Here is a 57671-nt window from a genome sequence, read left to right as displayed (position 1 = left end):
ACGCCCGCCTCGCCGAGCTCGTCGCGCCGGGCGGCACGCTGCTGATCGTCGGCCATCACCCGTCGGATCTCGAGAACGGTGTCCCGCGTCCGCCCCGCCCGGAACTGTTCTTCGTCCCGGAAGACGTTGTGGCGCTGCTCGACCCGACGGAATGGTCGATCGACACGGCCGCGTCCCCGGCGCGCACCGCCACGCACGGTGACCACGAGATGACCATCCACGACTCGGTCGTGCGTGCCCGGCGCCTCGGCGACGACTGAGGCGGCCCCGCGTCCCTCCGGCCCCCGGCGCGCCCGCGTCGGGGGCCGGACTACCTCAGAACCCGAAACAGGTACTCGAACGGGTAGTTCTCCCGTGTCCCCCGCCACCCCCCGCGAGCGATCCTGAAGTGGTCGAGAAACCGAGTGCGGGAGTGTGGACGATGATGCGTCGCGGGCGCAAGGCCCTCGTGGCCCTGGACAGTGGCGACTGGTGTTTCGCGCGGGTCGTCGGACGACGGCGCGTCGAGCCGGGCGTGCGCGTGCAGCTGCAGGTCGGCGGCACGGGCAGCAAGCTGCCCACCTTCGCGATCACCGACACGGGCGCCGGCGACGGGTTCGCGCTCTAGAATACCGCCCGCGCAATCGGCCCGTATCGGCTACCGTCGCGTCAAGATCACATTTCCGTGGCGGTAGGGGGAAGCCATGAACGGAGATCTCGCGCTGGTCGTCGGCATCTTGCTACTCGCGCTGGGGGCGGCCGGAACGCTCGTCTCGATTCTCTTCCTGGGGGTCTTCTTCGGCCAGTGGGCCATGGCGGTCTCGGTGCTGTTCGTCGTGGTGGGAGTCGTGGGGGCACTGCTGATCGGCAGCAACAGCTGACGGCCCCGAGCGCCGCCGCGGCCGCCGTTCTTCTCCGACCCCGCTGAGGTCTCCCCCGAAATCTGGGAGCATGGCGCTCAGTGGTCGTCCGCACGAGCGGCACACCCACGTCGGCGAGGGGACAACTCTCATGCACATCGATCTGTCGGGCCGTACCGCGCTGGTCACCGGCTCCACCCAGGGCATCGGCCACGCCATCGCCGTCGGCCTGGCCGGCGCGGGCGCGCGCGTCGTCGTCAACGGCCGAAACGAAGAACGTGTCGACGCGGCGCTCGACAGCGTGCGTGCCGCCTCCGGCAGCGACGAGGTGACCGGCGCCGTCGGTGACCTCGCGACCGCCGACGGCGCCGCCGCCGTCGTGGACGCGCAGCCCGCGGTCGACATCCTGGTCAACAATCTCGGCATCTTCGGTGCGGCCGCGCCGTTGGAGATCGACGACGACGAGTGGCGCCGCTACTTCGAGGTCAACGTGCTCTCCGCCGTCCGGCTCATCCGCGCATATCTGCCCGGGATGAAGGAACGCGGCTGGGGGCGCGTGCTCGACGTGGCCAGCGATTCGGCCGTGGTCATCCCGGCCGAGATGATCCACTACGGCATGACGAAGACGTCACTGCTCGCGGTGAGCCGTGGGTTCGCCAAGGATGCCGCCGGCACCGGCGTCACCGTGAACTCCGTGATCGCCGGACCCACGCACACCGGCGGCGTCGAGGATTTCGTCCGCCAGCTCGTCGGTGACGAGCTGCCGTGGGACGAGGCCCAGCACAAGTTCATGATCGAGCACCGGCCGCAGTCGCTGCTGCAGCGACTCATCGAGCCCGAGGAGATCGCCAACCTCGTCGTCTACCTGGCCTCGCCTTTCGCGTCGGCGACCACCGGCGGCGCCGTGCGCGTCGACGGCGGCTACGTCGACTCGATCCTGCCCTGACCCGACCGCCGCGGCGGGCTCCGGTCCCGCGCGGGCAGGCGGCTCGACGTGTCGGACCCCGCGCGTATTCTGGGAGCCGCGGCTTGGGGGAAGCAAGCCGCCGGACGCCCCGGGTAACCCCCGGGGCGTTCTCGTATTGCGCGCGCGGGCGATGAAAAAAGCCCCGCCGGCGACGTCGCCGACGGGGCCTGCTTTCGTGGAGCCCCCTGTCGGGATTGAACCGACGACCTTTCGCTTACAAGGCGAGTGCTCTACCACTGAGCTAAGGAGGCAGGCGAGCGCGCCCATCATATCCACACCCGACAGTGGTGCGCGTAACCGTGCCGCGACCGCCCGTTTTGGCTAGCGTTGTCGCATGCGCATCTCGGAGATCGCCACCGTTCTCGCGTGGCACGACGCTCTCAACGATTCGGATATCGAGACGCTGCTCGCGCTCTCGAGTGACGACATCGAACTCGGCGGTTCCGAGGGCGCCGCCCAGGGGTTGACCGCTCTCCAGGAATGGGCCGGCTCGGCGGCCCCTACACTGGTCCCCGGCCGAATGTTCATGCACGACGGTGTCGTCGTGGTCGAGGAGCAGGCCACCTGGGCGTCGAAGCCCGGCGAGTCCCGCACGGTCGGCACTTCCTTTCGCGTGGTGCACGATCAGGTGACCGCCGTCTTCCGGCACGACACACTCGAAGCGGCACTGGAGGCCACCGATCTCTCCGACAAGGATCTCGTCACCGACATCTGACGTGCGCAAGTTCGCGGCCTCGATCGGCAGTCTGGTCAAGGATCGCCGGGCGACGGTCGACACGGTCACAGCGGCCCCCACACCGCTACAGCCGATCGACCTCACCGACGACGCCCGCGTCGCCGAGGTTCTCGACCTCGCTGTGCGCATCGGCGACCTGCTGCTCGCGTCCGGGACGTCCGCGATGGACACCGCCACGCAGGTCCGGTTCGTCGCCGCCACCTACGGTCTGGCCCAGTGTGACGTCGATGTCACCTACAACTCGATCGTCGTGTCGGCGCACCGCGGACCGCTCATCCCCCCGGCGAGCACGATGCGCATCGTGCACTACCGGTCGATGGACTTCACCCGGCTCGCGGCGGCCGACCGCCTCACCCGCCGGATCCGGCTCGACGCGATCACTCCGGCCGAGGCCCACGCCGCGCTCGATGCGATCGTGCGGGCGCCGCACCCCTACAACCGCTGGGTCGCGACGCTGGGGTGGGCCGGGCTGGCCGGGACCGTCGCGGTGCTGCTCGGCGGCGGACCGCTGGTCACGATCGTCGCGTTCCTGACGACGGTCGTGATCGACCGGGTCAACCGCGTCCTCAACCGGTTCGGGCTGCCGTACTTCTTCCAGCAGATGACCGGCGGGTTGATCGCTGCCACACCGGCCACCGCCCTGTACACGATCCAGGACCATCTCGGGGTCGTGATCAAACCGTCGCAGATCATCGCGGCCGGGGTGGTGGTGCTGCTGTCCGGGCTCTCGCTCGTCGGCTCGGTGCAGGACGCGATCACCGGGGCGCCCATCACGGCGTCGGCCCGCTTCTTCGAAGTCGTGATGATGACCGGCGGCATCATCGCCGGTGTGGCGCTCTCGCTGCGGGTCGCGACCGCGCTGGGCGCCGATCTGCCCGTGATCAGCAACGCCGCGCAACCGGACCTCACGCAGCTTCCGGTGAAGGTGGTCGCGGGCGCGCTGGCCTCGGTGTTCTACGCGCTGGCCTGCTACGCCGAGCGGCGCGCGCTGACGGCGGCCAGCCTCGGCGGCGCGGCCGGTCTGCTGTTCTTCGTGCTGGCGCAGAGCGCCGGCATCGGGCCGGTGATCTCGTCCGCCATCGCCGCCACGGTGATCGGCTTCGCGGGTGGTCTGATGGCTCGTCGCTCGCTCACCCCGCCCCTGGTCGTGGCGGTCGCGGGTATCACGCCGCTGCTGCCGGGCCTGTCGCTGTATCGCGGTCTGTACGCGATGTTGAACGACGAGGTGATCCTCGGGCTCACTGCGTTGCTCGGGGCGTTCGGTATCGGCTGCGCGCTGGCCGCGGGGGTGACCCTGGGCGAGTGGGGCGCGCGGACACTGCGCCGCCCGCCTCGGATGCGCCGCACCCCGGGCATGCGTCGAAACACGACGCTGCGCCGCCCGCGATTCGGACGACGCAGCGTGGTGATGAGCAATTCCATGTCCGACGCCCCGCCCAAGGTGGGGTGATCGGACCGGAATTTCCTATTTGCCGGCGTTCTTCTGATCCTGCTCCATGGCCTCACGCAGGCTCTTGGGCCGCATATCGGTCCAGTTCTTCTCTACGTATTCGACACAGGCCTGACGCGAATCCTCACCGAACACGATCCTCCAGCCCTGCGGGACCTCGGAGAACGTGGGCCACAGCGAATGCTGGTCCTCGTCGTTGACCAGCACATAGAAACGGCCGTCTTCGTCGTCGAACGGATTGGTGCTCATCTAACCTCGCTTGTCGCGTACGGGTTGTCTTCGTTCAGCCTAGCAAGGCCGCCCCGGATATCTCGATGAGCGAGAATCGAATTGAGAATCTCTCCCGCGCGGATCGCGACATTCGACAGCAATGACGCCGTCAGCCCGTGGGTCTTCTCCGTACCGCCCTGCAGGTAGACCCCTGCCCGGACGTCCGGATCGAGCGCAAGGCGGTAGTCCCGGCCCACGCCGCGCTCGATAGACACACCGGGCACCGACGCGCCGAAGACGGCGCCGATCGGGGTGGGCTCGAACCCGGTGGCGAGCACCAGCGCGTCGCACATCAGCGTGTCGGTGAGGCCGTCGAGGGCGCTGTGCACGTGCACCTCTATGCCGTCGGGGGTCTCGCTCGTCGCCCGGATCTCCGACGCGCGGCGCATGAACAGCCGCCGCTGTCCCCGCACCCGCTCCTGATATTCGGTGGCGTACAGCTCGTTGATCAGCTCGATGTCGACCACCGAGTAGTTGGTGCCGCGGTGCAGCGCGAGCAGGCGGGCGCGTTCGACGGCCGGGGCGGCGTGCAGTTCGTCGACCGTGCCGGGATCGAAGATCCGGTTCGCGTAGGGACTGTCGTCGGCCGGACTGAACCCGAACCGTGAGAAGACGCTGTGGACCTCCGCCTCCGGGTAGCGGCCGTGCAGGTAGTGCACCACCTCGGCGGCGCTCTGTCCCGCGCCCAGCACGACGAACCGCTGGTGAACCGGCTGCGGCATCTCCGCGATCCGGAACAGGAACTGGTGGTTGTGGAAGCAGCGTGCGGACGGCGTCGCCCACTCCGGCAGCCGTTCCCGCAATCCCGCACCCACCACGACATTTCGGGCACGGACGGTGGTGCCGTCCGCGAGGACGACCTCGAACAGCTCCACGGCCTCGCCGCCCTCGACACCCTCCACGCTCGCGACGGTGGTGCCGTAGCGGACGTCGGCGTCCACGCGGGCCGCGGCCCAGCGCAGGTAGTCCTGGAACTCGACTCGGGTGGGGAAGAACGTCTGGTGGTTGACGAAGTCGACCAAGCGGCCGCGCTCGTGCAGATACGAGAAGAAGCTGTAGCCGCTGCGGGGGTTGCGGAACGTGACGAGATCCTTGGGGAAGGCGATCTGCATGGTCGCCCCGTCGAGCAGCATCCCGCGATGCCAGCCGAACTCCTCCTGCTTCTCGAAGAAGCGGGCGGTGACCTTCTCGGTCGGCGAGCACTCCGCGTTGTGTTCCTCGATCGCGATCGCGAGTGCGAGGTTCGAAGGACCGAACCCGATCCCGACCAGGTCGAGAATTTGCTCGTCGTCGGCTCGTCGACTGTCAGTCATCGCTCATGTCCGTCCGTCCTCGTAGCGCTGTCGATCACCACATGTTTCGTTGCCGAAGATAGCAAAGGCTACCCTCATTACGGCAGGCTACCAACCGCACAGCCGAGACGGGGCCGGCTCGCGCTTCGTCCGCGGTCGCGTCAGGCTCCTTCCTCGACGCCGACCGCCGACGCCAGCAACGCCGTCAGCTCACGCGCCCATCGCTCGACCGCGTCCCGATCGAGTGCCCCGGTCGAGAACTCGAAGTAGGCGTGGACGGGCCCCGACCCGGCCGGCTCGTAGAAACTGAGGGTCAGCTCCGCGGACGGCAGCCCCACCGGTACCGGTAGGAAACCGTCGAGGACGCCATCCAGGGCGTCGAACCGGGCCTGCTCGTGGTGGACCAGCATCACCTGCGGCGACCGTCCGGCGAATCCGTCGAGTTCGGCTGCGACATCGGCGAATCCGACGTCCTGGTGATCGAGCGCCTCCAGGTTCGAGACCCGGATTCGGCCGAGCAGTTCCTCGAAGTCCGGCGAACCGCTCGTGTCGGTCCGCATGACGACGATGTTGAAGAAGCAGCCGATCATCGGGGCGAGCGCGTCGTCGGTGCGCCCGGCGACCAACGAACCGATCGGAACGTCGACCCCCGCCCCGTGCCGCGTCAGCAACGTCGCCAACGCCGCCTGCAGAATCATGAACATGCTCGTCCCGGTGCGGCCGGCGAGCGCGTCGATGCCGTCGTGCAGGGCGGCGTCGATCGCGATCGGCACCAGCTCGCGGCGCGGATCGCGGACGCCGGCGGCCGCCGGGAGGTGCAGCCGGAACGGCATGTCCGACAGCCGCTCGCGCCAGTACGCGAGCTGACGGGCGTGCCGGCTCTCCGGGTCCGACGGATCCCCGAGCAGCCGTCGCTGCCACCGCACGTAGTCGGGGTACTCCGCGACCAGCGGTTCCCACTCCGGTGCGGCGCCACCGGTCCGCGCCGCGTACGCCGTGAGCAGATCGCCGAGCAGCGGCACCACCGACCACTCGTCCACCGCGAGGTAATGCATCGTCAGCAGCAGCACCTGACGTCCGGCGTCGTCGCACACCAGGTGCACCCGCAGCGGCGCCTCCCCCGTCAGGTCGATGCGCAATTGCGCCAGTTCGAACGCCCGCCGGTGCAGGTCGTCGTCGCCCACCTCGATGACGTCGACACCCGGTCGCGGCCCGTCGGAGGCGAACACCTCGGCCCCGTCCGGCGCGAACACCGTCCGCAGCGGGACGTGCCGATCGACGACGTCGTCGAGCGCCCGGGCCAACACCGCGGCGTCGATCGGGTCCCGCAGTTGCAGTGCGAGCGCGTGATCGGCCCGCGCCGACGAACCCGCCGCACGGTGCCGCAGCCAGTGCACCCGCTGCGCCGGCGCCAGCGGCACCGGACCGGTCTCACCGGTCGCGACCAGACCCGCACGTGCCGGTGTGGCACCGCGGCGGACCACGTCGGCCAGCTCGGCCACCGTGGGGGCGTCGAAGACGTCCCGGATGGTGATCTCGCAGCCGAACGCGCTGCGCACCCGGCCCACGAGCTTCATCGACGCCATGGAGTGGCCGCCGAGATCGAAGAAGCCGTCGTGGATGCCGACCGCCGGCAGATGCAGGATCTCCGAGAAGATCTCGCACAGTTGCTGTTCCACGTCGTCGCGCGCGGCGCCGTCGCCGGCCAGCGTCGCCCAGTCCGGGGCGGGCAGCGCCTTGCGATCGAGCTTGCCGTTCGGCGTGAGCGGCAGCGCGCCCGGCAGCACCACCACCATGGTCGGCACCATGTAGTCGGGCAGCGACTGGGCCGCGTGCGCCCGGATCTCCGAACCGTCCACGGCGACGACGTCGGTCGATCCGTCGACATACTCGGGTGAGACGTACCCGACGAGTCGGGTGATCCCCTCGTCCCGATCGGCGACCACCGCGGCCTGGCTCACCGCCGGATGGCTCGCGAGCGCGGCGATGATCTCGCCGAGCTCGATCCGGAAGCCGCGGATCTTCACCTGGTCGTCGACGCGGCCGAGGAAGTCGATGTTCCCGTCGGTGCGCCACCGGGCCCGGTCCCCGGTGCGGTACATGCGTCCGGGCCCGAACGGGTTCGCGACGAACCGGCCGGCCGTGAGCGCCGGCCGGCCGAGGTAGCCCCGGGCGAGTCCCCGTCCGGCGATGTACAGCTCTCCGGCGACTCCGGGCGGCACCGGCTGCAACCGGTCGTCGAGCACGTAGGCCTGCTCGTTGGGGTCGGGGATACCGATCGGCACGGCCTGCGACCAACCCGGCTGTGCCTGCCACAGCGTGTTGTTCACGGTGGCCTCGGTGAGCCCGTACGCCGCAAGCAGATTCAGCCGCTGCGCCCACCGCCCGATCAGGTCCGGCGGCACGGTCTCGGTACCCACCAGCACCGTGCACCCCTCCGGCACCAGGCAGCCCGGCGGCAGTGCGGCCATCAGCGACGGCGGCAGGATCGCGTGCGTGACCTGCCGCTCGTGCATGAAGTCGGTGAGCTCCGGGCCGGCGCCCCGGGCCTCCTCCGGGACGATCACCAATGTCGACCCGGTACACAGTGCCATCGACAGCTCGAACACCGCGACGTCGAAGCCCACGGAGGCGAACTGCATGACGACCGAGCCGGTGCGCAGCCGCATTCGGTCCTCGGCCGTTGCGACCAGGCTCATGATGCCGTCGTGCGACAGCACCGCACCCTTGGGCCGCCCGGTGGAACCGGACGTGTAGATCACGTACGCGGCGTGGTCGAGTCCGGCCGGCGGCGTGGGCAGCTCGTCGGCGGCGCGGCCGTACAGCTCGGCGATCACCCGCGGGTCGTCGAGGAGGAGCCGGTCGACGTCGCCGCCCACGATGCGGTCTGCCTCGGACGCGGTCGTCACGAGCAGCTCGGCGCGCGAGTCCTCGAGCATGTACGAGATGCGCTCGGCCGGATGGGTGAGGTCCAGCGGCAGGTAGGCCGCCCCCACCCGCAGCACGCCGAGCACCGCCGCCACCATGTCGATCGAACGCGGAACGGCCAGTCCCACCACGCTTTCGGCGCGGACACCGCGGGCCGCCAGCACCGCCGCGATGCTCCTGGACCGCTTGTCGAGCTCGGCGAACGTCGCCGCGCCGTCGCGGTCGGCGACCGCGACCGCGTTCGGGGTCTGCTGCACCCAGCGGTCGAATGCCGCCGGCAGCGTCAGTTCCTCGACGACGCGGGCGGTGTCGTTGAACGCGCGCACCACCGCGTCGCGCTCGCCGTCCAGGAACACCTCCGCACCGGACACCCGTGTCGTGGGCGCCGCCGCGAAGGCTGCGAGCACGGCGAGCTGCCGGTGTGCCATCCGCCGCACCGTCTCGCGCTCGAACAGGTCCGCACTGTACTCGAGACGGAGGCGCACGCGGTCCTCGTCGAGGAATTCGGTCCAGTTGAACACCAGATCGAACTTGGCGGTGCGTTCCTCGATCGACACGGGCGCGAGCGCCAGGTCGGACGAGACCGCCGGCTCGGCGGTGCGGCTGTGGTAGCCCACCATCACCTGGAACAGCGGGTTCCGCGCCGCCGTCCGCGGGGGCTCGAGCCGTTCGACGACCGCCTCGAACGGCACGTCGGCGTGGGAGAACGCGGCCAGGTCGACGTCCTTGACCCGGGCCAGCAACTCCGCGAACGTGGGGTCACCGGACACATCGGTGCGGAGCACGACGGTGTTGACGAAGAAGCCGACGAGGTCGTCGAGTCCCTGTTCCGCACGGCCCGCGACCGGGGCGCCCAGCGGCAGGTCGTCGCCGGCGCCGAGCCGGTGCAGCAGGGCCGCCGAGGCGGCGTGCAGCACCATGAACATGCTGACGCCGTGCGCCCGGGCGAGGGTGCGCAACGCGACCGTGGTGCCGGCGTCCAGGTCCAACTCCACCGCGCCGCCGGCGAAGCTGGGCCGAGCCGGCCGGCTGCGGTCGGTCGGGAGCGTCAGTTCCTCGGGGGCCCCGGTGAGAGTCGTGTGCCAGTAATCGAGCTGACGACTGATCAGCGAGTGGCCGTCGGACGGGTCACCGAGCAGCTCACGCTGCCACAGCGTGAAGTCGGCGTACTGCACCGGCAGCGGCTCCCACGCCGGTACCGCACCGCGGACGCGGGCAGTGTAGGCCACCATGAGGTCCCGCAGGAACGGCCGGTCCGACCACTCGTCGGTCGCGATGTGATGCAACACCAGGGCGAGCACGTGGTCGTAATCCTCGATCCGGATCACGGTGGCCCGCAACGGGACATCGCTCGTGAGGTCGAACGGTCGCGCGACGGCCGCAGCCACCAGCGCGGACGCCTGCTCCTCGTCGGCGTCCACCACGGTCACCTCGGGACGCACGCCGTCCAGGATCACCTGCACCGGTTCGCCGTCGTGCTCACCGAACACCGTCCGCAGGACCTCGTGCCGCGCCACCACGTCGGCGAGCGCGTCGGTGAACGCATCCGGATCGAGGACGCCGCGCAGGCGCAACACGATCGGGAAGTTGTAGGCGGCGGACTCGCCGTCCAACTGCTGGATCATCCACAGCCGCTGCTGCGCCGGTGAGAGCGGCAGCCGCTCGGGCCGCTCCCCCGCCACCAGCACCGGTCGGGTCGACTCGCCCCGGCCCGAGACACGCCAGGCCAGACGGGCCACCGTGGGCGCCTCGAACAGATCCCGCATGGTCAGGTCGGCGGACAGCTCCGCACGCGCGCGGCTGATCAGGCGTGTCGCGAGCAGCGAGTGGCCCCCGAGCGCGAAGAAGTCGTCGTCGATGCCCAGTTCGACGTCCAGCTCGAGTACCTCGGCGAACAGTCCGCACAGCGTCTCCTCGACGCCGTCCCGCGGCGGTCGGGAGTCTCCCGCGCGCCCCAGCACCGTGTCGGCGGAGGGCAGCGCGCGCACGTCGAGCTTGCCGTTCACGGTCATCGGCAGCGCGTCGACCTCGATGATCGCCGCCGGCACCATGTAGTCGGGCAACACCGCCCGCGCGTACTCGGCGAGGTCCTGGCCATCGACTGCGCTCACGGGCGGCTCGCCGCCGTTGCTCCGGGGCGGCTCGCCGCCGACGACATACGCGACCAGCCGCTTGACCCCACCCGGTCCGGCGTCGGCGATCACCGCCACCTGCCGCACCGACTCGTGCTCGGCGAGAACGGCTTCCACCTCACCGAGCTCGACGCGGTGACCACGGATCTTCACCTGGTCGTCGGTGCGCCCGAGGAAGTCGATGTTCCCGTCCGGGCCGCGGCGCACGAGGTCGCCGGTGCGGTACATGCGCGCTCCCCCGCCGACGATCGGGTCCGCGACGAAGCGTGCGGCGGTGAGACCGAACCGGTCCAGGTAGCCGCGCGCGAGCCCGACACCGGAGATGTACAGCTCCCCGGCCACGCCGTCGACGACCGGACGCAGCCAGCCGTCGAGGATGTGGGCGACGGTGTTCCAGATCGGTCGTCCCACGGTCGGCGTGGCGCTGTCCGCGGTGCCGCCGCCGAGCGTGTTGATCGTGTACTCGGTGGGGCCGTACAGGTTGTACCCGCACGTTCCCTCGGTGTCGCGCAACGTGTTCCACACCTGGTCGGAGACGGCCTCGCCGCCGAGCAGAACCAGCGGCGGCCGATGCCGAGCCGGCCCGTCGTCGAGCAGACCCTCCTCGATGAGATGCCGAGCGTACGTCGGTGTCACGTTGACGACGTCGATCCGGTGCGTGTCACCGTATGTGACGAGTGCCCGGGCGTCGCGGCGCAGTTCCTCGTCGCAGATGTGCACCTCGTGGCCCTCCACGAGCCACAGCAGTTCCTCCCACGACATGTCGAACGCGAACGACACGGTGTGCGCGATGCGCAGCGTGCGCCCGCCCGCGGCCCGCACCACGGGCTCGAAGATCGCCTCACGGTGGTTGAACTGCATGTTCGTGAGCCCGCGGTAGGGCGTCACGACGCCCTTGGGCCGGCCCGTGGAGCCGGACGTGTAGATCACGTACGCGGGGTGGTCCAACCGGCCGGGGGTGCCGGGCGCGAAGCCGCCGAGTTCGGTGGCGGTGAGCGCGGCGCCGTCCACGCCGGCGAACAGGTCCGACGGGCCGTCGAGCAGGATCGTGTCGACCGGCGCGGCCGAGAGCGTCTCGGCGACACGGGCGGTGGTCACCATCGTGATCGGTCGCGCGTCGGCGAGCATCCCCACGAGACGCTCGGCCGGATGGTCCAGCTCGAGCGGCAGGTACGCGGCGCCGGTCCGCAGCACCGCGAACAGTGCGACGACGGTCTCCACGGACCGCGGCAGCGCGAGCGCGACGATCCTCTCGGGGCCCGCACCGTGCGCGAGCAGGACCCGCGCCAGCCGGTTGATACGTGCGTCGAGGTCGGCGTAGGTGACGGTCTCGTCGCCGAATACCAGCGCCGTCGCGTCCGGGATCCGCCCGGCCGTCCGGGCGAACAGGTCGGCGATCGTCAGGTCCGGGACCGGGTGCACGGTCTCGACCAGCCGCGCGTCGTGGACCGTCCGATCCCGCGGACCGAGCGTGCCGATGCGGCCCACGGGCCCGTCGACGTCGTCGGCGAACGCCTCGAGCACCCGCACGAACGACCCGAGCAGTCGCTCGGCGTCCGCGGCCGCGATCTTGTCGGGGTGGAACTCGAACTTGATCCGCGTCTCGGCACCGGGGGTCACCACCACCGTGAGCGGGTAGTGAGTGTGGTCGATGCTGTCGCCCGCGCTGATGTCGTGCGCCGCGTGCAACGCCGCCACCTGGTTCTCGTCGACGAAGTTCTGCAGCACGTACAGCACGTCGAACAGTTCCCGGTGCGGGCCGGTGCGCTGGATCGAGGCGAGTCCGAGGTAGTCGTAGGGCATCAGCTCGAGCCGCTCCGACTGCGTCCGGCGCATCAGATCGGCCACGGACTCGTTCGGCCGCAGCGACATTCGCACCGGGACGGTGTTGAGGAACATGCCGACCACGGTGTCGATGCCGGGGACCTCCGGCGGCCGGCCCGCCACCGTGGTGCCGAATACGACGTCGGTGCGCCCGGTGGCGGCTACCAGGATCGACCCCAGCGCCGCGGTCAGCACCGAGTTGAACGTCACGCCCGCTCGCGCGGCCCGGCCTCGCAGGCGATCGCCGAGTTCGCGGGAGAGCACGGTGTCGCGGCGGTCGGGCAGGCCCGCGGGCTCACCGGTCCGGGACGCGAGCAGCGTCGGTTCCGCGAGGTCGGCCAACGTCCGCGTCCACGCCGCGCGGGCCGCGTCGTCGTCACGGTCGGCGAGCCACCCCAGGTAGTCGTCGAATCCACCTTCGGGAGCGGGGAATCCGCTGTCGTCACCGGCAGTCTCGTACAGCGCCAGCAGTTGGCTGACGACCAGCCCGTTGGACCACCCGTCCCACAGCAGGAACTGACGGTTGACGACCAGCCGGTCGCGTTCGTCGCCCAGCCGCAGCACCAGCACGCGCCACAGCGGCGGCGCCGCGAGATCGAACGGCGTGAGCCGGTCCTCGAGCATCACCTGCGCGGCCCGTTCCTCGCGGGCGTCGGCGTCCAGATCGCGCAGATCCACCTCGGCGACCGGGACGTCGAGCCCGGCGCTCACGAACTGGACGGGCGCGACCAGCCCGGCGCTGACGAAACCGGCCCGGAGCGTCGGGTTCCGGCGCTGCAGCGTGCGGAGTGCGGCAGCCAGGCGGTCGAGGTCCAGGTGCCGGTCGAAATCCAGCGAGAACTGGGCGGTGTAGATGTCCGAACCGTCGGAGATGCCGGCCTGGAAGTACAGGCCCTCCTGCAGCGGCGACAGCGGCCAGATCGTCTCGACCCCGTCGGGCGCGGCCGCCACCACGGTGTCGACCTCACGCTGGGTGAGCCCGGCCAGCGGCACGTCGGACGGGGTGAGCGCGCCCGCCCCGGAGTAGGTCGCCGCCGCTGCGACGAGTTCGCGCAACGCCACGATCCAGCCGTCACCGATCGCCTCGGCGGCGGCGGCGGACAGGTCCGGCTCGGACCAGCCGAACACCGCACCGAGCACCGGACCGTCGGGAGTGTCCTCGCACAGCGCGTTCACCAGCAGCCGGTACGGGCCGCCCATGTCGGTGTCGGGATCGGTTGCCAGCGCCTCGGTTTCGGAAGCCACACTCCACGGCGCGACGAGCCCGGACGGCGTCCGGCCGAGGTAGTTGAACAGCACCTGGGCGGGAGCACCGGCTGCCAGCGTCGCGGCCGTGCGGGCGTTGGCGTAGCGCAACATGCCGTACCCGATGCCCCCGTCGGGGGCGGTCCGCAGCGCCTCCTTGACCGCCTTGAGCGCCTCGACACCGGCGCCCACCGCGGGCAGGCGCACCGGGGTGATGTCGGTGAACCAGCCGACGGTGCGGGACAGGTCGACGCCGGGCGCGAGTTCCGCGCGACCGTGCCGCTCGAGATCGATCAACAGGTCGGAACTGCGGCCCCGGCCCGCGAACCAGCGTCCGACGGCCACCCGCAGCGCGGTCACCAGGACGTCGGTGACGTCCGCGTGCGCGAGCGCGGGCACCGTCGTGAGCACGGCCTCGGTGTCGGGCACCGACAACCGCACGGTGCGGCGGGACCCGGTGCCGATGGTGACGTCGCCGTGCGCGGACGGAACCAGTTCGGCTCCGGGCGCGGTGGTCTCGGTCCAGTGCCCGAGTTCGCGCAGGCGGGTCGCCTGCTGCGCCTGCACCGCGATCAGCTCGGCGTACTGCCGCAGCGACGTGGTGACCGGGTCGAGCGCCGCCGGCTGCCCGGACTGCGCGGCGACCCACGCCATCGGCAGGTCCTCGAGCAGTACCCGCCACGAGACGCCATCGACCGCGAGGTGGTGAGCGACCAGCAGGAGCCGGCCGAGGGCGTCGGGGCCGGCATCGAACCAGACGGCCTCCACCATGACGCCGGACTCGGGCTGCAGGCGGTCGGCCGCCGCCGACGACTCGGCGGCGATCACCGCGCGCAGTCGGGCGTCGTCGTGGCCGGTCACGTCCACGCGCCGCAACGACGGGGCGACGGTGCCGCGGTCGGCGATGTGGAGCGACCACACGCCCGGTGCGTGCCGGGTCAGCCGCTGCCGCAGCCCGTCGTGGTGGTCCAGCACCGACTGCAGTGCCGCCGTGAGGGTCTCGGCCGTCGCCTCGGCCGGGCTGTGCAGCAGCACCGCCTGGTTGAACCGGTCGGTGCGGCCACTCCACTCGGAGAGCCGGTGCACCACCGGCATCGGGACCGTGTCACCGGTGGTCGCGACGGCGACGCCGGCCGCGACCACCTCCGCGGAGCCGGTGCCGTCGCCGAGCAGGCGGGCGAGCGCCCTGGGCGTACGTTGTTCGAAGATCTGCCGCGGCGTGATCGACATTCCTTCCCGGCGCGCCAGATTCACCAGGCGGATCGCGAGGATGCTGTCGCCTCCGAGGGCGAAGAAGTCGTCGTCCTCCCCGACGTGGTCGCGGCCGAGGACCTCGGCGACCAGGCCGGCAATCACACCGGCCCGGCCGCTCGGCGCGGCGTCCCCGGTTCCGCGCGTGGGCGTCCCGGATACCGGCGCGGGCAGCGCCCGCCGGTCGAGCTTGCCGCTGGGGCCGAGCGGCAACGCCGCGACCACGGTCAGCACCGTCGGGACCATGAACTCGGGCAGCGACCGGGCGACGTGCGCGCGGACCGCGTCGGTGTCGAGGTCGGCGTCCGCGACCAGATAGCCGACGAGCTGCCGGTGCCCCGGGACGTCCTCCCGGACGACGGCGACCGCGCGCGTGACGTCGGGGTGCGAGGCCAACCGGGACTCGATCTCCCCCAGCTCGATCCGGAAACCGCGCAACTTCACCTGATCGTCGGAGCGGCCCAGGTACGCGACGTTGCCGTCGTCGTCGCGGCGGACCAGATCACCGGTGCGGTACATGCGAGTGCCGGACGCCCCGAACGGATCGGCGACGAACCGGTCGGCGGTGACGGCCGGGCGCCCGAGGTAGCCGCGCGCGAGCTGCGGGCCCGCGAGGTACAGCTCACCCGTGCCGCCGTCGGCGACGGGCTGCAGATACGGATCGAGTACGTAGAGGCCGGTGTGCGACACGGGCAGCCCGATCGGGACGGCGGTCGCGGTCGCCGGCAGCGCCTGCACGTCCGCCGCGAAACTCACCTCGACGGACGCCTCCGTGGGGCCGTACAGGTTGTCGAGCGTGGCGCCCGGCAGGATCTCGGCGAACCGGCGTACCACCGGCAGCGGCAGTGCCTCCCCGCTGGCCGCCACCACCCGCAGACCGGTGCACGCCCGCGCCGCGGGTTCGGCCAGGAACAGTTCGAGCATCGACGGCACGAAGTGCGCGCGGGTGATCCGCTCGTCGACGATCACCTCGGCCAGGTAGCCGGGATCGCGGTGCCCGTCGGGGCGGGCGAGCACGAGCGTCGCACCCACCATCAGCGGGCCGAAGAACTCGGGGACGGAGACGTCGAAGCTCGACGGGGTCTTCTGCAGCACCCGGTCCGACTCGAGGATGGGCCGGAAGGTCTGCATCCACAGCAGCCGGTTGACCACACCGGCGTGCGGGACGACGACCCCCTTGGGTCGGCCCGTGGAGCCGGACGTGTAGATCACGTACATCGGATGGTGCGGCGAGAGAACCACTTCGGGCCGCTCCGCAGGGTACGGTGCGAGGTCGAGACGGTCGATGTCGATCATCTCGGCGGCGCCGCGCGGCAGCTGTGGGGCGATCGCGGTGGACGTGAGCACGCACACCGGGTCCGCGTCCGCGAGCATGTACGCCAGTCGCTCCGCGGGGTAGCCGGTGTCGAGCGGCACGTACGCGCCGCCGGCCTTGCCGACCGCGAGCAGCGCGACCATCAGCTCCAGCGACCGCGGCAGTGCGATCGCCACCTTGGACTCGGGACGCACACCGCGCTCGATCAGCGCGTGTGCCAAACGGTTCGCACGCGCGTGCAGCTGGGCGTAGGTCAGTGAGGCGCCCTCGATCGTGACGGCCACGACGTCGGGAGAGCCCTCGGCCTGCGCCTCGAGCAGCCCGGTCACGGTGGCGTCCGGGATCTCCACCGCCGGTGCGGGCACCAGCGGCCCCGCGAGCGGGGTCGCCGCGACCGGCCGGTCGATCGCGTCCGGTAGGCCCGACAGCAGCGCGCAGAGACCCTGCGCCATCTGCGCGGCGGTCGCATCGGCGACGCGGGCGGCGTCGTACTTGACCTCGAACCGCAGCCGGTCTCCCGGTACGGCGATGAGCGTCAGCGGGTACGGCGGGTGCTCGTCGAATCGAATGCCGGTGAGCCGGACGGCGCCCGTCGGGTCGGCGATCGCGGTGTCGCCCAGCGGGTAGTTCTCCACCACCACGAGGGTCTCGAACAACTCCTGCAGTCCCGTGAGGCGCCGCAGCTCCCCGAGCCCGACGTACTGGTGCTCGAGCAGCCCCGACTGTTCGGATTGCCAGCGCGACAACACGTCCGCCGCGGTTTCGTCGGGTCGCACGCGCAGCCGCGCCGGGACGGTGTTGATGAACAGTCCCACCATCGACTCGATGCCCGGAAGGTCACCGCCGCGACCGGAGACGGTGGAACCGAACAGCACGTCGCGGCGGCCGGTGAGCCGGGCCAGCAGCATGCCCCAGGCGCCGTGCACGAACGTGCTGGTGGTCAGTCCGCGCTCGCGACCGAGGCGGTTCAGCGCCGCGGTCGCCGCTGCGGGCAGCGCCACCTCCACGCTGCGGACCCCCCGGGCGCCGACGGCCGGGGCGCCGGGCAGGGTCGGGGGTTCCTCCACGCCCGCGAGCGCCGCCCGCCAGCCGGCGAGCGACGCATCTCGGTCCCGGGACGCCAGCCACCGCAGGTAGTTCCGGTACGGCGCCGGCGCCGGGAGCTCCGGAGCCGGTCCGGCCGGGCTGTAGAGCGCCATCAACTCGCGCAGCATCACCGGCACCGACCACCCGTCGGCCACCACATGGTGGATCGACTGCAGCAGCAGGAACCGCGCCGACTCGACCCGCGCCAGCGTGTACCGCACCAGCGGGGCACGCTCGAAGTCGAAGCCGCGCAGCCGATCCGCCGCGAGAATGCGGTCGACGGCGCCCGCCGCGTCGGGATCGCCGGACAGGTCCAGGACCGTCATCGGCACGTCCGCGCGAGCGGCGATCACCTGCACCACGCGCCCGTCGGACAACGGATGCAACGACGCCCGGAGCACGTCGTGCCGGTCGACGACGCCCTGCAGGGCACGGTGCAGCGCGACGGCGTCCACCTCGCCGGTGAGCTCGACGACCTGCTGGACGACGTACGGGTCCGGCTCGGTAGCGGCGGCACCGTCGCGTTCGTAGACGCTGTGGAAGTAGATGCCGTCCTGCAGCGGGGTGGTCGGCAGCACGTCGGCGAACGTGGGCGTCGACGCCGCGAGCTGGTCGACGTCGATCTGCGCCATCGGGACGAGCGGGAAGTCCGAGGGGGTGTGGCCGCCGGCGGACACCGCGGTCGCGACCTCTCGCAGCACGGAGGTCCAGTGCCGGGTGAACCGGTCGATCTCGGCGTCCGGCAGCACACCCGTCGCCCACGTCAGCGTCGTCTGGAGCAGCGGTCCGTCGGGCCCGTCGATGGCGAGCACGTCGACCGTGAGGGCATGCCCGATCGGCATCGCCGGATCGCTTCCGCCACCGGTCCCGACGGGCAGCCAGTCGGCACCCGCGCCCGCCGCCACCCGGCCGAGGTAGTTGAAGAGGACCGGCGCGGGCGTGGCATCGGCGAGAGCCTGACCGGCCTCGGTGAGGTACCGCAGTGCGCCGTAACCGAATCCGCTGTCCGGGATCCGGCGGAGTTGTTCCTTGACGGACTTGAGCGTCTCGGGGGCGCCGGTGTCGGCGACGTCGAGACGCACCGGGTAGACGGTGGTGAACCAGCCGACGGTGCGCGAGACATCGAGCGCGGTGCCGGCGCGGCGCACGAGGTGCTCCTCCCGGCCGTGCCCCTCGAGGTCGAGCACGACGTCACCGGCGTCGTCGCCACGCCAGCGGCGCAGCGTCAGTGCCAGGGCGGCGACGAGCACGTCCCCGGCGCCCGCGTGATAGGCAGCCGGGACGTCGGCGAGCAACGCGCCGGCGACGTCCGAACCCGTCTCGATCGTGGCGGTACCCGCCGTCGCCCACGTGTCGGTCGCCGGATCGAGTGCCCGCGAACCGATGGCGAGTCCACCGGGTGCGGTCACCGACCGCCAGAAGCCGAGGTCCACGTCGAAGGCGCCGGCGGACTCCGCCGTCAGCTGCGCCCACCGCCGCACCGACGTGCCGACCGGCGGCAACACCGGGAATTTGCCCGCGAGGATCGCGGTCGCCGCGCGCGCGAGGTCCTCGACGAGGATTCGCCACGACACCGCGTCCACCACCAGGTGGTGTGCCACCAGCAGCAACCGTCCGGGAGCGCCGTCACGACGGAACAGCACGGCCTGCACCATGATTCCCGCCTCGGGGTCGAGCAGGTCGACCACGACGCTGCGCTCGGCGGCCACGACGTCGTCGGGGTCGCCGTCGGGGAGATCGCGGACGTGGAGGGTCACCGGCACGGCGGCCTCGGGCACGAAGAGCGAGCCGCGGTCGCGGTCCCAGCGGGCCCGCAACGCGTCGTGCCGGTCGACGACCGCCTGCAGGGCTGCGGTGGCGGCCGTCTCGTCCAGGTCGGCGGGAGTCTGCACGAGCACCCACTGGTGGAACGTCCGCACGTCGGTCCCGGTGCCGCAGACGCGGGCGACGACGGGCGTCGTCGGTACCTCGCCCGTCGCGACGTCGTCGGTGTCCGGAACGTCGGGGGCCTCCGCCGCCCGACCGTCCAGGGCGGCGGCCAGGGCGGCCGGGGTGCGGAGCTGGAAGACGTCGCGCGCACTGATCGAGAAGCCGTGTTGCCGAGCCTGGTTGACGAGACCGATCGCGACGATGCTGTCGCCGCCGAGGGCGAAGAAGTCGTCGGTGACACCCACCCGATCGAGGCCGAGGACGTCGGCGATCAGCGAGCACAGGGTGGTCTCGAGCGCCGTCCGTGGGGCCACGTGTTCGCTCGCCCCCGCCAGATCCGGCTCGGGAAGGGCCCGGCGGTCGAGCTTGCCGTTCGGTGTGAGCGGGAAGGCGTCCAGCACCACGAACGCCGAGGGCACCATGTACTCGGGAAGCTTGTCGGTGGTCCAGGCCCGCAACGAGTCGACGTCGAGCCCGCGGTCACCGGCCGGGACGACGTACGCGGCAAGGTAGTTGGCCCCCGCAGGGGTCTTGCGGACCAGGACCGCGCAGTGCCGTACGTCGGGGCTGGCGGCGAGCGCGGCCTCCACGTCCTCGAGTTCGAGGCGCATGCCGCGGATCTTGACCTGGTTGTCGGCGCGGCCGAGGAAGTCGAGGCTGCCGTCGGCGCTCCACCGCGCCAGGTCCCCGGTGCGGTACAGGCGGGAGCCGTCGTCCGCGAACGGGTTGGCGACGAAGCGGGACGCGGTGAGGCCCGGCGCGCCCACGTAGCCGCGGCCCAGCAGGTAACCGCCCGCGTACAGCTCGCCACCGATCCCCTCGGGTACCGGTCGCAGCTGTGCGTCGAGCACGTAGAGCTGGGTGTTGGGGTTGGGGCGGCCGATCGACGTGGCGATGCGCGCGGCGTCGTCGCGGTAGATCACGTGCGAGACACCGATCGTCGCCTCGGCCGGGCCGTAGCCGTGGTACAGCGTCGTCGACAACTGGCGGCGGAATCGGTCGAACAGATCCGGCGTGAGCACCTCGCCGCCGCACCACACGTGCCGCAGCCCGTCCAACGAGTCGGTCCCACGGGCCAGGTCGAGCAGGACGTCGAGCATCGACGACACCAAATAGACGAACGTGACCCGTTCGCGCGCAATGAGACCGAGCAGGTACTGTGCGTCGCGCTCACCGCCCGGCTCGGTGACGACGAGCCGGCCGCCGGACACCAGCGGCAGCAGGATCTCGTTGACGGAGATGTCGAACGACAACGGCGCCTTGAACAGCGACGCATCGTCGGCACCGAAGCCCAGCACCCGATCGCGCTGCCACAACAGACGGGCGCAGATCGCCTCGTGGCGGATCATCGCACCCTTCGGCCGGCCGGTCGATCCGGACGTGAAGATCACGTACGCGAGTCGGCGACCGTCCAGGTCACCGGGGGGCAGGTCGGTCGGGTACTGCCCGTGCGCCCAGTCGGCGAGATCGACGTGTACCGCGTCGGTTCCGGCGTCGACCCCGCCCGGTCCGGTGAGCACCAGCCGGGCTCCGGCGTCGGCGAGGACGGACTGGCGGCGCTCCCGCGGCCACGACGGATCCAGCGGCACGAATGCGCCGCCGGCGCACAACACCGCGAGGAGTCCGACCACCATGTCCGCCGACCGTGGCAATCCGACGGCCACAACCTCTTCCGGGGCCAGCCCGCGGCCCCGCAGGTGGTGCGCGAGCTGCGCGACCCGGCCGGCCAGCTCCCGGTAGGTCAGGCGGACGTCGCCGGCGACGAGCGCCTCCGCGTCCGGATTCCGGCGGACCGCTTCGGTGAACAGCTCCGGGATCGTGTGCGACGGTTGCGGCTCGGCGGTGTCGTTCCAGTCGACCAGCACCCGCCGTCGCTCGTCGTCGGTCATCGGTTCCAGCGCGCCCACGACCGCCAGCGGGTCGCGCAGGAACTGGGACACGAAGTGCGCCAGTCGCTCCTCGTGTCGCAGCAGTTCCTCGCGCTGCCCCGCCGGGGCGCGCAGGTCGATGCGGATCGGTTCGCCGTCCTCGCCGCCCTGGATCGAGAAGTCCAGATCGTGCACGGGACCGGTGACGGAGCCGCGGATGTGCGCGGGGTTGCCGTCGAACTCGAGCACGTGCTCGAACATCATCGAGTTGATGCCCGGTCCGAACACGCGGCGGTCGGGGTCGATCGTGCGGACCTCGCGCGCGAGGTCCTCCCCGCGGAAGCGCCCGTGGCGCAGCGTGGTGACCAGTCGCGCATCGATCGCCCGCGCGAGGTCACCGACGGTGGCCTCCGGGTCCACGTCGAACGTCACCGGCAGGATGGTCGACGCCATTCCCGGAGTCCGGCGCATCGCGCGTCCCACCCGGGCCGCCATCGGGACCGACACCGTGAGGGCGCGCAGCCCGGTGACGCGGTGCAGGTAGGCGACGATCAGCGCCATCGGCAGTCGGGTGCGACGGATACCGGCGGCGGCCGCGAACGCGTACAGCGCGTCGGCGATGGCCCCGTCGATCGTCACCGTCGTGGACTCCGGGGCCGCGGACGCGTCGGTGCCGGCCGCACAGAGCTGCGGGGGCTCGGGCGCGTCGAGGATCGCGGTGAGCCAGTACGCACGGTCGGCCTCGAAGCGGGCCGATCCGCGGTAGTCGACATCGGCGTCGACCAGGTCCCGCAGCGCCCATTCGCCGGCCGCGGATTCCAGGTCCTGGTCGTCGTAGCGGGCGACCATGTCGGCCACGACGAGCGAGATGCCGAACCCGTCGATGATGCTGTGGTGGTAGCGCTGGTACCAGACGGTGTGGTCGTCGGCGAGCCGGATCAGCGCGTGTGCGAACAGGGGGTCGTCGCCGGTGACGTCGACGACCGTGGCCATGTCGCGGTCCATCCACTCCTGCGCGGCGGCCTCGGGGTCGGCGGCGTCGCGCACGTCGACCACCTCGAACGGCCACGTGCGGCGGTCCTCGTCCGGCACCGGCACCTGCCGCAACGTCCGGTCCTCGCCCATCCGGAACCGGACGTGCAACGCCTCGGCGTGGGCGACGGTTCGACGGATCGCCTCGGCCGCACGGTCGACGTCGATGGGCCCGGTGGTCTCGACGACCAGGGACAGGTTGTAGACGGTGCTCTGCGGATCCAGCTGCTGCGCGACGAGGATCTCGGACTGCGCGGCGGTGACGGGCAGCCCGGCCACGGACTCGTCGAGGGTGGGGGCAGCCGGGAAGTGGTCCGCAGACATACAAATCCGATCGTCCGTCGTGGGCGCGGCCGCTCGGGGACGGACGCGTGGAAAACCGGATTTAGGATAGGCTAACCCGCCGCTCCGCCGTCACCCGGCCGCCTCCATCCGACCGCCCGAGGGAAACGGGCAGCTGTCAGGCCGCGAGGAAGTCCAGGACCACCTTGTTCACGGCCTCGGGCCGCTCGAGGTAGCCGTAGTGACCGGTGTCGGGGATCTCCTGGTACAGCGCGCCCGGAATCGCGTCCGCCACTTCCTTCGACAGGTAGGCCGGAATCATCCGGTCGTCGGCGAAGCCCACGGACAGGCACGGCCGGGTGATGCTCCGGTAGGCGTGCGTCCGGTCGAACTCGCGGTCCATCGCCAGCTGTGCCCGGACCCCGGCGGTCGTCGCGCCGCCGGAGAACTCGAAGACGTCGAGCCAGTCACGGGCGGCGTGCTGGTCCGCGAGCGTCGCCGGGGACAGGTTCATCACCGCGGTGACCGCGGCGCGGTACTTGGCCGGCAGTTCGACACCCGACTCGTCGAGCGCGCGCTCGCCCTCGTTGAGGGTGCGCTGGAACTGGTCCATCCGGGCGTGGCCGGCAAGGAACACCGCCTTGCGCACGAGGTCGGGACGGGCGAGCGCCAACTCCTGCGCGACGCGGGCGCCCAGCGAGGTCCCCACGACGTGGGCGGGCCCGCCGAGCAGCTCGATCAGGCCGGCGGTGTCGGCGACCATCGCCTCGATGGTGATGCCGTCGACACTCTCCCCCGACGGCGCGATCCCGCGGTTGTCGAATGTGCACACGCGGTAACCCGCCGCCACGAGCGCCGGCACCTGGTGCAGATCCCACACCCGGCCGGGGCTCCCGGTCCCCATGATCAGCACGACGAGGTCGCCCTCGCCCTTGACCTGGTAGTTCAGAGGAATTCCGTTGATGGTGGCGATGGGCATGGCGGCCTTCCTCGTGCTGCGTCTTCGTCGTTCGAACAGGGTTGGGTAGCCTAAATTCGCGGGTCGTCGCTTCGGGCGGCCGCACAGCCACCCCGTCCCGGAGGGATCGCGTTGAGAGTCGCCACGCTGGGCTACCAAACCTGGGGCCACCGTACCCTGCAGGCCGTCCTCGATTCTGACCACGAGGTCGTGCTCGCCATCACCCACCCCAAGAGCGAGCACGCCTACGAAAAGATGTGGGCGGATTCGGTCGCCGACCTCGCCGCCGAGCACGGGGTGCCGGTGCACATCGCCAACAAGCCGGACGAGGACTTCAAGGCCGCACTGAAGGCCGCCGAGCCCGACATCATCGTCGCCAACAACTGGCGCACGTGGCTGCCCCGGGACGTGTTCGACGCCCCGCGCTACGGCACCCTCAACATCCACGACTCGCTGCTGCCCAAGTACACCGGCTTCTCGCCGCTGATCTGGGCGCTCATCAACGGTGAGGAGGAGGTGGGACTCACCGCGCACCTCATGGACGAGGAACTCGACGCCGGTGACATCGTGTTGCAGCGCGCCACGCCGGTCGGCCCCGAGGACACGGTCACCGACCTGTTCCACCGAACGGTCGACATGATCGGTCCCATCACCCTGGACGCGCTCGCGCTGATCGAGTCGGGCCGCACCGACTGGACCCCGCAGGACCGTTCGCAGGCCACCTTCTTCCACAAGCGTTCCGAGGAGGACAGCCGCATCGACTGGACGTGGCCGGCCGATGCCATCGAACGCCTCGTGCGCGCGCAGTCCGACCCGTATCCCAACGCCTTCACCACGTTCAAGGGTCAGCGGATCCGCGTGCTGCGTTCGTCGGTGTCCACGGGCAACTACGGCGGCACCCCCGGCCGCGTCTTCATTCACGAGGGTGACGGCATGGTCATCGTCGCCGGCCCCGACGCCCGCACCGGGCAGAACAAGGGTCTGGTGATCGAGCGCGTTCGACTCGACGACGGCACCGAGGTGTCGGGCAAGGAGTTCTTCCCGCACGGCGGCGGCTACCTCGGGCGCTGACGGCCCGGCCCGACCTGGTTACCGTGCGCGTGGGTGGCCCGCAGTGATGCAACCCTGTTGCAACGGTGAGCGTGAAAACCTGTAGTCAGGTGTTCCCACGCGTCGGGGGTGGGATGACCTTTCGCTGAGCGGTGCCCGAGCCCAGTCGGGGAAGGCTCGGGCACCGCACAGCAGACGATATCCACCAGCCCCCGTTTTCGTGGCGAGTGTGGTTCAACTCTCAATCACACGTGATCGTGGCGCAGAGCATATCGTGACGCCATGACCCGGGAACGCGTGGGCGTCGCAACCGTCGTGGCTCTGGGCGCCGCCGCGCTCGCCGGCTGCGTCACCAATGTCGATACGCCCGACACCTTCAAGGCCACGATCGTGTTCACCGGAGAGGCGGACCAGGCGTCCCCCGACACCGGCACGTGCACCGTCGGCCGAGCCCGCGTGGCGGCGAACGACATCGCAGTCGTCTCCGGCGGCACAGGTGCCACCACGACCACGGCACCGCTGCGACTCGACGCCGTCACCCACCGGCCCGACGGCACTGTCGTGTGCACCTACTCCGCGCACTTCACGGACGTCCCGGCGAACCAACCGCGCTACGAGGTCAACCTCAACCAGTTTGCGGGACAGACGTTCACAGCGGACGACCTCAGGAGCGGCGCGACCTACCGCCTGCAGCTGGAGACCCCGGACTCGTGAGCGGCGCCGTTGGACCGCCACCTGCCACCGGCCGCTCCCGGTAGGCCCCGAACGCGAGCCACAGCAGGAACGCGAACCCGACGGTCACGTACAGCGTGCCCAGCAGGTGCTGCCACAGCGCCCAGTCGAGCTCGCGATCCTCGGCAGTCGGCAGCAGATGCTGCGGGCCGACGAGGAACAGCACCCCGATGGCCGTGGCACCGGCGACATTCCAGGGTCGAGGGGTACGCAACATCCGGATCGTCAGGACCAGCAGCGCCGGCGCCGCCCACACCCAGTGGTGCGACCACGACACCGGTGAGGCCAGCAGAACCGCCGTCGCATTCGCCAGCAGCGCGACGACGAGATCGCCGTGCGCGAGGGCGCGCCGGATCGCGATCACCGCGACCACCAGCATGACCGCGACCGCGCCCAGCCACAGCACCGATCCGATGTGCTCGGACGGACCGAATCGCGAGATGACGGCCTTCAGCGACTCGTTGTTCGCGAAGTAGGCCGGGCCGATGCGGCCGGTGTCCGGGAGCGTCTCCGACCAGTACTTGACCGACGCCTCGGGCATCGCCACGAAAGCCAGCGCGGTGAAGCCGAGGGTGGCGGCCACGATGCGACCGCTGGTTCGCCAATCGCGTCGGAGCAGGAACAGGAGCAGGAAGGCGCCGGGCGTCAGCTTGATGGCGGCCGCGAGCCCGATCAGCACGCCGCGCGGCCATTTCGGCTTCTCGGTCAGCACGTCCACCGCGACCAGCGCCATCAACACCATGTTGATCTGCCCGAAGCTGACGGTTTCCCGGACCGGCTCGAGTTGCAGGGCGACGGCGACCGCCACGGCGGTCACGGTCCATGCGGCCCGCGCCCCCAGCTCCGGGCGCAGCCGGGCGAGCACCAATCGGAGGGTCGATGCCAAGGCGGCCACCGAGACGAGTGTGAAGACGAGCTTGCCGAGTCCGAGTGGGATCAGCGCCAGCGGGACGAAGAGGATCGCTGCGAGCGGCGGGTAGGTGAAGGGCAATCCGAAGTCGCCGACCACCGGTGGCAGCGTGCCGTAGATGTCGTCGCCGTCGAGCAGCACCCGCGCGCCCATCCGGTAGACGAGCAGGTCGATGAAGTCGTGCCCCGCAAGGAAGCCGGCACTCAGCGCGATCGAGACCGCCATCGCCGCCACCGCGACGGCGGCACCCCCACGGCCGCGGAAGAAGAGTTCCCACGACGCCCAGCCGGTCCGACTCTGTCCTGTTTGTCCCACTGGTCAAACCTAACAGCCGGTATGTACTGCGGCGACCACCGCGATGGTCGACAATCGTCGACGTGACCGGCCCAGACGAATCGCCCGCGCAGTTCGGGACTCGACCGCCCGATCCCAAAGTCCGCCCCACCGACCGGTCGAATGAGCGGACCGAACCTGTGCGACTACTCGCCGGGCACCTGGTCCTGTGGACCTCTGTCCTGATCGCAGTTCGGTTGCCGACCCACTCGGCGCTGGCACTCGGAAAGGTCGCGCTGTCCACGCAGATCGCGGTGATGTCGGTGGGACTGGCCGTCGCAGTTCTCGTGGCAGCTCGCAGCGGCGCGAGGGCCTTGGTCGGCGCCGCGTTGGTGTTGGCGGTCCCGGCGGTCAGAACGCTGGTCATGTACGCATTGGAGGCCACCGCCGGAACGCTCGGCTACTACCGAGTCAGAGCAATCATCCTGGCGTTGATCGCCACCGGCGTCACCCTCGCGACTGCCGGGTGGCTGGTCGCGCGGCGCCGACACCTGGAATGCCTGTGGGCGCTCCCGGTCGCCGCGCTCCTCTCCCTGGTGACGTACCTGCTCGTCGATTCCGATTCACTGGCTGCCTCGCTCGGCTGGAGCAGGGTCCTGAACTCCCTCGGCTGGACCGTCTACGTGGTTCCGGCGGTCGTCTCGGCCTGGGCTGCAGTCGCGCTCGATCGCCGGTTCGGCCGCCGGGCCGGTTAGACGAATCATGCTCGTAGCGAACCGCTCCGGTCGCCTGCGCCTTCCCATGCCGCCCACAACTGGGCATACCGGCCCCCGGCGGCGACCAGATCCGCGGGAGCTCCCTGCTCGACGATCCGGCCGTGCTCGAGCACCACGACCCGATCCGCCGACGCGGCCTGCGTGAGCCGGTGCGCGACGACGAGGGTCGTCCGCCCACGCGTCGCGGCCTCGGCGGCCCGCTCGAGTTCGCGGGCACCGGCACTTCCGGCCTCCGCGGTCGCCTCGTCGAGAATCGCGACCGGCGGGTCGGCCAGGACGAGCCGGGCGAGGGCGAGTTCCTGCGCCTGCGCCGCCGTCAGCGGGTGTCCGCCCTCGCCGACGACGGTGGCCAACCCGTCCTCGAGCGCTGTCACCCACGACAGTGCGCCCACGGCGGTGAGCGCCGCGGTGACGTCGTCGGCCGTCGCATCCGGCCGGGCCAGCCGCAGATCCTCGATCAGCGGTGCGGCGAACACGTGGACCTCCTGGCTGACGATGGCGACGTGGCGGCGCACCCGCTCCCGCCCGAGGTCGTCGAGCGGGACACCGCCGAGGCGGACGGTCCCCGACGTCGGCGGCAGCGAGCCGGCCGCGAGCGCCGCGAGCGTCGACTTGCCGGCCCCGGTGGAGCCGACCAACGCCACCCGTTCACCCGGCTCGATCCGCAGGCTCACTCCGTGCAGTACCTCGTGCCCGCCGTCGTAACTGTGCCGCACGTCGACGAGTTCGAGGGAGGCGTCGGCGGGTTCGGGACCCGCCCCGGCGCCGCCGGTCTCGGGGATCCCGACGACACCGAGGAGCCGCGCGAGACTGGCTCCCGCCGACTGCACCTCGTCGAAGGTGTAGAGCAGCGCACCGATCGGGTTGAACAAACGGTGGAACAGCAGGGCGGCCGCGGTCGTCTCACCGACCGTGACGGCGTCCGCCTTCACGAGCGCGAACCCCACGGCGAGTATCACTGCCAGACCGACGAATTCGGCCCGGTTGCCGCGACCGGCGAACCGGGTGAACAGACCGAAGACCCCGACCGAGAGATCGCGCGCGTCCGCCGATGCACGATCGATGTCGGCGAGGTGCCGCTCCTCGAGCCCGTAGGCGCGGACGGTGCGCGCCCCCTGCATGCTGCCGATCAGCGCCTGCGAGCGCCGCCCCATCGCGACGCGCTCGTCGGCGTACAGCGGACCGGACCGCGGCAGGTACCACTTCAGCGCGAGCGCGTACATCGGCAGTGCGACCATCCCGGCCAGCCCGAGACGCCAGTCGATCCCCACCATCGCGGCCATCGACAGCACCACGAGCAGGAGCGCCGAGATCAGACTGGGAACGACGTCGGAGACCGCCTTGCCGATCACCGAGACGTCGTCACCGACGCGGGACAGCAGATCGCCCTTGCCCACGCGTTCGAGCGTGGTGTCGGGCAGGCGGAGTGCCCGCGCGACGACCCGCTCGCGCAGGTCCGCGAGGGTGCCCTCGCCCAGCCGCGCGACCAGGTAGGAGCCGACGCCGGTGAGCGTTCCCGCGACGATCGCGGCGACGGTGATGACCGCGACGACACCGACGATCGTGGAGACCGGGGCACCGTCGCGTACTCGGTCGACCAGCACCCCGAACACGTACACGGGAACCACCGTGGCCGCGGCCGCGACCAGACCGACGACCAGCGTCAGGACGGTGAGCCCCCGGTACCGGGCCAGTTCGCCGCCGAGCCAACGCCAGCTCTCGGACGCCGGCGCGACCGGAAGCAGCTCCTGCTCCTGGGCGCTCATCGCAGGACCGCCTTCCGGTAGTGCTCGTCACGCGTGGCCAGTTCCGCGTGTGTGCCCTCGGCCACCACCCGGCCGCCGTCGAGAACCAGCACGCGGTCGGTGACCGACAACAGTGCGGGACTTCCGGTGACGAGGACGGTCGACTGCGCACGGGTGTCGCGGTGCCGCGCCGCCGCGATGCCCTCGGCGATCGCGTGTTCGGTGACGGCGTCCACCGCGGTGGTCGGATCGTGCAGGACCAGCACCGGCGGCGCCGCGGCCAACGCCCGCGCCAGCGCGACGCGCTGACGTTGCCCGCCCGACAGGCTGGCGCCCCGGTCGGTGACCTCGTGCGCGAGGCCCGCCGGATGGACGGCGACGACGTCCGCCGCCGCCGAAGCCTCCAGCACGCGTTGCACGGCGCCCTGATCGGCGCCGGGCGCACCGGCGGTGACGTTGGAGTGGACGGTGCCGGCGAACAGGTCGGTGTGGTGCGGCTCGGCCAGCAGCGTGCGCCGCGCGTGGACGAGGCCGAGCTCGGCCAGCGCGACACCACCGACCCGAACCTCGCCCTCGTACCGGTCGGGTGGCACCTGCCCGGACAGCACCTCGGCGAGCGCCTCGGCGTCCTCCGGCCGGTAGGCGACGACGCCGACCAGTTCGCCGGGCGCCACCGCGAGCGTGACGCCGGCGAGGGACCGATAGGTCACCGCGCGCACCTCGACGTCGCCGCGGCCGGACGGCGCCACCGTCCCCTCCGGCAACAGCGGCTCCGCGTCCAGCACCAGTGCGAGCCGGTCGGCCGAGGCTCGCGCGGTCGCGTAGAAGCCGGGCATCCGCGCCAGCATGCCGAGCGGTTCCACGATGAACTGCGACAGGCCGACGACTGTGATGAGCTCGCCCACCGAGATGCGGCCGTCGAGCGCGAACCATCCCGCGACCCCGGCGACGGACACCGCGAGCAGAGCGCTCACGGTCATCGACACCCCGACGAACACGCCGGTCGCCTTCGCTGCCCGCAGTGTTGCGGCCAGCGCGTCACGGCTGACCCGGCGGTAGCGGTCCGCCGCGGTCGCCTCCGCGCCGATGCCTCGTAGCGGCCGCAACCCGCTCACCAGGTCCGTGGCCGTGCCGGTGGCGCGCGCGGTGGTCTCCTGCTGCGCCGTCGCCCGGCGGGTGATGAGCGGCGCCGCGAGCTGGAGCAGGCCGAGCATGACCGGTGTCCCGAGCAGGACCGCGAGTCCGAGCGGAACGTCCACCCACAACAGGGCGACCGCGGAGGCGATCATCGCCGTCAGCGCGGCCGCGACCCGCGGCACCACGTCGAGGATCCACGCCTCCTTGTCCGCGTCCGAGGTGGAGATCGTGAGCAGTTCGCCGGCGCGCAGGTCCGTGCGGACGCCGCGGGGGTCGAGGATGCGTCCGGCGACCTCCACGCGCAGCCGGTGCGCCTCCTGCTGGAGTGCGGCCACGATGAACCGGGCACCCATCCGCCACGCCGAGGTCAGCACCACGAACAGCAGCGCGAGCGCCGCGAGCCACACGACCAGTGCGGTGACGTCGCCGGTCTCGATGGCCCGGTCGACGATCACCCCGATCGCGATCGGCACCGCCGTCTCGGCGACCTGGTGCACGCTCACCAGAACGGTGCCCGCGATCAGACGGGCGCGGTTGCGGGCAAGCGTCCTCCGCAGCACCGCGACACCACCGGTCATCGATCCCTCCAGCCCTCGGTCCCAGTAGAGTGAGCACACCCTAACTGGGCGGTGACTGGCGCGGGCCGGGGCGGTTCTCATAGAGTCGCACTCAGGAACTACCTGCGGAGAAATCGCAGCAAGCCCGGAAGGAACAAGATGGCCGCGAAGACGACCACCGAGAACGACATCGCGGACGAGGACCTCGAGCCCGTAGCCGACGAGACCGCCCGGCAGGCCCAGCGCGTCGTCGCTGCTTACGCCGCCGACGCCGACGAATGCCGGATGCTGCTCTCGATGCTCGGCATCGGCCCGAATCCCAAGCTCGACTGATCCTCGCCCCACCCGGCACGACAGAGAGCACAACGACGAGAAGGAGTACGACTCCGTGACTGCGCCCTCGGAACCATCGACGAATTCCGAGGGGGCCGCACTCGCGGGGTCCGGCGACCGCGGCGAACCGGAGGGCACCGGCTCCCAGTTCGTCGTCGTCGCCAACCGTCTCCCGGTGGATCTGGAGAAGTTGCCCGACGGCTCCACCCGCTGGAAGCGCAGCCCCGGCGGGCTCGTCACCGCGCTCGAACCGATCCTGCGCAACAACAAGGGCGCGTGGGTGGGATGGCCCGGGGTGCCCGACGTGGAGCTCGACCCCATCGTCGAGGACGGCCTCGACCTCTACCCCGTGCCACTGAGCTCGCAGGAGGTCGCCGACTACTACGAGGGCTTCTCCAACGCCACCCTGTGGCCGCTGTACCACGACGTCATCGTCAAGCCCGAGTACCGCCGCGAGTGGTGGAACGCCTACGTCGAGGTCAACCGCCGGTTCGCCGAGGCCACCTCGAAGGCCGCGGCCGAGGGCGCCGTCGTCTGGATCCAGGACTACCAGCTGCAGCTGGTGCCGAAGATGCTGCGGATGCTGCGCCCCGACCTCACCATCGGGTTCTTCCTGCACATCCCGTTCCCGCCGGTCGAACTGTTCATGCAGATGCCGTGGCGGCGCGAGATCGTCGAGGGTCTCCTCGGCGCCGATCTCATCGGCTTCCACCTACCCGGCGGCGCGCAGAACTTCATGTTCCTGGCCCGCCGCCTGGCCGGCCAGCAGACCTCCCGTGGCACGGTCGGGGTGCGGTCCAAGCTCGGCATCGTGCAGGTCGGCTTCCGCACCGTGCGGGTGGGCGCCTTTCCCATCTCCATCGACTCCGGTCAGCTCGACGAGTTGTCGCGCCGCAGGTCGATCCGCGAGCGCGCCAAGCAGATTCGCGAGGAGCTGGGCAACCCCGAACACATCATGCTCGGCGTCGACCGCCTGGATTACACCAAGGGCATCGACGTCCGACTCGACGCCCTGTACGAGCTTCTCCAGGAGGGCCGGGTCGATCCGGCCGACACCGTCATGGTGCAGTTGGCGACCCCGAGCCGGGAACGCGTCGAGAGCTACGTGCAGATGCGCGGCGCGATCGAGCAGACGGTCAGCCGCATCAACGGCGAGTACGCCGAGGTGGGGCGCCCGGTGGTGCACTACATCCACCGCCCCATCGGTCGCGACGAGCTGATCGCATTCTTCGTCGCCGCGGATGTCATGTTGGTGACTCCGCTGCGCGACGGCATGAACCTGGTCGCCAAGGAGTACGTGGCGTGCCGCAGCGATCTGGGCGGCGCACTGTTGCTCAGCGAATTCACCGGTGCGGCAGCCGAACTCCGTCAGGCGTTCCTGTGCAACCCGCACGACCTCGACGACGTCAAGGACAAGATGGAGGCGGCGCTGAACCAGGACCGGGAGGACGGCCGACGCCACATGCGTGCCCTGCGCCGTCAGGTCCTCTCACACGACGTCGACCGCTGGGCCCATTCCTTCCTGGACGCGCTCCAGCAGCAGGGCGTCGCCGGCTCGGCCCTGCTGTCCGCGGAGGACGACCTCACCGAGGACGAGTAGGCCTCCCCCCGGTTCGGCCCGCCCGCTACACCGGGGTGAGCCGCCCGGTGAGCCAGCGGTCGCCCTCCTTGTGCATCTCCATCCGCACCCGGCTGCCGGTGGTCGCGGCGTCGGGCATCTCGGCGCTGGTGGTGACCTGATTGACGTACAGCAGCACCACCACGTCGTCCTTCGTGGCCGAGACGACGGAGCCCGCCTGCACGGTGGCCTCGACGGTGATCTTCTTCTCCTTGGCCCCGGGAGCGATCGTCTCCCGCACCAGCTTGTCGTAATCGCCCTTGAAGTCCCCGGTCAGCCCGTCCCCGGCCGCGGCGAGCTGCTGGTCCACCTCGTTGAAGTTGTACGACAGCATTGCCGTCGCCTGGGCGGTCGCGGCCTGCACCGCGTCGGCCCGGGCCTGTTCGGCGGCGCGGTCCTGCAGGTGTCCCCATCCCAGCCATCCGACGCCCACGACCAACGCGGCGATCAGCACCCCCGCGACGCCGGCGAGGACCGTCGTTCGCGAGGAGCGCGACGGCTGCGACACCGCAGAACTCTCCGCCGAACCGCTGTCCGGCGCAAGGGCGTTCGGCGCTTCCGGCGCGGCACTCACGTCGCGGACTCCACTCTCGACACCATTCCCCGTCACGGTACGAACTCCACCTTCGATGCGGTCAGTGTTCCGTCTTGGTCGGTGACCGTGACCCGCATCCGGAAGTCGCGCGTACCGTTCTGGCTGCCGTCGGGCGTGCTCACGTCGGCACGAGCGGCAACCAGAACCGTTGCACTGTCACCGTTGTCGTTCTCGATTCCCGATTCGACGATCTTGCCGACCGTCGTCACGTTGGCTTCCTTCACGATGCCGACGAACGGGTCCTCCCGGCCGTCGAACTCCGCTCGGAACTCACCACTCGCGCCGGCCAGGATCCGCTCCACGTCCTCCTTGGCCGTGTCCGGCTTGATGGTCGTCAGGTTGAGGATGGTCTGCCGAGCGGTGTCCTCGAAGGCGATCCGGCGGGCGTCACGATCCCCGGCCGCCGCCCGCTCGAACAGCAACCACCCCCCGAGCGCCACCAGCACCACGATCACCAGACCGGCCGCGATCGCCCCGATCATCGGCCCGCGACGACGCTTCTTCGTGGGGACGACGGGATGCCACTCTTCCCCCGCCGCCTCCCTGTCCGCCGCATCCGTGCCTGCTGTATCCGTGCCTGCTGTATCCGTGCCTGCTGCAGAGGACTGTGTCGTCCTGGTGGTCGAGGCGCCGTCGGACGCACGGACGGACCGCGGCCGGTCCGCCTCCAACGTGATCGCGCCGCCGGCACCGGTACTGGCGTCCGCCACCGGTACCGACTGCACCGCTTGCGCACCGTTGCTGCTCGCGGGGCCCGCACTGCGGCTGGCGCGCCGGCGCGTCGGCCGCGTGCGCTCGGCGGGTGTCAGCCCTGCTGACGTGTCATCATCGTCTGCCACGTCGTGTCCTCCCTCGGTGTTCCTGCCGCCAAGCCCGGCTGCGAATACAGCGCGCCGTCCGGTCCGACGTACTTACCCGTGGTGGGGTCGTAAGGACGTGCTGTCGCAGGCACGTTCGTAGTCCCCTCCGCGCTGGCCGGCGTCGTCGTGTACGAGGGTACAGACGGATCCTGCGGCGGCCCACTGGGCGGGTTGTTGCCCTCGGGAACGTATCCCGCTGCGCTGCGGCACTCCTCGGGCGACGCCGCGCGTTTGCCCGGGATCTCCATGCACGGGTAGTTGCGCGCACCGCGTACCGTCGTCGGATCGTCCTGGGCCACCTTGCAGAACAGGTCCGACGGTGTCGGCGGAACCGACTTCTCATCGGGCGCTCGCCACTGGTCGGCCGGGAGGAAGCCGGTGGTACACGGCGGTGGATCGTTCAACTGCAGTGCGAAGTTCACGATCGCGCCGTCGTCGAGCGGCCCCTTCATCGCGATCGTCAACAGCGACGACACCAGCGGCGGGTAGATCACCAGCACCTGCTCGATGCTCTTGTGATAGATCGCGGAAACCTCACCGACACTGACGAGGTTGGCGAGCAGGAGCGGCAGCGTCGGCTTCAACTCCTGGAACAGAGCGTTGGCCTCGGTTGCCGCGTCGGGTGTCTGCTCGAGCACGCTTCGGATCTGAGGATCGCTGTTGCGCAACTGGTTCGAGAACGTCACCAGATCCTTCGTCCAGGAGCGGATCGCGTCGCTCGTGACCACCTGGGTGTCGAGTAGACCCTCGGCCTGCTCGATGAGCGTCTTGGTCGCATCCGAGTTGGCGTTGGCCTCCTGAACGAACAGGCGGGCCGAATCGATGAGCCGCTGCAGGTCCGGACCGGCACCGTTGAACGCCTTGAACGATTCGTCGACGACGGTGCGCAACTGGGTGTTCGAGATGCTCTGCACCAAGGAGTTCGCCTGATCGAGCATCGCGCCCACGTCCTGCGGGACACTGGTGCGGTCCAGCGGGATCACGTCACCGTTCGCGAGGTACGGCTCGGAATCGGTGCGCGGAATCAGATCGACATACTGCTCGCCGATCGCCGAGACACTCTTGACCGCCGCGTCCAGGTCTGCCGGGATGTCGTAGCTGCTGCTGATCGACACCTTCGCATCCACACCGTCCTCGGTGAGCACGACGTCCTCGACCTTGCCGATGTTGGTTCCGCGGAACGCGACGTTCGCATTCGTGTACAGACCACCTGTCGACGGAAGCTGCACGGTCACCCGGTATTGACCCAGCCCGAACAGCGCGGGCAGCCGGACGTACTGGGTGGCCATCACCACCAGCCCGATCACGGTCAGGACCGAGAAGATCACCAACTGGATTCGGACGAACCTGGAAAGCATCATGGCGTCGGCACTCCTAGTTGCGGAAGGCCAGGAATCTGGAGCGAGGGCACGTCACCCGGCGTCGGCGGCTTGGGCTCCCGCTGGATGAGGTCGGGCTTCGTCGGCTCGGGGATCCGAAGCGGATCGTTGGCCTGGCCCGCGGTGCCCGCCAGAGTCCCCAGCGCGCCCTCGACGCCGGCCAGCGTCGGGCCCAGTCCCGTCTGGTCCATGAAGTTGGTCGTCAGGCGCTCGTTGGTCATGTCGATCATCATGTTCAGGTTCGCGTAGTCACCCTGGAACACCTGGTCCATGTGCTTCATCGTGAACGGGAAGGTGAGCATCAGCGACAGCACCTCGGTGAGGTTGTTGCCGGTCCCTGCCAATTGTTCGAGCAACGGTGACAGCGACGCCAGGTTCGCCTTGAGATCGTCACCGCTCTCGTCGATCACGCGCGTGGCGGTGTCACTGAAATTGCCCAGGGCGACAAGTGCATTCGTCAGGTTCTGTCGCTGCGCCACCAGCACCTCGAGCGCCGGCGGGATGCCGTCGAGCGCCCGGTTCAGGGTCTCGGTCTGCTGGTTGACGGTGCCGGCGAGCCGATCGATTCCCTCCATCGCGGAAACGATCTGGGTGCGCTGGTCGTCGAGGCTGCCCACGAGCTGGTCCAGTTGGGGCAGCAGATCCCGGATCGAATCCTCGCGCCCGTCGAGTGCCGCGTTGAGCTCACGGGTGACGTCGTTGATCTGCGCCAGGCCGCCGCCGTTCAGGACCACCGACAGCGACGACAGTGTCTGTTCGGTCGTGGGATACGCGCCCGCCCGATCGAGCGGGATCACGTCCCCGTCCTTCAGCGTTCCCTGCGGGGCCACCCCGGTCGGCGGCGCGAGCTCGAGATGCTGCGAACCGAGCAGGCTGGTCTGGCCGATCTTCGCCGTCGCGTTGGCGGGCAACTGCACGTCCTCGTTGAGCGACACCGTCACGAGCGCATGCCAGTCCTGGACCTCGATGCCGGTGACCGCGCCCACGGTCACGTCGTTGACCCGGACCGGCGAGTTCTGCGACATCGTGGTCACGTTCGGCATCTGGATCTGTACGGTGTACGCCCCGTCGCCCCGGCCCTCGGTGCCGGGCAGCGGAAGCGAGTTGAGTCCGTTGAACTCGCAACCGGACACCGCCAGGGTGAGCGACACCGCGACGACGGATGTCGCCACCACGCGAGTGCTCCTGCGGCTCATCGTCCACCTCCCGGGTTGAGCAGGTCACCCAGATCTCTGGGCACCTGGACCGACGGCATTGTGACGAGCGGTGCCGCGACGGTCGCCGGGGCCGTGCGGGAAGGCACCTGCCCTGCCAGGCTCGGTGGCGAGAAGGCGAGCTGGTCGGGACGAGCGCCCTGGGCGTCCGCCGGACGGGAGAGGATGCCCGGGTAGTTCGTGGTGATCGAGTTCAGCACCGGCCCGAGGAACTGTGCGCAGAGATCCGCCGATCGATCCGAATCGTTGGTCTCGAGACCCGCGATCAGGCCACAGACCATGTTGATCGGATTCCTCGCATTGCTCGCGGCCAGCACACCGTTCACGGAGCCCTGCTTCGGGGTGTAGATGTCCTTGAAGTTCGCCAACGCGTTCGGCGCGACGTGCAACACCTGCTCGAGCTGGGGACGCTTCTCGACCAATACCGCGGTCGCGTCCGCCAGCCGGCCCACCTGCTCGGTGAGCGAGGCGCGGTTCTCGGTGACGAAGCGATTCACGTCACCGATCGCGACGTCGAGATCCTGCAACGCCGTGCCGAGTTCGTCGCTGGTGTCCGCGAGCAGTGAGGACACCGATTGCAGCCGGCCACCGAACTGCACGATCTGCTGGTTGCTCGACGACAGCGCCGACACGAACACCTGCAGGTTCCGGATCGTCCCGAAGAGGTCGGTCCGTCCGTCCGACAGTGTCTTCATGGTGTCGGACAACTCGCGCAACGTGTCGCGCAACGATTCTCCGTTGCCGTCGAGGTTGTCACCCAGGGTGTCGATGAAGTTGCCGAGGGAGCCCCGGTCCGCCCCACCCTGCGGACCGAGTGCGTCGGACAGCTTGGTGAGCTCGGTCTTGATCTCGTCCCACTCGACCGGAACTGCCGTGCGCTCGAGCGGAATCTCGGCGCCGTCGGCCATGGCGTCACCACCCGTGTACACCGGCGTCAGCTGCACGAAACGGGCCGCGACGAGGCTGGGAGCGATGATGACGGCCTTGGCATCGGCGGGGATGTCCACCGACCGGTCGACGTTCATGACGACCGAGGCCCCGGTCCCGTTGGGATCGATGCTCTGAATGGAGCCGACCTTCACCCCGAGTACCCGGACGTCGTCGCCGGCGTACAGGCCCGTCGTCGACGGGAACTGCGCCGTGATGGTGGTCTTCCCGAGTCCCGGGAACAGGTAGACCACACCGGCGGCCAGGACGGCGATCACCACGACGGCGACCGCGCCGATCGTCAGCCACTTCTTACGGGTACCGGTCTTCGGCTGTTCGTCGCTCATCGGTTCGGATCCTTGAGCTCGGTGGTCAACGGCGGGAACTGGGAAAGGTCCTGCGGCACGTGCTCGGGCCACAGCAGCTGATCGATCGCCGTCTGAGCGAGCGGACTGACACTGAAGTTCGCGACGTAGGCCATGAAGAACGGACCGCTGCCGACGGCCTCACCGAGCGAACGCGCGTACGGCGCGAGCCCGTCGAGGGCCTGACCGATGTTGTCCTTGTTCCGCTGCAGGTTGCCCACGACCGAATTGAGCTTGTCCAGTGTCGGCTTCATCTGCTGTTCGTTGTCCCGGACCAGACCGGTGAGCTGCTGCGAGACCGCCGAGACATTCGTGATCAGCGCGCTGATCGCGTTGCGGCGACGATCGAGTTCGCCCAGCAGCTGGTTGCCGTCGAGGATGAGCGCGTTGATCTGGTCGCTGCGGTCCGCGAGGATCTTCGTGACGTCCTCGGCCCGGCCCAGCAGATCCTTCAGGGACTCGTCCCGGGAGTTGATGCTCTGCGACAACCGCGTGACACCGTCGAGTGCCGCACGCAGTTCCGGCGGGGTGTCCGACAGCGTCTCGGACACCGCGTTGAGCGAGTCGTTGAGCTGGTTCGTGTCGAGGTCGGCGACGGTGGAGGTGAGGTCACCGAGCGCGTCGTTGAGCGAGTACGGGGAGTTGGTGCGCTCCAACGGGATCGTGCTGCCGACGCGCAGGGTCTCGGAGCCCTCGGGCGTCACCTGCAACGACTTCCGGCCGAGAATGGTGTTGGTCTTGATGTCGGCACCCGAACTGTCCCCCAGGCGAACGCCCTCGTCCATCGAGAACGTCACGCGAACGTCGGTGCCGTCGAGGTCGATGTCGTCGACCTTGCCGACGTTGACACCCGCGACGGTGACGTAGTCGCCGGGCATCAGACCGCCGGCGTCCTCGAACAACGCTGCGTACCTGACGTTTCCGAACAGGAAGGGCAGCCGGTCGTACTGCAGACCGGCGAGCACCAGACATGCCGACACCGCGACGCCGATGATTCCGACCCGGGTGAGATTCCGTTCACGCTCCGCCATCGAAGGCACACCTCCCCGTCGTCTGAACCGGTGTGGTCGGCAGGGCCACGTGCAACTCCTGCCCGTCCGGTCCCGAGAACTTGAACTTCACGGAGCACGTATAGAACTGGAAGAACGCTCCGTACGAACCGGTGCGGATCAGTTTCCGGTACGCCTCCGGCAAACGCTCGAGCACCCAGTTGATGTCGCCCTCACCGTTCTGGAGGTTCGTCGCGAGGTCGCTCGCATGGGCGATCGTCGACTGCAGGTCGGGGCGAGCACCCTGGAGCAGCTGCGCGAGATCGTCCGTGGCGGTGGCGATCCTGGGAATCGCCTCCCCGATCGGATCCCGGTCCTGAGCGAGCCCGCTGACCAGCTGCTGCAACTGGTCGACCGTGGTGGAGAACTGATCGCCCTTGTCGTCGATCGTCTTCAGTGTCGTGTTGAGGTTCGTGATGACGTCGCCGATCAGCTTGTCCCGGTCGGCGAGCGTGGACGTGAACGAGCTGGTGCTCCCGAGAAGCGACACGAGGGTGCCACCCTGTCCTTGGAGAACATGCAGTAGCGCGCCGCTCAGGTCGTTGACCTGCTCCGCGCTGAGGCCGCGGAGCAGGGGCTTGAAGCCGCCCAGCAGCAGGTCCAGGTCCAGTGCCGGAGCGGTCCGCGAATCGGGAATCGTCGATTTCGGCTCGAGTCGCTCGGCCGATCCCTCGCCCTCGAGCAGTTCGAGGTAGCGGTCCCCGACGAGGTTCTCGTAACGGATCGTCGCCCGGGTGCTCTGGAGCAGCGGGTACTTCCGGTCCACGTCGAAGCTGACGTGGGCGAGGTTGTCGGACCCGACCTCGACCCCGTTGACGGTGCCCACCGGGACGCCGGCGATACGCACCTTCTCCCCCGACTTCAGTCCGGAGGCATTGGTGAACACCGCCCGGTAACCGTCGGTGCTGCTGAACCGAGCCTGGCTGAACACGATCGCCAGGCCGGCGAAGATCAGCACCATGACCGTGGTGAACGCGAGGAACTTGACCGTGGTTGCGCGCATCACTTCTGTCCCCCCGCCGGCGGTGTCACGCCGTAGAGCATCTGGAACAGGGTGGGCACGCTCAGAGTCGTCTCGGTCGCCGGCATGTACGGAGTGTTCGCACTGTCGGTCACCACGAACGGAGCGTTGCCGTCCCGCTCGGGGTCGAAGTCGGGCAGGCCCCAGCAGTTCGGGCCTCCCGTGGCGTTCACCTTCGGCAAGTCCCTCGGATACGTGTACGGTTCCAGGCCGGCCAGGAAGTTCGTGCTCATCGCGAAGCCGGCCTGGCCGCCGCCTTCGATCTGTTCGGCCATGGGGCGCGCCTTGTTGAGGCCGACGACCAGGCACGAGATCGCAGGTGAGTATCCCGAGAGGAGTGCCGTGGTCGGCTCGAGCAGCGACAGCGCCCTCGTCAGGTCCGCCTCGTTGTCGGTCAGGAGCTGATTGCCGGTGTCGGACAGAGCCACAGCGTTCTCCAGCGTCATGCGCAGGTTCTCTCGCTCCTCGACGACACTGCCGCTGGTGGCGGTCAGGTTGCCGAGCAGGGTCATGAGATCCGGGGTGACGTCGGCGTAGGTGTTGGTGACGGTGTCCGCCGCCGACAGGTCGTTCTTCAACTGCGGAAGGACGGGGTTGATCTTGTTCAGGTAGGCGTCGGTCTCGCCCAGCAGTTCACCGAGTTCGTTGCCGCGACCGTTGAGCGCCGACGCGATCGCGCCGAGGGTGGCGTTGAGCTTCTCGGGCTCGATCTGCTGCAGCAGCGTCGACAGGTTCTGGAACAGCGTGTTGAACTCGACGGTGACGCTTTCGGCGCCGATCACCGAGCCCGGTTGCAACGATTTCGGTGACGGGTCCGCGGGCGGAACGAAGTTGACGTACTTGGCGCCGAAGACGGTGGTCGACTTGATCTCGACGGTCGAATTCGACGGGATGAAATGCAGCTGCGACGGATCCATGTCGAGCTTCAACCGGGCCTGGCCGTTCTCCTCGTCGATCGAGGCGACCCGGCCCACCTCCACACCGCGCAGCTTGACCTTGGCGTCCGGATCCATGACCAGACCGGAACGCGCAGCCGTGACGGTCACGGGTTCGCTCCGGGTGAAGCCGCCGACGAACATCGTCAACGCCAACACGACGATCGCCACGAGACCGAACACCATGAGGGTCGCGGCGAGTTTCGTCTTCCACCTTGCTTCGGGCATTCGCTCCTCCGCCTATCCCGAGAGGTTGAAGTTGCCGGACTGGCCGTAGATGGCCAGCGAGATCAGCAGCGTCACCGTCACCACCGCGATGAGTGATGCCCGGACCGCGTTACCGACCGCCACGCCCACCCCGACCGGGCCGCCGCTCGCGTTGTAGCCGTAGTAGGTGTGGATGAGCATCACTGCCACGCCCATCACGATCGCTTGCACGAACGACCAGAGGATGTCCGTCGGTATCAGGAACGTCGAGAAGTAGTGGTCGTAGACGCCGCCCGACTGACCGTTGAGCACGACCGTCGCGAAGCGGCTGGCGACGAACGACGCGATGACCGCGAGCGAGTACAGCGGAACGATCGCGATGATGCCGGCCATGACCCGTGTCGAGACCAGGTACGGAATGGACGGGATGGCCATGGATTCGAGGGCGTCGACCTCCTCGGACACCCGCATCGCGCCGAGTTGCGCGGTCGATCCGGCTCCGATGGTGGCGGCCAGACCGATGCCGGCGATCACCGGAGCCGCGATCCGCACGTTGATGAACGCCGCGAAGAAGCCCGTGAGCGCCTCGACGCCGATGTTGCCGAGCGAACTGAAGCCCTGGACGGCGATGGTGCCGCCGGTGAACAGTGTCAGGAATCCGACGATCACCACGGTGCCGCCGATGACGGCCAGCGCGCCTGTGCCCATGCTGATCTCGGCGATCAGCCGGAGTACTTCCCTCCGGTAGTGCACCAGCGCGCGCGGCGACCACGCCAGAGCACGCCAGAAGAAGAGCGCCTGCTCACCGACCCGGTCCACCGAGCGGGAGGCGCGCGCGATACGCCTGCGTGTACGGACGAATCGCCCTGATGCCACCAGAGCCACTATTCCAACCCCCTGCCACTCACCCGGACGTCAGCTTGATGCCGATGGCGGTGACGAGCACGTTGACCACGAAGAGCGCCATGAACGAGAAGACGACGGTCTGGTTGACGGCGTCGCCGACGCTCTTGGCTCCGCCCCGCACGTTGAGTCCCAGGTAGGCCGCCATCAGACCCGCGATCATCCCGAACAGCCCGGCCTTGAGCATGGAGATCATCAGCTCACCGAATCCGGTCAGCAACGTGATGCCGTTGACGAACGACCCCGGGTTGACGTCCTGCACGTACACCGAGAACAGGAAGCCGCCGAGAATGCCGATGGTGCAAACCAGGCCGTTGAGCAGCAGGGCGACCGCCGTGGACGCGAGCACGCGGGGCACCACGAGCCGATGGATCGGGTTGATGCCGAGCACTCGCATCGCATCGATTTCCTCGCGGATCGTCCGGGCCGCGAGGTCCGCACAGATCGCGGTGGCACCGGCGCCGGCGACGATGAGCACCGTGACGATGGGACCCACCTGCGTGACGGCACCCAGCGCGGCGCCCGCTCCGCTGAGGTCGGCAGCGCCGATCTCGCGCAGAAGAATGTTGATCGTGAAACTCACCAGGACGGTGAACGGGATCGCCACCAGCACGGTCGGAACCATCGAGACCCGCGCGACGAACCACGCCTGGTCGACGAACTCGCGCCGCTGGAAGGGGCGCGAGAAGACCGCCCGGAGCGTGTCCGCGGACATCGCGAAGAACCCGCCGACGGCCCGCATCGGCACCTCGAGGAGGTCGACCACGTTTCCTCCTCCACACTCTCGTCACGGTTCGATTGCGGTGCGTGCCGACCTGGCACAGCACACCCCCCAGAACGTCAGGAACTGCGCAAACGTTCTGTGACCCAGGTCATATTAACTAGAACATGTTCACCTGTCAAAGACTTGTCGCGTGCGAGTCGCGACCCCACCCGGCCCGCTTCTCGTGCGATTGCCCCCGCGGCCCCCGGCGAGGGCGGGGAATCCCGTCCACACCGCTTCCGCCGAACGCGTGCCCGCCTCGCTCAAATCGACTCGAGCAGGCGTTTCGGGCGCCTACCGAGCGAGCATCCGGACTATCGTCCAGAATGTACGAGCGGCTCGCCACCTACGTGGCGCCGTGGTCGGCCCGGAACTTCGGAGGGCCCCCGCCACCCCCGGGACGGCGACTCGACACCCCCGCCGAACGTCATCAACTGGAACGCGTTCTAGACACCAGTACAGCAGGCGCGCCGCCGCGTCCGGGCGAGACAGCCGGCCGTCCACCCCCGGGCGGCACGCCGCTCGTCGACTCATCTTGGTCGGGATTCGTCCTGCATGTATCGAGAATCCCGCAATCCTGCGTTACCCGGGACACGGCCGGATCGCGGGTTGCACCCCGGTTCGAGACGAAGCACGCCTCAGCCGAGACCGCCGAGCGCCTCGGAGGCGGAGAACGTGCGCTCCGGGTCACGGTCGTCGAAGTAGGCGCCCAGTTCGTCGGCGAGGCCACCGGGCGTCCACTGCCCTTCGGCGTCGAACCGCCGTTCGACGACCGGAGCAGCCATCAGCGCGACCATCGGCCCGTACACGACGAAGACCTGCCCGTTGACCTTGTCGGCCGCGGGCGACGCCAGATACGACACCAGGGCGGCGACGTGCTCGGGCGACAGCGGGTCGATCTGCCCCTCGGGCGCGTCCCCGAAGACCGACTCCGTCATCGACGTCCGGGCCCGCGGGCAGATCGCGTTGGCGCGCACGCCGTAGCGGGAGAGTCCGCGCGCCGCCGATAGGGTCAGCGCGGTGATGCCGGCCTTGGCGGCACCGTAGTTCGGCTGCCCGGCGGGCCCGAGCAGGCCTGCCTCCGAGGACGTGTTGATCAACCGCCCGTAGACCGGCGCGCCCTCGCTCTTCGACTTCTCGCGCCAGAACGTGGCGGCGTTCCGGGAGAGCAGGAAGTGCCCGCGCAGGTGGACCCTGAGGACCAGGTCCCATTCCTCGTCGGACATGCTGAACAGCATCCGATCGCGGACGATGCCCGCGTTGTTGACGACGACGTCCACGCCACCGAGCCCCTGCGCAGCGGCCATGAGCGCGTCGGTCGTCGACCGCTCGCCCACGTCGCCGGCGACGAATTCGAGTTTGCCCCCGAGAGTGCGGATCTCGTCGAGAGTCGACTCGACCGTCTCGTTCATCGCGAGGTCGTTCACCACCACGGCGGCGCCCGCCTGCGCCAAACCGATCGCCTCGGCCCGGCCGAGACCGGACCCCGAGCCGGTCACGATCGCGACCTTGCCCTCCAAGCTGACCCCGCGATTGTTGTCTGCACTCATCTACGCACTCCGTAACCGTGACGGCGACCGAACTCGCATCGATCGTTGCCTCATCGCCGCGGCTGCCGACGACGCGGCCAATGTAGAACGTGTTCTACATTGGCCGCAAGGGTGAGGTCAGTGCTCGGTGAGCGCCGCTCGCGGGCACTGCGCGATCGCCGAGCGCACATCCGCTTCCCGATCCGCAGGAGGGACCGGCGCCGAGATGATCAACTCTTCGTTGTCGTCCAGATCGAAGATGTCGGGCGCGATTCCGACGCAGACACCGTTGGCCTCGCAGCGGTCCTTGTCGACCCTTACCTCCATGACCGTTCCCCTTTTCGCGTTCGCTTGAAAGACTGGGCGCAGGTTCGTGGCACCGGGCTGTGGCGCGACGAAACTCCGCCATAAGACTAGAACCCGTTTCACTGCTGTGCAATGATTCGGACAACCCCTCCTGTAGGCGCCGACCGCTCGGTCGGCACCGGTCACGGAAAGGTCGCTGTCACAGCCGCGTTCCGATCGGCAGTCTCCGCGATCATTCCAGAAATCTGTGCCGAGTCGGTCGAATCAGCGCTGACGATCGTTCTGGAACGGAGAATTGGCGTGGACATCACCTACACCCCGCAGCAGCAGCAGTTGCGGGAGGAGTTGCGAAGCTACTTTGCGAAATTGATGACGCCCGAGCGTCGCGAGGCCCTTGCGGCGACGACGGGCGAGTACGGCGAGGGCAACGTCTACCGCGAGGTCGTCCAGCAGATGGGCAAGGACGGCTGGCTCACGCTCGGCTGGCCGGAGGAGTTCGGTGGGCAGGCGCGATCGGCCATGGATCAGCTGATCTTCACCGACGAGGCCGCGATCGCCGGTGCGCCCGTGCCGTTCCTGACGATCAACTCCGTCGCGCCGACCATCATGCACTTCGGCACCCCCGAGCAGAAGGCCTTCTTCCTGCCACGGATCTCCGCGGGCGAGCTGCACTTCTCGATCGGCTACTCCGAGCCCGGGGCGGGCACCGACCTGGCGTCGCTGCGTACGTCCGCGGTCAAGGACGGTGACGACTACGTCATCAACGGCCAGAAGATGTGGACCAGCCTCATCCAGTACGCGGACTACGTGTGGCTGGCCTGCCGTACGGATCCGAACGCCAAGAAGCATCGCGGCATCAGCATGCTCATCGTGCCGACCTCCGCCGAGGGGTTCTCGTACACCCCGGTGCACACGATGGCCGGCCCGGACACCAGTGCGACCTACTACCAGGACGTCCGGGTGCCGCAGAGCTCACTGGTCGGCGAGGAGCACGGCGGGTGGCGGCTGGTGACCAATCAGCTCAACCACGAACGGGTCGCGCTGACGTCGGCCGGGCCGATCATGACCGCGCTCCGGGAGGTTCGGGAGTGGGCGCAGAACACCAAGCTCGCGGACGGACGCCGGGTGATCGACCAGGAATGGGTACAGGTCAACCTCGCCCGCGTGCACGCCAAGACCGAGTACCTCAAGCTCATGAACTGGGAGATCGCCTCCGCAGAGGACCACGCTCCCGGTCCCGCGGCCGCTTCCGCCAACAAGGTGTTCGGCACCGAGTTCGCCACCGAGGCCTACCGGCTGCTCATGGAGATCCTGGGCCCTTCGGCCACCGTCCGGCAGAACTCCCCCGGTGTCCTCCTCCGCGGCCGACTCGAGCGGATGCACCGCTCCGCGCTGATCCTCACCTTCGGCGGCGGCACCAACGAGGTACAGCGCGACATCATCGCGATGACCGCCCTCGGCCAGCCGGCAGCCAAGCGATAAGGAAGGACGACCACCATGGACTTCACTCTCACCGAGGCCCAGCAGGATCTGGCCGGCCTGACCGGCGGCATCGTCGCCGACATCGTCACCAACGACCGTCTCCGCGAACTCGACTCCGCCGAGGATCGTTTCGACCGCAAGCTGTGGGACGCGCTCGCCACCGCCGGGGTGCTCGGCGCCGCCCTGCCCGAGTCGGTGGGCGGTGACGGTTTCGGCATCCTGGAACAGTGCAGCATCCTGATCGAGTTGGGCCGCGGCGTCGCCGCCGTCCCCTACCTGTCGTCGATCGTGATGGCCGCGGGAGCGATCGCCGAGTTCGGTTCGGACACGCAACGTTCGGAGTGGGCGGCGCCGGCCGCGGCCGGCTCGAAGATTCTCGCCGCGGCGCTGGCGGAGGAGCTGGCCGACGATCCCGCCGCGCCGGTGACCCGCGCCGAGCACACGGCGGACGGGTGGACACTGAACGGCACCAAGATCGTGGTCGACGGCGCGCCCGTCGCAGATCTGTTCCTGGTCCCGGCCGCGACCGACGCCGGTACCGCGGTCTTCCTGGTCCGGCCCGGCGACGCCGGGGTGATCGTGACCCGACAGCAGACCACGGACTTCGGGTGCACCGGCCTGGTCGAGCTCTCCGACGTCCGGATCGCCGACGACCGCCTCCTGGGATCGGTCGCGCAGGGCGCCGACATCGTGAACTGGATACTCGCCCGGGGCGCCGTCGGCTCGAGCGCCTTCCAGTTCGGCGTGCTGGACCAGGCACTGAAGATGACCGCCGAGTACGCCCGTGAACGCATCCAGTTCGATCGGCCGATCGGCAGCTTCCAGGCCGTGGCCCAGCGCCTCGCCGACGGATACATCGACGTCAAGGGCGTCCGACTCACGTTGTGGCAGGCAGCCTTCCGTCTCGCGGCAGGACTCCCGGTCGACGGCGCGGTGGAGACCGCGAAGTTCTGGGCCGCGGATGCCGGCCACCGCGTCGCACACACCGTGGTCCACGTGCACGGCGGCGTCGGGCTCGACGAGGACCACCCGACCCACCGGTACTTCCTGGCCGCCAAGCGTCAGGAGTTCCTGCTGGGGTCCGGCACCGACCAGCTGCGGCGGCTCGGAGCGCAGCTGGCCGCGACGCCGGCGTAAACGGCACGCGGACAGTCGGTCCCACAGACTGAAACACGCACGCATGACGGGCGTCACACCCGTCATGATGGGGGTATGACAGTGACCCCCACGGTCGCGGACCAGCTCGACCGGTTACGCGACGTCGACACGCACGGCATCCGGTTCGAGGAGTCGTACATTCCGTGGACGGATCACGTCCACGGAATGTACGACCGTGCGGCGCTGCTCGACGAGCTTCTCGATGCCGGACGTCCCCGGCACTTCGGCGTACTGTTCGACAACATTCCGGAGTTCTCGTCACTGCTGGGAGCGGCCGCCTTCTCCGGCACCGTGCTCGCCGGACTGAACACCACCCGTCGCGGCGACGCGCTTGCACGGGACATCGCGCTGTCCGACTGCCAGATCGTCTTCACCGAGAACACCCAGGCGCACCTGCTCGACGGACTCGAGCTCGACGGCGTGCGCGTGGTCAACGTCGACTCCCCCGAGTGGGCTGAGCTCCTGGCGCCCCATCGGGGAAGCCCCGCGCTCGTCCCGGCCGCCACTCCCGACGACCTGCTGATGCTCATCTTCACCTCCGGCACCAGCGGCGACCCGAAGGCCGTGCGGTGCACCCACCGCAAGTTCACCGAGCCCGGCATCATGTTGGCCGACCGCTTCGGCCTCGGCACCGACGACGTCGTGTACATGGCGATGCCGATGTTCCACTCCAACGCCATGATCGCGGCGTGGGCGGTGGCGCTGCACGGCCGGTGCGGGATCGCGCTGCGGCGCAAGTTCTCCGCGTCGGGCTTCCTTCCCGACGTGCGCCGCTACGGCGTCACCTACGCCAACTACGTGGGCAAGCCCCTGTCGTTCATCCTCGCCACCCCGGAGCAGCCCGACGACGCCGACAACACGTTGCGCGTCATGTACGGCAACGAGGGGTCGGCGCCGGTCGCCCGTGAGTTCGCCCGCCGCTTCGGCACCCGCGTGGTCGACGGTTTCGGTTCGACGGAGGGCGGCGTGTCCATCTCCGCGCACCCCGACGCACCGGCCGGCGCTCTGGGTCTACTTCCCGCGAACATCGAGATCCGTGATCCGGACACCGGGAAGGTCTGTCCGCCCGCCGAGTTCGACGCCCAGGGCCGAATCGTCAACGCCGAGGCGGCCACCGGCGAGATGGTCAACGTCGCGGGGGCCGGTGCGTTCGCCGGCTACTACAAGAATCCGACGGCCGACGCGGAGCGGCTCCGGGACGGCATGTACTGGAGCGGCGACCAGGCGTATCGCGACACCGACGGATTCGTGTACTTCGCGGGCCGCAGTTCCGGGTGGCTGCGGGTGGACGGGGAGAACCTCGGAGCCGCACCGATCGAACGCATTCTGCTGCGCTACCCCGGATTCGCCCAGGTGTCGGTGTACGGGGTCCCGGACCGCGAGGTCGGTGACCGAGTGATGGCGGCCGTCATCCCGACCGGCGACGTCGAGGACTTCGACCCGTCCGAGTTCGCGCGGTTCCTCGACGCCCAACCCGATCTCGGGCCGAAGCAACGGCCGACGTTGGTGCGCGTGTGTTCCGAGTTCCCGCGGACCGCCACGTTCAAGGTCGTGACGCGCACCCTCAGCGCCGAACGCTGGCACTGTGACGACCCGGTGTGGCTGCGCGAGCGCGGCGACGACGAGTTCCGTCCCCTCACACCGGAACTCGCGGCCACCTTGGAACGGCAGAGGGCCGACGCCTGACCACCGACAGTGCCCCGGAACGATCTCGTTCCGGGGCACTGTCGCCGACCGCTCCGGTCAGTCTTTGAGACGCTCGAGGCGGGATACGGACGACTCGAATCCCTCGACCAGTTCGGCCATGATGTCGGCGACCGGGCGGATCTCGTTCATCCGGCCGACGATCTGCCCCACCGGCATGGCCACCACCTCCGGGTCGTCGCCCGCCGAGATGCGCTGGTGCGCCTCGCTGACGAGGATGTTCTGCAGCGGCATCGGCAGTGGGTCGGGGGCGTCGGGCCGGGCCCAGGCCTCGGTCCACTTCGTCTTGAGCAGGCGCGCCGGCTTGCCGGAGTAGATGCGCGAGCGCACGGTGTCCGCCGAGGTCGCGCCCAGCAGCGCCCGCTGGATCGACGACGGCCCGCCGGCCGCACTCCCGAGCTTGTACTCGCTCGTGGTGAGCCAGTACGAGCCCATCCAGACGCCGGACGCACCGAGTGCGAGAGCAGCGGCGATCTGGCGGCCGCTCCCGATGCCGCCCGCCGCGAGGACGCCCGCGGAATCGCCTACCGTGTCGACGATTTCGGGTACCAGCACCATCGAAGCGATCTCGCCGGTGTGGCCGCCGGCCTCGTAGCCCTGCGCGATCACGATGTCCACGCCGTTCTCGACGTGACTGCGGGCATGGTCGACGGCACCCGCGAGAGCCGCGACCGGCACCCCCTTCTCGTGTGCGAGGTCGATGACGTCCTTCGGCGGTGAACCGAGAGCGTTGGCGATCAGCGCGATCCGGTGGCCCAGCGCGACGTCCACGTGCGAGCGGGCCACCGAGTGCAGCCAGCCCAGCACGCCGGTTGCGTGTTCGACGTCGTCCGACAGCGGGGGTACGCCGAGCTCGTCGAGCGTCCGGTCGACGAAGGCACGGTGCTCGGCCGGGATCAGCTTGTCGAGATCCACCGCGGCGCCCTCGGTGGGCACCTTGGCCGGCATGACGATGTCGACGCCGTACGGATTGCCGTCGGTGTTCTCGTCCATCCACGTCAGCACCGCGTCCAGCTCGTCCGGATCGTTGAACCGGACACATCCGAGGACGCCGAGCCCCCCGGCCCGCGAGATCGCGGCGGCGACGTGTTCCGACGGAGTGAACCCGAAGATCGGGTATCGGATGCCGAACTTCGCGGCGAGATCGGTGTGCATCAGGAGTCCTTGCCGTTGGTGAGATGGTCGTCCGCCTCGCGGGCGCGGGTCTGCGCGGTGGCCCACTTGTAGTCCGGCTTACCGGCCGGGGAACGCTTGATCTCGTCGACGAGCCACAGACTGCGCGGCACCTTGTACCCGGCAATTTCCTTCCGCGCCGCCTCGACGATGTCGTCGAGCTTGGGCCGGGCGCCGGGACGCGGCGCGACGACAGCCGCGACCCGGTTGCCCCAGCGCTCGTCGGGGACTCCGACGACGAGAACGTCGAACACGTCCGGGTGCGTCTTCACCGCGCCCTCGACCTCCTCGGGGTAGATCTTCTCGCCACCGCTGTTGATCGAGACCGAGCCGCGGCCGAGCATCGTCACGGTGCCGTCCTCCTCGACCGAGGCGTAGTCCCCCGGGATCGAGTAGCGAATCCCGTTGTAGACCTTGAAGGTCGCCTTGGTCTTCTCCTCGTCCTTGTAGTAGCCGATCGGGATGTGGCCACTGCGGGCGAGCATCCCGACCTTGCCGGACCCGGGTTCGATCGGGTTGCCCTCCTCGTCGAGGACGCTGGTCTGGGCATCGATCTTCACGCGTGGCCCCCCGGAGTGCTCGAAGCCCTTGGTGATGGTTGCGATACCGCCGAAACCGGTCTCGGACGAGCCGATCGAGTCGGTGAGCAAACGGTTCGGCAGCAGGTCCAGGAACTGCTCCTTGAGCGCGGGCGAGAACAGCGCGGCACTGCTGGCGATCACGTACAGCGACGAAAGATCGTACGGCTCACCGGTCTCGGGGTTCCCGGCGATCAACGCGTCGATCATCGGCCGGGCCATGGCGTCACCGGTGATGAAGATCAGATTGACCGCGTGACGGTCGATCGCCTGCCACACCGCGTGCCCGTCGAACTCGGGCACCATCACCAAGGTCCCGCCGCCGAAGAGGCTGTGGAAGACCGCGGACTGCGAACCGCCGTGGATCATCGGCGGAATCGGGAAGCGCACCATGGGAGGGTTGGCGGCCCCGAGCTTCGCGAGGTCCCACTCGTCCTCGAGGTACTCACCCGTGACGAAGTTGACCCCGCCGCCGAGCACCCGCCACCAGTCCTCGTGCCGCCACATGACGCCCTTGGGCATGCCGGTGGTGCCGCCGGTGTAGAGGATGAAGATGTCGTCCGGGCTGCGCTCACCGAAGTTCCGCTCCGGAGACCCCTGCGAGAGCGCCTTCTCGTATTCGACGCCGCCGTACGACGAGTAGTCGAGATCCGAACCGTCCTCGATCACGATCGTCGTCCGAACGTGCGGGGTGGCGGGCAGGACGCCGGCGACCCGATCGCTGTAGCGGCGTTCGTGGATGAGCGCGACCATGTCCGAGTTCTCGAAGATGTACTGCAACTCGTTCTCGACGTACCGGAAGTTGACGTTGACCATGATGGCGCGCGCCTTGAACACCGCGACCATCGACTCGATGGCCTCGATGGTGTTGCGGCTGTAGATGCCCACCTTGTCACCCGGCCGGACACCGTGATCACGCAGGTAGTCGGCCAGTCTGTTGGCCCGCTCCTCCAACTGCGCGAAGGTGATCTCGCGGTCGGCGTCCACCAGCGCGACTCGGTCCGGGTTGAGGTCTATCGAATGCTCGACGAGGTCTGCGATATTAATGGCCACGTCAACAAAGTAGAACGTGTTACTGTCAGTGACAAGACCCAAATCGAGACCCAGCTCACACACCTACCGGGAGTCGCCAGTGTCCACCGGAACCAGCGAAAAAGCGGATGTTTCGGCCAATTCGCCCCACTGCCTGGTCGAGAAGCGTGGCCATGTCCTCATCGTGACCATGAATCGGCCCGAGGCGCGCAATGCGCTCTCCGCCGAGATGATGGCGATCATGACCGACGCGTGGGACCGGATCGACTCGGATCCCGACATTCGCGTCGCAATTCTCACCGGTGCCGGGGGCACGTTCTGCGCCGGAATGGATCTCAAGGAGATGAACCGCAACGCTCCGGGCGACAAGTTCGGTGCCGGCATGGACGTGACCCGGCTCCCCGCACTGCTGAAGGGGCGGCGTCTGACCAAGCCGCTCATCGCTGCGGTCGAGGGTCCGGCCATCGCGGGCGGTACCGAGATCCTCCAGGGCACCGACATCCGGGTCGCCGGGGAGAGCGCCCGGTTCGGCGTCTCCGAGGCACGACTGGGTCTGTTCCCGCTCGGCGGTTCCGCCGTGCGACTGGTGCGACAGATCCCGTACACCCTGGCGGCGGAAATCCTGCTCACGGGCCGCACGGTGCCTGCACCCGAGGCCAAGGAGCTCGGCCTCGTCGGTCACGTCGTCCCCGACGGCCAGGCCCTCGCCAAAGCTCTCGAGATCGCCGAACAGATCGCCGCCAACGGCCCCCTCGCGGTGCAGGCGATCCTGAAGACGATCCGCGTCACCGAGGGCCTGCACGAGGAGGAGGCGTTCGCGCTCGAGGCCGAGATCGGCATGGCCGTCTTCAAGAGCGACGACGCCAAGGAGGGCCCGCGCTCGTTCGCAGAGAAGCGCGCCCCCAAGTTCTCGGGCCGGTAGTACCGCACACCGTCGGACCGAAGGGCATCGGTTCACCCACGTATCCTCGACGGGCATTGACCGACGATGGACAGGTGAGAGCACCGATGGGCACACGCGCAGACGGGGGTCCCCCGCCGGAGTGGCGGCGCCTCGAGCCGCTGGAGCTCACCCCCATCCTCGACGCCGCCCTGGACGCGTTCTACGACAAGGGCTTCCACGGATCGTCGGTACGCGACATCGCCCGCCGGGTGGGCGTCACGGTCCCTGCGCTGTACTACCACTACGAGAACAAGGAAGGGTTGCTGGTCGCGCTGATCGAGCTCGGCACCGGCGACGTCCTCGCCCGAGCCAGGTCCGCGAACGAAGCGGGCGGCGACGACCCGGCGGTGCGCTTGACGAACGTGGTGTCGGCGATCGTGTTGCGGATGACCGACCGCGCCCGGCTGGCAGCGATCGAGGGCGAGGCGAGATACCTGACCTCGGACAATTTCGAACGGTACCGCGCCGTGCGCAAGGACATCGAGACGATCGTGCTCGACATCGTGCGGGACGGTGTCGATGCGGGCACCTTCGACATCGAGGATCCGGCCGAGACCACCCGCGCCATCCTGGGCATGTGCCAGGCCATCCCCCGCTGGTACCACGCCGAGGGGGAACTGGGCCCGGAGGCGGTGGCGGCCAAGTATGCGGCGATCGCCGCGAAGATGGTCGCCCCCGCCGGCTGACCGCCCCGCCCGTTGACCCTGGCCTGCCCCCGTGGTACCAACTTAGCGAGCGATAAGTAAGTGCGGTGTCGAGAGGAAGAACCCATGACCGAGGCTGTCGTCGGCGCGGTTCGCCTCGCGTGCGGTGAGGGCGTACCGGGTGGCGCGATCGACATCGAACGATTCTGATAGACAAGCACATCCGAAAGGAACACGCATGATCGTCAAGGACAGCGTCGCACTCGTCACGGGCGGCGCCTCCGGCCTCGGCCTGGCCACCGTCAAGGCCCTGCACGAGCAGGGTGCCAGTGTCGTCATCCTCGACCTGCCGTCGTCGAACGGCGAGGTGGTCGCGAAGGAACTCGGCGACCGGGTGCGCTTTGCCGCCGGCGACGTCACCGACGAGGCGTCCGTCGTCGCCGCCCTCGATCTCGCCGAGTCGCTCGGCCCGCTGCGGGTCACCGTCAACTGTGCCGGCATCGGCAACGCGATCAAGACCGTCGGCAAGCAGGGAGCTTTCCCGCTCGCGGAGTTCCAGCGCGTCGTCAACATCAACCTCGTCGGCACGTTCAACGTCCTTCGCCTCGCCGCCGAGCGTATCGCCCGGACGGAACCCGTCGAGGGTGAGCGCGGCGTCATCGTCAACACCGCGTCCGTCGCGGCCTTCGACGGGCAGATCGGCCAGGCCGCCTACTCCGCGTCCAAGGGCGGCGTCGTCGGCATGACGCTCCCGATCGCACGCGACCTCGCGTCGATGCTGATCCGCGTCGTCACCATCGCACCGGGCCTGTTCAAGACTCCCCTGCTCGCCGGACTGCCGGAGCCCGCGCAGGAGTCCCTCGGCAAGCAGGTTCCCCACCCGTCGCGCCTGGGCGATCCCGCCGAGTACGGCGCGCTCGCCGCCCACATCGTGTCCAACCCGATGCTCAACGGTGAGGTGATCCGCCTCGACGGTGCCATTCGCATGGCACCCCGCTGACCGAACCCGATTCGCGCGAGGGCGTGGGGCCCGGAATCGACCAGGTCCCGCGCCTTTTCGTGTTCGCGGGGTCAGGCGGTGCCGACCGCGGCCGCGAGCTGCCGCATGTGTTCGACGCTGCGGCACGTGACCAGCAGCATCGTGACGCCGGCGTCCTCCCATTCCTTCACCTGGGTGCGCACCTCGTCGACGTTGCCGATGATCATCGTGTCCGTGACCATGCGGTCGGGGACGACCGCGGCCGCCTCGTCCTTGCGTCCCGACAGGAACAGCCGCTGGATCTCCTGGACCTCGTCTCCGTATCCCATCCGGGTGTACACCTGGGCATGGAAGTTCAGTTCGGCGGCGCCCATCCCGCCGACGTACAGCGCGGTCATCGGGCGCAGTTTGTCGATCTCGGCGCGGCGGTCGTCGGTGACGATCACCTGACAGGTGGCGGCGATCTCGAAGTCCTCGCGGCTGCGGCGGGCGCCCGGCCGAGCGAATCCCTCGTCGAGCCACTCGTTGTACATCGGCGCCAGCCGCGGCGTGTAGTAGATCGCGAGCCACCCGTCGGCGATCTCGGCGGTGAGGGCGACGTTCTTGGGGCCTTCGGCCCCCAGCCAGATCGGTAGGTCCGCCCGCAGCGGATGGGTGATCGGCTTGAGCGGCTTACCCAACCCCATGGAGCCGGAACCGGTGTAGGGCAACGGATAGTGCGGTCCGTCGTTGCGGACGGCAGCCTCCCTGGCGAGGACCTGACGAACGATCGAGACGTACTCACGGGTCCGCGCGAGCGGCTTCTGGAAGGGCTGTCCGTACCACCCCTCCACCACCTGCGGTCCCGACACCCCCAGGCCGAGGATCGCACGGCCGGCCGACAGATGATCGAGGGTCAACGCGTTCATCGCACAGTTGGTGGGCGTGCGAGCGGACATCTGCGCCACCGACGTACCCAGCCGGATGCGCTCGGTACTCGCACCCCACCACGCGAGCGGCGTGAAAGCGTCGTTGCCCCAGGACTCGGCCGAGAAGACGGCGTCGAACCCGGAGGCGTCGGCCTCGGTCACCAGTTCCTGCGCATTGAACGGCGGCTGCGCACCCCAGTACCCGAGTTGTAACCCCAGCTTCATTGCGTGCCTCCGCGTTTTCCCATATCGGCAGTGACTCTTGCCACAGTAATAAGAACCTGTTCTACTCGAATCCGTGACCCAAGGAAAGACAGCGAGCCAGAGCCGAGTGGCCGAGCAGCCACTGAGGGCACCACTTAATCTGAAATTCGACTACACCCGCTCGGTGGGGCCGACCATCGGAGCCTTCGTGACGGGCCTCCGCGACCGAAAGATCGTCGGGGCCCGCAGTTCCGACGGCCGGGTCCACGTGCCGCCGCCGGAGTTCGATCCGGTGACCCACGAGCCCATGACCGAGTTCGTCGACGTCGCGGACACCGGTACGGTCGTCAGTTGGTCGTGGATGCCCGACCCCATCGAGGGCCAGCCCCTCACCCACCCGTTCGCGTGGGCGCTGGTGCAGCTCGACGGCGCGGACACCTCGATCCTGCACGCCGTCGACGCCGGATCGCCCGACGCGATGAGCACGGGCATGCGAGTGCGGGTTCGCTGGGCGGACGAGCGTACCGGCCGGATCAAGGACATCGCGTGCTTCGAGCCCGGGGAGAGCGATACCGAGTCCACCACAACCGTTTCCGTCGGAGATCCGGTGACCGACATCGTCACGCCGATCGACCTGCACTACACGCACACCGCGTCGTTCGAGGAGACCTACTACCTGCGCGGCCTGATGGAGGGCAAGATCATCGGTGGCCGCACCGACGCGAACGGCAAGGTCTACGTGCCGCCGCGCGGAGCCAACCCCACCGACGGCATGCCCACCAAGGAGCAGGTCGAGGTGTCGGACAAGGGCACCATCACGACCTTCTGCATCGTCAACGTCCCGTTCCTCGGCCAGCAGATCAAGCCGCCCTACGTCGCGGCCTACGTGCTGCTCGACGGCGCGGACATCCCGTTCCTGCACCTGATCCTCGACGTCGACGCGTCCGAGGTCCGGATGGGCATGCGCGTGGAAGCCGTGTGGCGGCCCGAGGAGGAGTGGGAGTACTCGCTCCGCAACGTCTCCCACTTCCGCCCGAGCGGTGAGCCCGACGCGGACTACGACAGCTACAAACACCATCTCTAGGAGCCTCGAGAACATGACAGACATTGCAGTCGTCGGCTTCGCACAGGCCCCCCATGTGCGCGAGACCACCGGCACCACCAACGGTGTCGAGATGCTGGTCCCCTGCTTCCAGCAGCTGTATTCCGAACTCGGAATCACCAAGTCCGACATCGGTTTCTGGTGCTCAGGATCGTCCGACTACCTGGCCGGCCGTTCGTTCTCGTTCATCTCCGCGATCGACTCGATCGGTGCCGTGCCGCCGATCAACGAGTCACACGTCGAGATGGACGCCGCCTGGGCGCTGTACGAGGCCTGGGTCAAGCTCATGACCGGCGAGGTGGACACCGCGCTGGTGTACGGCTTCGGCAAGTCGTCCGCCGGCAATCTGCGCCAGATCCTGGCGATGCAGATGGATCCGTACCTGGTCTCACCGCTGTGGCCGGATTCGGTCTCGGTTGCCGGCCTGCAGGCCCGACTCGGCCTCGAGTCCGGAAAGTGGACCGCCGAGGAGATGGCGGCGATCGCCCAGCGCAGCCGCGCTGCCGCGAAGTCCAACCCCGACGCCCAGATCTCCGGTGACGTCGACATCCAGACGCTGCTGGCCTCCGAGTACGTCGCGGATCCCTTGCGAGCCCACGACTGCGCGCCGATCACCGACGGTGCGGCCGCGATCATCCTCGCCCGCGGCGACCGTGCGCGCGAGCTGTGCGAGCGTCCGGCGTGGATCACCGGCATCGAGCACCGTATCGACTCGCCCAGTATCGGGTCGCGCGATCTGACGACGTCACCGTCGACGGCGTCGGCTGCTCGTGCCGCGACGGGCGGCGAGGTATCGAACATCGACGTTGCCGAGTTGCACGCGCCGTTCACGCATCAAGAAATCATCCTGCGCGAGGCGATCGGCCTGACCGACGCCACCACGATCAATCCGTCGGGTGGACCCCTCACCGGTAACCCGATGTTCTCCGGCGGGCTCGAGCGGATCGGCTACGCGGCCCGCTCGATCATGAGCGGCGACGCGCAGCGCGTCCTCGCCCACGCCACCAGTGGCCCTGTACTGCAGCAGAACCTGGTCGCCGTCATGGAAGGACGCAACTGATATGGCCAAGCAACTCGCCGCCGTCCTCGGCACCGGCCAGACGTACTACGTCGCCAAGCGTCACGACGTCACGATGGCCGGACTGGTCCGCGAGGCGATCGACCGCGCGATGGCCG

Annotated in this window: 42 protein-coding genes and 1 tRNA gene (2 of these 43 running past the window's edge); 20 read left to right on the top strand and 23 right to left on the bottom strand. The window is 69.4% G+C overall.

What is annotated here, in order from left to right; translation table 11 throughout:
• The 4 genes from E7742_RS22520 to E7742_RS22510 all read left to right on the top strand — a co-directional run.
• Nucleotides 1-260, top strand: the final stretch of a protein-coding gene (locus E7742_RS22520) for a class I SAM-dependent methyltransferase (protein WP_137800974.1). 385 nt of this gene lie to the left of the window's left edge; only the last 260 of its 645 coding nucleotides appear in the window; the start codon falls outside the window, past its left edge; it ends in the stop codon at nt 258-260.
• Between the two features lie 161 nt (nt 261-421).
• Nucleotides 422-607: an enoyl-CoA hydratase gene (locus tag E7742_RS22515; protein ID WP_137801359.1), complete on the top strand. Its 186-nt coding sequence runs from the start codon at nt 422-424 to the stop codon at nt 605-607.
• A 76-nt stretch (nt 608-683) separates the two neighbouring features.
• Complete coding sequence (locus E7742_RS23330; protein WP_175420560.1) at nt 684-860, top strand: hypothetical protein; 177 nt, start codon at nt 684-686, stop codon at nt 858-860.
• Between the two features lie 130 nt (nt 861-990).
• The gene (locus E7742_RS22510; protein ID WP_137801358.1) at nt 991-1785 is read left to right on the top strand and encodes an SDR family NAD(P)-dependent oxidoreductase; all 795 of its coding nucleotides are present in this window, start codon (nt 991-993) and stop codon (nt 1783-1785) included.
• A gap of 197 nt (nt 1786-1982) precedes the next feature.
• Here E7742_RS22510 and E7742_RS22505 read toward each other — a convergent pair.
• A tRNA-Thr gene (locus E7742_RS22505) sits at nt 1983-2057 on the bottom strand.
• Between the two features lie 83 nt (nt 2058-2140).
• Between E7742_RS22505 and E7742_RS22500 the strand changes: the two genes are divergently transcribed.
• Together E7742_RS22500 and E7742_RS22495 are read left to right on the top strand one after the other, a co-directional pair.
• Nucleotides 2141-2521 carry a nuclear transport factor 2 family protein gene (locus E7742_RS22500; RefSeq protein ID WP_137800973.1) on the top strand — a complete coding sequence of 127 codons (381 nt, stop codon included), beginning with the start codon at nt 2141-2143 and terminating at the stop codon, nt 2519-2521.
• Nucleotide 2522: 1 nt separating this feature from the next.
• Nucleotides 2523-3992: a threonine/serine ThrE exporter family protein gene (locus tag E7742_RS22495; RefSeq protein ID WP_137800972.1), complete on the top strand. Its 1470-nt coding sequence runs from the start codon at nt 2523-2525 to the stop codon at nt 3990-3992.
• Nucleotides 3993-4007: 15 nt separating this feature from the next.
• Here the strand turns inward: E7742_RS22495 and E7742_RS22490 are convergent, their stop codons facing one another.
• From E7742_RS22490 to E7742_RS22475, 4 genes are all read right to left on the bottom strand, one after another.
• Nucleotides 4008-4241: an MbtH family protein gene (locus E7742_RS22490; RefSeq protein WP_031937199.1), complete on the bottom strand. Its 234-nt coding sequence runs from the start codon at nt 4239-4241 to the stop codon at nt 4008-4010.
• Nucleotides 4238-5575 (bottom strand): lysine N(6)-hydroxylase/L-ornithine N(5)-oxygenase family protein, encoded by a 1338-nt coding sequence (locus tag E7742_RS22485; RefSeq protein ID WP_137800971.1) that lies wholly within the window; start codon nt 5573-5575, stop codon nt 4238-4240. The genes E7742_RS22490 and E7742_RS22485 overlap by 4 nt, the downstream gene beginning before the upstream one ends.
• A 140-nt stretch (nt 5576-5715) precedes the next feature.
• Nucleotides 5716-22488: a non-ribosomal peptide synthetase gene (locus tag E7742_RS22480; RefSeq protein ID WP_137800970.1), complete on the bottom strand. Its 16773-nt coding sequence runs from the start codon at nt 22486-22488 to the stop codon at nt 5716-5718.
• Between the two features lie 136 nt (nt 22489-22624).
• A complete protein-coding gene (locus tag E7742_RS22475) occupies nt 22625-23425 on the bottom strand; it encodes an alpha/beta fold hydrolase (RefSeq protein ID WP_137800969.1) in 801 nt (266 codons plus the stop codon).
• A gap of 111 nt (nt 23426-23536) precedes the next feature.
• Here E7742_RS22475 and E7742_RS22470 point away from each other — a divergent pair, with 111 nt between their 5' ends.
• Both E7742_RS22470 and E7742_RS22465 read left to right on the top strand, forming a co-directional pair.
• On the top strand, nt 23537-24475 hold the full coding sequence (locus tag E7742_RS22470) for a methionyl-tRNA formyltransferase (RefSeq protein ID WP_137800968.1): 939 nt from the start codon (nt 23537-23539) through the stop codon (nt 24473-24475).
• A gap of 261 nt (nt 24476-24736) precedes the next feature.
• Nucleotides 24737-25168 carry a hypothetical protein gene (locus E7742_RS22465; RefSeq protein WP_137800967.1) on the top strand — a complete coding sequence of 144 codons (432 nt, stop codon included), beginning with the start codon at nt 24737-24739 and terminating at the stop codon, nt 25166-25168.
• Here the strand turns inward: E7742_RS22465 and E7742_RS22460 are convergent.
• The gene (locus tag E7742_RS22460) at nt 25119-26321 is read right to left on the bottom strand and encodes a glycosyltransferase 87 family protein (protein ID WP_137801357.1); all 1203 of its coding nucleotides are present in this window, start codon (nt 26319-26321) and stop codon (nt 25119-25121) included. The genes E7742_RS22465 and E7742_RS22460 overlap by 50 nt on opposite strands.
• Nucleotides 26322-26473: 152 nt before the next feature.
• Here E7742_RS22460 and E7742_RS22455 point away from each other — a divergent pair, with 152 nt between their 5' ends.
• Nucleotides 26474-27124, top strand: coding sequence for a hypothetical protein (locus E7742_RS22455; RefSeq protein WP_137800966.1), 651 nt, complete (start codon nt 26474-26476; stop codon nt 27122-27124).
• 5 nt (nt 27125-27129) lie between these two features.
• Here E7742_RS22455 and E7742_RS22450 read toward each other — a convergent pair whose 3' ends face one another.
• Complete coding sequence (locus E7742_RS22450; RefSeq protein ID WP_137800965.1) at nt 27130-28911, bottom strand: ABC transporter ATP-binding protein; 1782 nt, start codon at nt 28909-28911, stop codon at nt 27130-27132.
• Nucleotides 28908-30605 (bottom strand): ABC transporter ATP-binding protein, encoded by a 1698-nt coding sequence (locus E7742_RS22445; RefSeq protein WP_137800964.1) that lies wholly within the window; start codon nt 30603-30605, stop codon nt 28908-28910. Before E7742_RS22445 ends, E7742_RS22450 begins: the two co-directional genes overlap by 4 nt.
• Before the next feature lie 138 nt (nt 30606-30743).
• On the opposite strand from E7742_RS22445, the gene E7742_RS23325 reads away from it, so the two are divergent.
• Entirely contained in the window at nt 30744-30917 is a 174-nt protein-coding gene (locus tag E7742_RS23325; RefSeq protein WP_175420559.1) for a hypothetical protein, read from the top strand.
• Between the two features lie 55 nt (nt 30918-30972).
• Nucleotides 30973-32517: an alpha,alpha-trehalose-phosphate synthase (UDP-forming) gene (locus E7742_RS22440; RefSeq protein ID WP_137800963.1), complete on the top strand. Its 1545-nt coding sequence runs from the start codon at nt 30973-30975 to the stop codon at nt 32515-32517.
• A 25-nt stretch (nt 32518-32542) separates the two neighbouring features.
• On the opposite strand, the gene E7742_RS22435 is transcribed toward E7742_RS22440, so the two are convergent.
• The 12 genes from E7742_RS22435 to E7742_RS22380 all read right to left on the bottom strand — a co-directional run bounded on the left by E7742_RS22435 (nt 32543) and on the right by E7742_RS22380 (nt 44609).
• Nucleotides 32543-33109, bottom strand: coding sequence for a h domain protein (locus E7742_RS22435; protein WP_137800962.1), 567 nt, complete (start codon nt 33107-33109; stop codon nt 32543-32545).
• A 32-nt stretch (nt 33110-33141) separates the two neighbouring features.
• On the bottom strand, nt 33142-33969 hold the full coding sequence (locus E7742_RS23320) for a hypothetical protein (protein ID WP_175420558.1): 828 nt from the start codon (nt 33967-33969) through the stop codon (nt 33142-33144).
• Nucleotides 33936-35351, bottom strand: a complete 1416-nt coding sequence (locus E7742_RS22425; RefSeq protein WP_137800961.1) for an MCE family protein — start codon at nt 35349-35351, stop codon at nt 33936-33938. The genes E7742_RS23320 and E7742_RS22425 overlap by 34 nt, the downstream gene beginning before the upstream one ends.
• Entirely contained in the window at nt 35348-36565 is a 1218-nt protein-coding gene (locus tag E7742_RS22420; protein WP_137800960.1) for an MCE family protein, read from the bottom strand. The genes E7742_RS22425 and E7742_RS22420 overlap by 4 nt, the downstream gene beginning before the upstream one ends.
• On the bottom strand, nt 36562-37857 hold the full coding sequence (locus tag E7742_RS22415) for an MCE family protein (RefSeq protein WP_137800959.1): 1296 nt from the start codon (nt 37855-37857) through the stop codon (nt 36562-36564). The genes E7742_RS22420 and E7742_RS22415 overlap by 4 nt, the downstream gene beginning before the upstream one ends.
• Nucleotides 37854-38906: an MCE family protein gene (locus E7742_RS22410; protein ID WP_137800958.1), complete on the bottom strand. Its 1053-nt coding sequence runs from the start codon at nt 38904-38906 to the stop codon at nt 37854-37856. Before E7742_RS22410 ends, E7742_RS22415 begins: the two co-directional genes overlap by 4 nt.
• Nucleotides 38893-39927 carry an MCE family protein gene (locus E7742_RS22405; RefSeq protein WP_137800957.1) on the bottom strand — a complete coding sequence of 345 codons (1035 nt, stop codon included), beginning with the start codon at nt 39925-39927 and terminating at the stop codon, nt 38893-38895. Before E7742_RS22405 ends, E7742_RS22410 begins: the two co-directional genes overlap by 14 nt.
• On the bottom strand, nt 39927-41108 hold the full coding sequence (locus tag E7742_RS22400) for an MCE family protein (RefSeq protein WP_137800956.1): 1182 nt from the start codon (nt 41106-41108) through the stop codon (nt 39927-39929). The genes E7742_RS22405 and E7742_RS22400 overlap by 1 nt, the downstream gene beginning before the upstream one ends.
• 12 nt (nt 41109-41120) lie before the next feature.
• Nucleotides 41121-41972, bottom strand: coding sequence for an MlaE family ABC transporter permease (locus E7742_RS22395; protein WP_137800955.1), 852 nt, complete (start codon nt 41970-41972; stop codon nt 41121-41123).
• A gap of 19 nt (nt 41973-41991) precedes the next feature.
• Nucleotides 41992-42756 carry an MlaE family ABC transporter permease gene (locus E7742_RS22390; protein WP_137800954.1) on the bottom strand — a complete coding sequence of 255 codons (765 nt, stop codon included), beginning with the start codon at nt 42754-42756 and terminating at the stop codon, nt 41992-41994.
• 635 nt (nt 42757-43391) lie between these two features.
• A complete protein-coding gene (locus E7742_RS22385) occupies nt 43392-44303 on the bottom strand; it encodes a 3-oxoacyl-ACP reductase (RefSeq protein WP_137800953.1) in 912 nt (303 codons plus the stop codon).
• Between the two features lie 117 nt (nt 44304-44420).
• Nucleotides 44421-44609, bottom strand: coding sequence for a ferredoxin (locus E7742_RS22380; protein WP_137800952.1), 189 nt, complete (start codon nt 44607-44609; stop codon nt 44421-44423).
• Between the two features lie 279 nt (nt 44610-44888).
• Between E7742_RS22380 and E7742_RS22375 the strand changes: the two genes are divergently transcribed.
• The 3 genes from E7742_RS22375 to E7742_RS22365 all read left to right on the top strand — a co-directional run bounded on the left by E7742_RS22375 (nt 44889) and on the right by E7742_RS22365 (nt 48914).
• Nucleotides 44889-46070, top strand: a complete 1182-nt coding sequence (locus tag E7742_RS22375) for an acyl-CoA dehydrogenase family protein (RefSeq protein WP_137800951.1) — start codon at nt 44889-44891, stop codon at nt 46068-46070.
• Between the two features lie 15 nt (nt 46071-46085).
• On the top strand, nt 46086-47207 hold the full coding sequence (locus tag E7742_RS22370) for an acyl-CoA dehydrogenase family protein (RefSeq protein ID WP_137800950.1): 1122 nt from the start codon (nt 46086-46088) through the stop codon (nt 47205-47207).
• Between the two features lie 75 nt (nt 47208-47282).
• The gene (locus E7742_RS22365; protein ID WP_137800949.1) at nt 47283-48914 is read left to right on the top strand and encodes a long-chain-fatty-acid--CoA ligase; all 1632 of its coding nucleotides are present in this window, start codon (nt 47283-47285) and stop codon (nt 48912-48914) included.
• 57 nt (nt 48915-48971) lie between these two features.
• Here the strand turns inward: E7742_RS22365 and E7742_RS22360 are convergent, their stop codons facing one another.
• Both E7742_RS22360 and E7742_RS22355 read right to left on the bottom strand, forming a co-directional pair.
• Nucleotides 48972-50087, bottom strand: coding sequence for an NAD(P)H-dependent flavin oxidoreductase (locus tag E7742_RS22360; RefSeq protein ID WP_137800948.1), 1116 nt, complete (start codon nt 50085-50087; stop codon nt 48972-48974).
• Nucleotides 50087-51736: an acyl-CoA synthetase gene (locus E7742_RS22355; RefSeq protein WP_137800947.1), complete on the bottom strand. Its 1650-nt coding sequence runs from the start codon at nt 51734-51736 to the stop codon at nt 50087-50089. Before E7742_RS22355 ends, E7742_RS22360 begins: the two co-directional genes overlap by 1 nt.
• 79 nt (nt 51737-51815) lie before the next feature.
• Between E7742_RS22355 and E7742_RS22350 the strand changes: the two genes are divergently transcribed.
• The 3 genes from E7742_RS22350 to E7742_RS22340 all read left to right on the top strand — a co-directional run bounded on the left by E7742_RS22350 (nt 51816) and on the right by E7742_RS22340 (nt 54302).
• Nucleotides 51816-52637 (top strand): crotonase/enoyl-CoA hydratase family protein, encoded by an 822-nt coding sequence (locus E7742_RS22350; protein ID WP_137800946.1) that lies wholly within the window; start codon nt 51816-51818, stop codon nt 52635-52637.
• Between the two features lie 86 nt (nt 52638-52723).
• The gene (locus E7742_RS22345; RefSeq protein WP_137800945.1) at nt 52724-53344 is read left to right on the top strand and encodes a TetR/AcrR family transcriptional regulator; all 621 of its coding nucleotides are present in this window, start codon (nt 52724-52726) and stop codon (nt 53342-53344) included.
• 196 nt (nt 53345-53540) lie between these two features.
• On the top strand, nt 53541-54302 hold the full coding sequence (locus E7742_RS22340; protein WP_137800944.1) for a 3-hydroxyacyl-CoA dehydrogenase: 762 nt from the start codon (nt 53541-53543) through the stop codon (nt 54300-54302).
• A gap of 71 nt (nt 54303-54373) precedes the next feature.
• Here the strand turns inward: E7742_RS22340 and E7742_RS22335 are convergent, their stop codons facing one another.
• Complete coding sequence (locus tag E7742_RS22335; protein ID WP_137800943.1) at nt 54374-55414, bottom strand: LLM class F420-dependent oxidoreductase; 1041 nt, start codon at nt 55412-55414, stop codon at nt 54374-54376.
• Nucleotides 55415-55520: 106 nt separating this feature from the next.
• Here E7742_RS22335 and E7742_RS22330 point away from each other — a divergent pair, with 106 nt between their 5' ends.
• The 3 genes in view from E7742_RS22330 to E7742_RS22320 are tightly spaced (at most 13 nt apart) and all read left to right on the top strand, a layout consistent with a single transcriptional unit that may run on beyond the window.
• Nucleotides 55521-56477 carry a Zn-ribbon domain-containing OB-fold protein gene (locus tag E7742_RS22330; RefSeq protein WP_217497515.1) on the top strand — a complete coding sequence of 319 codons (957 nt, stop codon included), beginning with the start codon at nt 55521-55523 and terminating at the stop codon, nt 56475-56477.
• A 13-nt stretch (nt 56478-56490) separates the two neighbouring features.
• Nucleotides 56491-57555 (top strand): thiolase domain-containing protein, encoded by a 1065-nt coding sequence (locus E7742_RS22325; RefSeq protein ID WP_137800941.1) that lies wholly within the window; start codon nt 56491-56493, stop codon nt 57553-57555.
• A gap of 1 nt (nt 57556) precedes the next feature.
• A protein-coding gene (locus E7742_RS22320; protein ID WP_137800940.1) for a thiolase domain-containing protein crosses the window boundary here: on the top strand, nt 57557-57671 show its beginning. The gene runs 1061 nt beyond the window's last position; the window shows 115 of its 1176 coding nt (coding positions 1-115); it begins with the start codon at nt 57557-57559; its stop codon lies beyond the right edge, outside the window.

Origin of the sequence: Rhodococcus sp. SGAir0479, assembly GCF_005484805.1 — a bacterium.
Classification (GTDB): Bacteria; Actinomycetota; Actinomycetes; order Mycobacteriales; family Mycobacteriaceae; genus Prescottella.
The sequence above is the reverse complement of the archived record's forward strand: the minus strand, read 5'-3'. Positions and strand labels throughout refer to the sequence as shown.

Coding starts and splice junctions, on each gene's coding strand:
- E7742_RS22380 (WP_137800952.1), bottom strand. CDS start 44,609: ATGGAGGTAAGGGTCGACAAGGACCGCTGCGAGGCCAACGGTGTCTGC.
- E7742_RS22400 (WP_137800956.1), bottom strand. CDS start 41,108: ATGCCCGAAGCAAGGTGGAAGACGAAACTCGCCGCGACCCTCATGGTG.
- E7742_RS22490 (WP_031937199.1), bottom strand. CDS start 4,241: ATGAGCACCAATCCGTTCGACGACGAAGACGGCCGTTTCTATGTGCTG.
- E7742_RS22340 (WP_137800944.1), top strand. CDS start 53,541: ATGATCGTCAAGGACAGCGTCGCACTCGTCACGGGCGGCGCCTCCGGC.
- E7742_RS22370 (WP_137800950.1), top strand. CDS start 46,086: ATGGACTTCACTCTCACCGAGGCCCAGCAGGATCTGGCCGGCCTGACC.
- E7742_RS22465 (WP_137800967.1), top strand. CDS start 24,737: ATGACCCGGGAACGCGTGGGCGTCGCAACCGTCGTGGCTCTGGGCGCC.
- E7742_RS22515 (WP_137801359.1), top strand. CDS start 422: ATGATGCGTCGCGGGCGCAAGGCCCTCGTGGCCCTGGACAGTGGCGAC.
- E7742_RS22460 (WP_137801357.1), bottom strand. CDS start 26,321: ATGGCGGTCTCGATCGCGCTGAGTGCCGGCTTCCTTGCGGGGCACGAC.
- E7742_RS22325 (WP_137800941.1), top strand. CDS start 56,491: ATGACAGACATTGCAGTCGTCGGCTTCGCACAGGCCCCCCATGTGCGC.
- E7742_RS22415 (WP_137800959.1), bottom strand. CDS start 37,857: ATGAGCGACGAACAGCCGAAGACCGGTACCCGTAAGAAGTGGCTGACG.
- E7742_RS22450 (WP_137800965.1), bottom strand. CDS start 28,911: ATGAGCGCCCAGGAGCAGGAGCTGCTTCCGGTCGCGCCGGCGTCCGAG.
- E7742_RS22500 (WP_137800973.1), top strand. CDS start 2,141: ATGCGCATCTCGGAGATCGCCACCGTTCTCGCGTGGCACGACGCTCTC.
- E7742_RS22385 (WP_137800953.1), bottom strand. CDS start 44,303: ATGAGTGCAGACAACAATCGCGGGGTCAGCTTGGAGGGCAAGGTCGCG.
- E7742_RS22445 (WP_137800964.1), bottom strand. CDS start 30,605: ATGACCGGTGGTGTCGCGGTGCTGCGGAGGACGCTTGCCCGCAACCGC.
- E7742_RS22485 (WP_137800971.1), bottom strand. CDS start 5,575: ATGACTGACAGTCGACGAGCCGACGACGAGCAAATTCTCGACCTGGTC.
- E7742_RS22345 (WP_137800945.1), top strand. CDS start 52,724: ATGGGCACACGCGCAGACGGGGGTCCCCCGCCGGAGTGGCGGCGCCTC.
- E7742_RS22405 (WP_137800957.1), bottom strand. CDS start 39,927: ATGCGCGCAACCACGGTCAAGTTCCTCGCGTTCACCACGGTCATGGTG.
- E7742_RS22410 (WP_137800958.1), bottom strand. CDS start 38,906: ATGGCGGAGCGTGAACGGAATCTCACCCGGGTCGGAATCATCGGCGTC.
- E7742_RS23330 (WP_175420560.1), top strand. CDS start 684: ATGAACGGAGATCTCGCGCTGGTCGTCGGCATCTTGCTACTCGCGCTG.
- E7742_RS22475 (WP_137800969.1), bottom strand. CDS start 23,425: ATGCCCATCGCCACCATCAACGGAATTCCTCTGAACTACCAGGTCAAG.
- E7742_RS22425 (WP_137800961.1), bottom strand. CDS start 35,351: ATGATGCTTTCCAGGTTCGTCCGAATCCAGTTGGTGATCTTCTCGGTC.
- E7742_RS23325 (WP_175420559.1), top strand. CDS start 30,744: ATGGCCGCGAAGACGACCACCGAGAACGACATCGCGGACGAGGACCTC.
- E7742_RS22480 (WP_137800970.1), bottom strand. CDS start 22,488: ATGTCTGCGGACCACTTCCCGGCTGCCCCCACCCTCGACGAGTCCGTG.
- E7742_RS22365 (WP_137800949.1), top strand. CDS start 47,283: ATGACAGTGACCCCCACGGTCGCGGACCAGCTCGACCGGTTACGCGAC.
- E7742_RS22360 (WP_137800948.1), bottom strand. CDS start 50,087: ATGCACACCGATCTCGCCGCGAAGTTCGGCATCCGATACCCGATCTTC.
- E7742_RS22510 (WP_137801358.1), top strand. CDS start 991: ATGCACATCGATCTGTCGGGCCGTACCGCGCTGGTCACCGGCTCCACC.
- E7742_RS22420 (WP_137800960.1), bottom strand. CDS start 36,565: ATGAGCCGCAGGAGCACTCGCGTGGTGGCGACATCCGTCGTCGCGGTG.
- E7742_RS22335 (WP_137800943.1), bottom strand. CDS start 55,414: ATGAAGCTGGGGTTACAACTCGGGTACTGGGGTGCGCAGCCGCCGTTC.